Origin of the sequence: Algorimicrobium algoritergicola (genome assembly GCF_008086165.1) — a bacterium.
In the GTDB taxonomy this organism is placed as follows: domain Bacteria; phylum Bacteroidota; class Bacteroidia; order Flavobacteriales; family Flavobacteriaceae; genus Algorimicrobium; species Algorimicrobium algoritergicola.
Genome location: NZ_VSKL01000002.1, coordinates 634,387 through 679,776, shown reverse-complemented (window position 1 = coordinate 679,776; position 45,390 = coordinate 634,387). Strand labels below are relative to the sequence as shown.

Annotated in this window: 40 protein-coding genes and 1 other RNA gene (1 of these 41 only partly in view); 19 read left to right on the top strand and 22 right to left on the bottom strand. The window is 33.6% G+C overall.

Annotated elements, in window-relative coordinates:
- A partial coding sequence (locus tag ES675_RS09055; protein WP_148367388.1) for a SprB repeat-containing protein occupies positions 1-3,638 on the bottom strand: 3,638 nt, incomplete at its 3' end.
- Positions 3,639-3,670: 32 nt separating this feature from the next.
- Positions 3,671-4,189: a hypothetical protein gene (locus ES675_RS09050; protein WP_148367386.1), complete on the bottom strand. Its 519-nt coding sequence runs from the start codon at positions 4,187-4,189 to the stop codon at positions 3,671-3,673.
- A gap of 507 nt (positions 4,190-4,696) precedes the next feature.
- Here ES675_RS09050 and ES675_RS09045 point away from each other — a divergent pair.
- The 4 genes from ES675_RS09045 (at position 4,697) to ES675_RS09030 (ending at position 8,875) form a co-directional block, all read left to right on the top strand.
- Positions 4,697-5,185, top strand: coding sequence for a SixA phosphatase family protein (locus ES675_RS09045; protein ID WP_066256604.1), 489 nt, complete (start codon positions 4,697-4,699; stop codon positions 5,183-5,185).
- A 93-nt stretch (positions 5,186-5,278) separates the two neighbouring features.
- Positions 5,279-7,336, top strand: a complete 2,058-nt coding sequence (gene ppk1 / locus ES675_RS09040) for a polyphosphate kinase 1 (RefSeq protein ID WP_066256600.1) — start codon at positions 5,279-5,281, stop codon at positions 7,334-7,336.
- A gap of 1 nt (position 7,337) precedes the next feature.
- Complete coding sequence (locus ES675_RS09035; RefSeq protein ID WP_066256593.1) at positions 7,338-8,243, top strand: Ppx/GppA phosphatase family protein; 906 nt, start codon at positions 7,338-7,340, stop codon at positions 8,241-8,243.
- A gap of 101 nt (positions 8,244-8,344) precedes the next feature.
- On the top strand, positions 8,345-8,875 hold the full coding sequence (locus tag ES675_RS09030) for a porin family protein (protein WP_066256588.1): 531 nt from the start codon (positions 8,345-8,347) through the stop codon (positions 8,873-8,875).
- A 61-nt stretch (positions 8,876-8,936) separates the two neighbouring features.
- Here ES675_RS09030 and miaE read toward each other — a convergent pair whose 3' ends face one another.
- The 3 genes from miaE to ES675_RS09015 are packed head-to-tail and all read right to left on the bottom strand — an operon-like array spanning position 8,937 to position 11,812.
- Entirely contained in the window at positions 8,937-9,518 is a 582-nt protein-coding gene (gene miaE / locus ES675_RS09025) for a tRNA-(ms[2]io[6]A)-hydroxylase (RefSeq protein WP_066256584.1), read from the bottom strand.
- Positions 9,519-9,529: 11 nt separating this feature from the next.
- Positions 9,530-10,075, bottom strand: coding sequence for a hypothetical protein (locus tag ES675_RS09020; RefSeq protein WP_148367384.1), 546 nt, complete (start codon positions 10,073-10,075; stop codon positions 9,530-9,532).
- 6 nt (positions 10,076-10,081) lie between these two features.
- Positions 10,082-11,812 carry a DNA polymerase III subunit gamma/tau gene (locus ES675_RS09015; RefSeq protein ID WP_066256576.1) on the bottom strand — a complete coding sequence of 577 codons (1,731 nt, stop codon included), beginning with the start codon at positions 11,810-11,812 and terminating at the stop codon, positions 10,082-10,084.
- A 361-nt stretch (positions 11,813-12,173) separates the two neighbouring features.
- Here ES675_RS09015 and ES675_RS09010 point away from each other — a divergent pair, with 361 nt between their 5' ends.
- The 3 genes from ES675_RS09010 (at position 12,174) to rnpB (ending at position 14,612) form a co-directional block, all read left to right on the top strand.
- Positions 12,174-13,340, top strand: coding sequence for a hypothetical protein (locus tag ES675_RS09010; protein WP_148367382.1), 1,167 nt, complete (start codon positions 12,174-12,176; stop codon positions 13,338-13,340).
- A 162-nt stretch (positions 13,341-13,502) separates the two neighbouring features.
- Positions 13,503-14,126 carry a hypothetical protein gene (locus tag ES675_RS09005; protein ID WP_148367380.1) on the top strand — a complete coding sequence of 208 codons (624 nt, stop codon included), beginning with the start codon at positions 13,503-13,505 and terminating at the stop codon, positions 14,124-14,126.
- 166 nt (positions 14,127-14,292) lie between these two features.
- Positions 14,293-14,612, top strand: an RNA gene (rnpB, locus tag ES675_RS09000) — RNase P RNA component class A.
- 66 nt (positions 14,613-14,678) lie between these two features.
- Here the strand turns inward: rnpB and ES675_RS08995 are convergent.
- The 3 genes from ES675_RS08995 to ES675_RS08985 are packed head-to-tail and all read right to left on the bottom strand — an operon-like array spanning position 14,679 to position 16,778.
- A complete protein-coding gene (locus tag ES675_RS08995; RefSeq protein WP_066255475.1) occupies positions 14,679-15,233 on the bottom strand; it encodes an RsmD family RNA methyltransferase in 555 nt (184 codons plus the stop codon).
- Positions 15,233-16,054 (bottom strand): DUF3822 family protein, encoded by an 822-nt coding sequence (locus ES675_RS08990; protein WP_066255472.1) that lies wholly within the window; start codon positions 16,052-16,054, stop codon positions 15,233-15,235. The genes ES675_RS08995 and ES675_RS08990 overlap by 1 nt, the downstream gene beginning before the upstream one ends.
- Positions 16,038-16,778, bottom strand: a complete 741-nt coding sequence (locus ES675_RS08985) for a hypothetical protein (RefSeq protein WP_197503507.1) — start codon at positions 16,776-16,778, stop codon at positions 16,038-16,040. The genes ES675_RS08990 and ES675_RS08985 overlap by 17 nt, the downstream gene beginning before the upstream one ends.
- A 121-nt stretch (positions 16,779-16,899) precedes the next feature.
- On the opposite strand from ES675_RS08985, the gene ES675_RS08980 reads away from it, so the two are divergent.
- The 7 genes from ES675_RS08980 to ES675_RS08950 all read left to right on the top strand — a co-directional run bounded on the left by ES675_RS08980 (position 16,900) and on the right by ES675_RS08950 (position 23,058).
- Positions 16,900-18,324: an ATP-dependent DNA helicase gene (locus tag ES675_RS08980; RefSeq protein ID WP_066255469.1), complete on the top strand. Its 1,425-nt coding sequence runs from the start codon at positions 16,900-16,902 to the stop codon at positions 18,322-18,324.
- Between the two features lie 11 nt (positions 18,325-18,335).
- Positions 18,336-18,902 carry a DUF4126 domain-containing protein gene (locus ES675_RS08975; RefSeq protein ID WP_066255465.1) on the top strand — a complete coding sequence of 189 codons (567 nt, stop codon included), beginning with the start codon at positions 18,336-18,338 and terminating at the stop codon, positions 18,900-18,902.
- Positions 18,903-19,040: 138 nt separating this feature from the next.
- Positions 19,041-19,772 (top strand): 3-deoxy-manno-octulosonate cytidylyltransferase, encoded by a 732-nt coding sequence (gene kdsB / locus ES675_RS08970; protein ID WP_066255460.1) that lies wholly within the window; start codon positions 19,041-19,043, stop codon positions 19,770-19,772.
- Positions 19,763-20,467, top strand: a complete 705-nt coding sequence (locus ES675_RS08965; RefSeq protein ID WP_066255454.1) for an HAD family hydrolase — start codon at positions 19,763-19,765, stop codon at positions 20,465-20,467. Before kdsB ends, ES675_RS08965 begins: the two co-directional genes overlap by 10 nt.
- A 129-nt stretch (positions 20,468-20,596) precedes the next feature.
- Entirely contained in the window at positions 20,597-21,679 is a 1,083-nt protein-coding gene (locus tag ES675_RS08960) for an iron-containing alcohol dehydrogenase family protein (protein ID WP_066255451.1), read from the top strand.
- A gap of 1 nt (position 21,680) precedes the next feature.
- Complete coding sequence (locus ES675_RS08955) at positions 21,681-22,229, top strand: 1-acyl-sn-glycerol-3-phosphate acyltransferase (RefSeq protein WP_066255446.1); 549 nt, start codon at positions 21,681-21,683, stop codon at positions 22,227-22,229.
- Positions 22,230-22,254: 25 nt separating this feature from the next.
- Positions 22,255-23,058, top strand: a complete 804-nt coding sequence (locus ES675_RS08950) for a DUF4349 domain-containing protein (RefSeq protein ID WP_066255445.1) — start codon at positions 22,255-22,257, stop codon at positions 23,056-23,058.
- 95 nt (positions 23,059-23,153) lie between these two features.
- Here ES675_RS08950 and ES675_RS08945 read toward each other — a convergent pair whose 3' ends face one another.
- From ES675_RS08945 to gcvT, 8 genes are all read right to left on the bottom strand, one after another.
- Entirely contained in the window at positions 23,154-23,663 is a 510-nt protein-coding gene (locus ES675_RS08945; RefSeq protein ID WP_148367378.1) for a hypothetical protein, read from the bottom strand.
- 80 nt (positions 23,664-23,743) lie between these two features.
- Positions 23,744-25,228 carry a carboxypeptidase-like regulatory domain-containing protein gene (locus ES675_RS08940; protein ID WP_066255439.1) on the bottom strand — a complete coding sequence of 495 codons (1,485 nt, stop codon included), beginning with the start codon at positions 25,226-25,228 and terminating at the stop codon, positions 23,744-23,746.
- Between the two features lie 80 nt (positions 25,229-25,308).
- Entirely contained in the window at positions 25,309-25,938 is a 630-nt protein-coding gene (locus tag ES675_RS08935) for a hypothetical protein (RefSeq protein WP_066255436.1), read from the bottom strand.
- 19 nt (positions 25,939-25,957) lie between these two features.
- Entirely contained in the window at positions 25,958-26,680 is a 723-nt protein-coding gene (locus ES675_RS08930) for a YebC/PmpR family DNA-binding transcriptional regulator (RefSeq protein ID WP_066255432.1), read from the bottom strand.
- A gap of 94 nt (positions 26,681-26,774) precedes the next feature.
- Positions 26,775-27,071, bottom strand: coding sequence for a 4a-hydroxytetrahydrobiopterin dehydratase (locus ES675_RS08925; RefSeq protein ID WP_066255429.1), 297 nt, complete (start codon positions 27,069-27,071; stop codon positions 26,775-26,777).
- Positions 27,072-27,124: 53 nt separating this feature from the next.
- Entirely contained in the window at positions 27,125-27,955 is an 831-nt protein-coding gene (locus tag ES675_RS08920; RefSeq protein WP_066255423.1) for a sugar nucleotide-binding protein, read from the bottom strand.
- Between the two features lie 21 nt (positions 27,956-27,976).
- Positions 27,977-28,891 carry a glutaminase gene (locus ES675_RS08915; protein WP_066255418.1) on the bottom strand — a complete coding sequence of 305 codons (915 nt, stop codon included), beginning with the start codon at positions 28,889-28,891 and terminating at the stop codon, positions 27,977-27,979.
- An 8-nt stretch (positions 28,892-28,899) separates the two neighbouring features.
- Positions 28,900-29,982, bottom strand: a complete 1,083-nt coding sequence (gcvT, locus tag ES675_RS08910) for a glycine cleavage system aminomethyltransferase GcvT (protein ID WP_066255414.1) — start codon at positions 29,980-29,982, stop codon at positions 28,900-28,902.
- A gap of 187 nt (positions 29,983-30,169) precedes the next feature.
- On the opposite strand from gcvT, the gene ES675_RS08905 reads away from it, so the two are divergent.
- Complete coding sequence (locus ES675_RS08905) at positions 30,170-31,804, top strand: aminopeptidase P N-terminal domain-containing protein (protein WP_148367376.1); 1,635 nt, start codon at positions 30,170-30,172, stop codon at positions 31,802-31,804.
- Here ES675_RS08905 and ES675_RS08900 read toward each other — a convergent pair.
- Positions 31,801-32,316 (bottom strand): GNAT family N-acetyltransferase, encoded by a 516-nt coding sequence (locus ES675_RS08900; RefSeq protein WP_066255410.1) that lies wholly within the window; start codon positions 32,314-32,316, stop codon positions 31,801-31,803. The two genes, ES675_RS08905 and ES675_RS08900, sit on opposite strands and share 4 nt — an antisense overlap.
- A 135-nt stretch (positions 32,317-32,451) precedes the next feature.
- Between ES675_RS08900 and ES675_RS08895 the strand changes: the two genes are divergently transcribed.
- Complete coding sequence (locus ES675_RS08895; RefSeq protein WP_066255408.1) at positions 32,452-34,020, top strand: bifunctional ADP-dependent NAD(P)H-hydrate dehydratase/NAD(P)H-hydrate epimerase; 1,569 nt, start codon at positions 32,452-32,454, stop codon at positions 34,018-34,020.
- A gap of 181 nt (positions 34,021-34,201) precedes the next feature.
- Here the strand turns inward: ES675_RS08895 and ES675_RS08890 are convergent, their stop codons facing one another.
- On the bottom strand, positions 34,202-35,239 hold the full coding sequence (locus ES675_RS08890; RefSeq protein WP_066255403.1) for a TlpA family protein disulfide reductase: 1,038 nt from the start codon (positions 35,237-35,239) through the stop codon (positions 34,202-34,204).
- Positions 35,240-35,357: 118 nt separating this feature from the next.
- Between ES675_RS08890 and hutH the strand changes: the two genes are divergently transcribed.
- Positions 35,358-36,869, top strand: a complete 1,512-nt coding sequence (gene hutH / locus ES675_RS08885) for a histidine ammonia-lyase (RefSeq protein ID WP_066255488.1) — start codon at positions 35,358-35,360, stop codon at positions 36,867-36,869.
- A 49-nt stretch (positions 36,870-36,918) separates the two neighbouring features.
- On the opposite strand, the gene ES675_RS08880 is transcribed toward hutH, so the two are convergent.
- Together ES675_RS08880 and ES675_RS08875 are read right to left on the bottom strand one after the other, a co-directional pair.
- A complete protein-coding gene (locus ES675_RS08880) occupies positions 36,919-37,287 on the bottom strand; it encodes a hypothetical protein (protein ID WP_066255400.1) in 369 nt (122 codons plus the stop codon).
- Positions 37,288-37,368: 81 nt separating this feature from the next.
- Positions 37,369-39,930 (bottom strand): ATP-dependent Clp protease ATP-binding subunit, encoded by a 2,562-nt coding sequence (locus ES675_RS08875; protein WP_066255397.1) that lies wholly within the window; start codon positions 39,928-39,930, stop codon positions 37,369-37,371.
- A 259-nt stretch (positions 39,931-40,189) separates the two neighbouring features.
- Between ES675_RS08875 and gyrA the strand changes: the two genes are divergently transcribed.
- Complete coding sequence (gene gyrA / locus ES675_RS08870) at positions 40,190-42,796, top strand: DNA gyrase subunit A (RefSeq protein ID WP_066255393.1); 2,607 nt, start codon at positions 40,190-40,192, stop codon at positions 42,794-42,796.
- Between the two features lie 10 nt (positions 42,797-42,806).
- Positions 42,807-44,051: a tetratricopeptide repeat protein gene (locus ES675_RS08865; RefSeq protein ID WP_066255389.1), complete on the top strand. Its 1,245-nt coding sequence runs from the start codon at positions 42,807-42,809 to the stop codon at positions 44,049-44,051.
- Positions 44,052-44,507: 456 nt separating this feature from the next.
- Here ES675_RS08865 and ES675_RS08855 read toward each other — a convergent pair whose 3' ends face one another.
- On the bottom strand, positions 44,508-45,263 hold the full coding sequence (locus ES675_RS08855; RefSeq protein ID WP_066256479.1) for a C40 family peptidase: 756 nt from the start codon (positions 45,261-45,263) through the stop codon (positions 44,508-44,510).
- A gap of 15 nt (positions 45,264-45,278) precedes the next feature.
- A protein-coding gene (locus ES675_RS08850) for an acetyl-CoA C-acyltransferase (RefSeq protein ID WP_066256482.1) crosses the window boundary here: on the bottom strand, positions 45,279-45,390 show its final stretch. 1,067 nt of this gene lie beyond the right edge of the window; only the last 112 of its 1,179 coding nucleotides appear in the window; the start codon falls outside the window, past its right edge; its stop codon occupies positions 45,279-45,281.

Below are 45,390 nucleotides of genomic sequence, written 5' to 3'. Positions count from 1 at the left end.
ACAACTGCTTCAGGAGCCGTTATAGAGAATGTTCTCTCAATAGTAGACGGATTACAAAGATCCGTAATTGTATATGTTACTGTTGTTGTACCACCTTCACATAAAAGTGGGGCAGTAGGTGTTCCGTAATCACCAGTCGCATTACAGCCACCAGAAACGGTAAACCCATTTAACCAGGTATTGAAAGCTGTATCAACTTCCGCTTGACTTGCATAATCACAAGCATCAGCCGTAGCATTATCAGGCGTGTTAACTACAACTGCTTCAGGAGCCGTTATAGAGAATGTTCTCTCAATAGTAGACGGATTACAAAGATCCGTAATTGTATATGTTACTGTTGTTGTACCACCTTCACATAAAAGTGGGGCAGTAGGTGTTCCGTAATCACCAGTCGCATTACAGCCACCAGAAACGGTAAACCCATTTAACCAGGTATTGAAAGCTGTATCAACTTCTGCTTGACTTGCATAATCGCAAGCATCAGCTGTAACGTTATCAGGCGTGTTAACTACAACGGCAGGTGAAGTAATAGTAAACGTTTGAATTGCAGTTGCTGATTGTTCACAATTGTCTGTAATTGTAAAGTTTCTTTTTATTGTAATAGGACATGAACCTGTGGCAATATCTTGGTATGTAACACTCGCAACACTATCTTCGATAAAAGTACCTCCTTCAGCTAAAAATTCCGCTTCAGTAATAGTAACTTCTGTTTCAGAAAAAGCCAAAGCTGTTAAACCTCCATTTGTGATGTCGTCAGCGGTACAGCCTTCTAAACTTACATTATTTGGAGCTGTTATTGTAGGTGCAGCCGTATCTTCAACAATAATTTCAAAACTATCCGTAGCTGAACAATTTGAATCTGTATCATTTACTGTTACTGAATATGTTCCAGCTGGTAATCCAGAAAGGTCTTGCGTGGTTGCATTAGATGCATCATCCCAAGAATACGTGTAATTTCCAGTTCCACCGGAAACAGAAATATTTATAGCACCAATATCATTCCCAGAGCAACCTGTATTTGTTACACTATCTAACGTTATTGTAATAGGATCCAGGACTGTGACAGTAATTGGTGTACGGTCGCCAGTACAGGAGTTACTTGGTCCTTCAGATACATAATATGTGAAAACGCCAGCAGTACTTGTAGATGGTGTTATTGAAACTTGACCAGGTGTAGCAGGATTATTATTTATATAATACAACAATATGTAATTAGACTCAGAAGTTGTTGCTGTTAATGGTAAAGCGGTTTCTCCTAAACAGTACGTTACATTATTGGTTGTTGGTGTTGTTAAAATATCATTCACTTCAATAGTAAAAATATAGTTACAACCACCTTGACCTGGAGGGATCGCGTAATAAGTAGATACACCTATTGTAGCTGGAAAAGGGTTGTTTTGATTATATTGTATAGTAGATGGTGTAATAGGAAATGAATTGTAATACTGTGTTCCAGGAGGAAAGTTTCCAGACACTTCAGAAACAGGAATTGTATTACCTTCAAAACTACAATAAAAGAAATCTCGTTGAACGGATACACCTGTACAATTATCTAAAATATATTGTTCAGAATCGATATCAATTTCAATAGGAGCTGTATTAGGTTCACCTTGACAGACACCATCTTCTTGATACCCTTGTATTAACGGTAATGAGTAAGTTGTTTGCGAAACATTACCTGTACCTGATATATTACCACCGACTATTACAATTTTTGGTGTACAATTATTGTTAACTAAAATAGAACAATCCGTTGTAGATGTAATTTCGAATGATATATCGGCCATAAGCTCGGCCAAATTTAATGGGTTTAATGGAATATAGGCCATGTCCCAAATTACAGCTCCTGTAGCACCTTCATTTGGATCAAAATAAGGAGTGGAGGACTGGAATAATGGATTGTATTCATTATAAGAGATACTTCCTGGTACAAAAGATGACGTAAAAGGTATTGGAATAACCAATCGACCATTATTAATAGCTTCTGTTCCACGGTTTCTAATTTCAACACCGTATTCAATAGTATCACCTGGCTGGACTGTTAAGTTACCACTACCTACTGCTACACCATTAATTGTATTTGCAGATAATATTCCTTCGGATTCTGGAATATAGGCATCAACAGCAAACGTTACATTAAAAATAGAGTATGTATCACCATTCGTAAAGTATTTAAATGATGTACTAGTTTGATTATTATTTATAATAGCATTGTTCGTATTGTTTATATTAAACATACTAATATCAACACCTGTATTATTTAATAATTGCGGGTTTCTAGGGTTTCCTCCTGTATTTATGGACGATTTAAAAAAGTTATTGGTATTGTTTCCAGAATGACTTAATGATGTATAGGTTCCTGAATTTCTATTTTCAATTTGGAATGTATCACCAGTAAAAGACACATCACCTTCACCACCCATGACACCTAACTTAACATTAACATCGCCATTTTGAGTTGAATTAAATCCATTAACACCTATAGTGTATTGATTATTGTTACCAGAAACAACATAAGCATGACCGTCAAAAACAGTCACATCACGCCATTTCATTTTTGTGTTTTCGTAAACAACAACCATTCCCCAGCCACCATAGTAGCCAGTTCCGTCAGGATCACCTTCTCTTAAAGCTAAATCAGCTACAAAATATTCTCCTAATCCATTAGTTCTTACATAATCTGTAATTTCAGCATAAGCCGAATACATATAATCATCTGAATTTGTTGGGTAATAAATATCGGTTGCATTCGCTGTTAATTCAGTATAGCTACCAGAAGTTGGGCCTTTTATGGAAACTTTACGCTTATCATAATTTTTGGTAATTGCCGATAAAGCAGGAACTGTTTGCGTGTAATTAACATTTACATAAGCTCTATCTGTCCATTGTAGTCTTAACCTAGTAACTTCTAATGTATAATTTGAATCTGAAAATACTTGGTATGGTGAACTTAAATAAGCGTTATCATCGTCAATTGAACTTGTAGATATTGCAGACTCTGGACCATTATTTACGGAAACATGTAAGGTTTCATTATTTCCAGATGTTCTGTAAATAAATTCAACCTTATTCCCCGATCCCGGTGTAGTAAATGTATATCTGTACGTACCACCAGAACTAGAAATATTTAATGAGTAGTCCGTATTATCAATACTTTCATTACTATAAATTACATCGGTTGTATTAATAGTTTCCGTTATAAAAGTACCATTTGGCACGTTCTTAGTTACAGTAAATGTATTACTTGAGCCAGCTCGACCAGACCAATATAAACCAGCATACACCACATTAGAACATTCTGGAATAGCGTTGTTCTCTTGGGAAAATTGTAAAGTGGCAGATGATGAATTCAATGTATTTACATCGTTGTCAATATCCACATACTTCATGTCATTTCCACCATTATTGGTGTTGTCACCATAGGTAGCTAATGTTAAGTTGGTATTACCCATCATGGTAAAATCTCCTTTTACATTATAAATAGTTTTGGATGGCGTGTAGATGGACGTTCGAGGTTCAAAGTTTACGCGCACTTGACTATAACTATAAAAAGTAGCTGCCAATAGCATAAATACAGCTAACGCAAATTGAGTTTGCGTTTTATAGTTCTTGGTTTTTGAGGTGTATAAGTTTTCCATTTTTGTAACTTTAAATTAAGCTAATACCAAATTTATGAACGGTTAAATATTTTGTAAAAAATACTAATTTCTGAATCCGCTTGTTGGATGAAATTTCGTATTTGACTTTCAGTAACTGAAGATTCACATTTCAAATAAATATATTTTAGGCTACCAAACCCTCTAATGTTATCTACATTAAAAGGACGCATTAAATCTGAAGCCGATGTAATATTGATAGTAATCATCTCAACACGCTTAAATAAGTCATTGTCTGAACTTAATATGTTGAATGAGTTTATGTCTTTAAGCTTTACTACTTTTGGCGCTTGGCCTTCGGTAACTTCAATTATCTGATTGTTTTTAATATAAACAGAAGGTTCCAAATCATACAGCAGATCTTCTGGATAAGAAGTAACGCGTGTTGAAGTTCTGGACATACTTTGGCTGTCAGTATTATCAGAGAGTTGATAGATAGGGTTTTCTTGAGCAAAACTGCTACTTGTGAAAACAACTAATAACGCACAAACCATTACTACGGTTGTTAACGCCATGTTCATTCTATTTTTCATAATTATTGATATATTAATTCTTTAACTTATTGATTATCAAAAGCTATAAAATCAGTTCAATTAAATCGTTTAAATAGTAGTTAAACCTTTTTGAGGTTCAACAATACATTTATTTTGCTAAAAAATATTGAGGGAAGAGCATGCTTGCATGCGAATGGATTAAGTTTTTTAGTTTGATTTGGGATCATCTTGATTAATAGCTTACACCACAAATAAAATGCGATTAAATCAATCAATCAAAAAAAAATGTTAAATCACTTATAAATTCGATTAAAGGATCTTGCTAAACACTTAGTCGATAAATAGATATAATTAATCGACAGTGCTTTTTGAGAATAACCGAATGTTACGTTCTAAAAAATTAGGATTTTGGTCTTTTGTAGGTCAATTTTTTCATGTAATTTAGGTTGATTAATAGCGTTTAATTTTAAATTCTGGTGCAATGTAAGTCATTTGTCTGATTTAAACAACAGTTAAACGACAAAAACTACTTTTAATCGATAAAATATGAAAACACTCACTTTAGTAAGGCATGCCAAATCATCGTGGAAGCATAATCTACCAGATCCACTTCGACCATTAAATATGCGAGGATTAACAGATGCTAACAACGTTTCTAATCAATTAAAAAGCACTAATTTTTGTCCCGATTTATTGTGGTCCAGTAATGCCGTTAGAGCGCAAACGACTGCTGAAATTTTTATCAAAAAGTTAAATATCCCATTAGAAATTTGCCATTTTAATCATGAATTATATGATTTTTCAGGTGAATATCTCACCTTTCATATTAAAAATTGTTCAAATCAAATAAACAGTCTAATGGTATTTGGTCATAATGACGCCATTACTAATTTTGTGAATATATATGGAAATAAAAATATTGAAAATGTGCCAACATGTGGTTTGGTAACCATCACCTTTAATATTGATTCGTGGCAAGAAATAGGTATGGGAAATACGAGTCGTACTATTTTTCCAAAGGACTTAAAAGGATAAATACGCAATTCAATAATAAACAATTTAACGAATTATTAATACCTGAAAATTCCATACAATAGAATATATTTGTAGTATAACTAAAAATTTTTAATGACGAAACAACAAGAAAACCGTTATATAAACAGAGAAGTTAGCTGGTTGCAGTTTAATGATCGCGTTTTACAAGAGGCTGATGATGAAACCGTTCCGTTAATTGAACGACTCCGATTTTTAGGTATTTTTTCTAACAATTTAGATGAGTTTTTTAAAGTGCGTTACGCTACTGTAAAACGCATTGTTGAAGCCGGAAAAGGCGGTAAAAGTGAACTTGGAGGTATAAAAGCCAATGAATTATTAGATATTATTACCCAAATAGTTATTAAGCAACAGAGTGATAGTTTAGAAATTTTAAGTAAAATTCATAAGAAACTCGAAGACGAAAATATTTTCATTATTAATGAAAAAAAAATTCAACCGTCTCAACACGATTTTATAAAAAATTACTTTCATCAAAAGGTGAGTCCTGCTTTGGTGACTATTATTTTGAGTGATTATGTAGAACTTCCAAACTTAAAAGATAGTGCTGCATATTTAGCTGTAAAGTTGAGTATGACAGATAATGAAAATCAATATGCACTTATTGAAATTTCAAAATCTATGGATCGTTTTGTGGTTTTACCGAAACAGGATGGTAAAAGTTATATTATCATGTTGGACGATTTATTGCGTTACTGTTTGGATGAAATCTTCGATATTTTTGATTACGATGTCATTTCGGCTCATATGATAAAAATTACCAGAGATGGTGAATTAGATTTGGAAAGTGATTTAAGTAAAAGTTTTATTGAAAAAATATCAGATAGTGTAAAAGACCGTCAAATTGGTGAACCCGTCCGATTCGTTTATGATAAAACCATAGATCAAGTTACCTTATCCTATTTAATGGATAAAATGAATATTGAATCTACAGACAGCAAAATTCCTGGTGGTCGTTATCACAACCGTCGCGATTATATGGATTTTCCTAGTTTGGGACGTACCGATTTACTGTACTCCAAAATTGAAGCATTACCTGTAAAAGGTTTAAGTTTTCAGGAAAGTATTTTTAAATCTATAGCGCATAAAGACTATTTAATTCACACGCCATATCACACGTTTTCATACATCGTTAAGTTTTTACGTGAAGCCGCTTTAGATCCTAAAGTATCCACTATTAAGATTACTATTTATCGATTAGCTCAAATTTCTCACGTAGCCAGTTCCTTAATTAATGCTGCTAAAAACGGTAAGAAAGTGACCGTTTCTATTGAAATTCAAGCGCGTTTTGATGAACAAGCCAATATTGATTATGCCCAACAAATGCAAAATGAAGGTGTGCATTTAATTTTTGGTGTTCAAGGCTTAAAAGTACACAGTAAAATGTGTGTCATTGAGCGCGAAGAAGAAAATAAAATTAAACGATACGGATTTGTGAGTACGGGAAATTTTAATGAATCTACTGCCAAAATTTATACGGATTACACCTTATTTACGGCCAATCAGAAAATTTTGAAGGACATTAATAAGGTCTTTAGTTTCTTTGAAATTAATTATAAAATATACCGCTATAAGCATATCATTACCTCGCCTCATTATACGGAAAAAGCATTTTTCAGGCTTATTAATGGGCAGATTATTAACGCATCATTAGGGAAGCCAGCTCAAATTCGGTTTAAAATGAATAGTTTATCTAGTTATAAAATGGTTGATAAATTATATGAAGCAAGTCGGGCAGGTGTTAAAATTCAAATGGTTGTTCGTGGCATTTGCTGTTTAATTCCAGGTGTACCAAATATGAGTGAAAACATAGAGGTAATAAGCATTGTAGATAAGTTTTTAGAGCATTCTAGACTTTATATTTTTGGCCCGGATGATGATGCACAAATCTACATTTCATCCGCTGATTTAATGACCAGAAATATTGAAAACAGAGTAGAGGTTAGTTGTCCAATTTATGATGACGATATTAAACAGGAGTTATTAGACAATTTTGATATTTTTTGGAGTGCAAATGTCAAGGCACGTATTCTGAATGAAACGCAAAATAATCAGTATAAAGAAAAGAAAGAGCCTATAGTTCGTGCACAGTTCGCGATATATGACTATTATTTAAACAAATTAAAAAGTTAGCATGCTAACCATTAAAAAATATGCAGCAATAGATATTGGTTCCAATGCCGTTCGGTTGCTGATAGCCAATATTATTGAAGAAAAGGGAAAACCTACGCGCTTTAAAAAAAGCTCACTGGTTCGTGTTCCTATTCGTTTAGGTTCGGATGTGTTTATGAAAGGTAAAATTTCAAAACACAATGGCGAACGATTATTAGATACCATGCAGGCTTTTAAACTCCTTATGAAATCTCATAATGTGGTTAAGTATAAAGCGTGTGCAACATCTGCGATGCGAGAGGCTAGTAATGGTGATAAAATTTCGAATCGTATTTTTGATAAAACCGAAATTAAAATTGATACTATTAATGGGGAAGAGGAAGCAGCAATCATCGCAGCAACCGATTTAAACTCCTACATTGATGCTAACAAAACCTATTTATATGTAGATGTTGGTGGTGGAAGTACCGAGTTTACGGTAATTCATAATGGGGAATCTATAACCTCGCGTTCTTTTAAAATAGGAACGGTTCGTTTATTGAATGACATTGTTAAAAGTGAAACCTGGAACGAATTGGAGCAGTGGATTAAAACCCACACCCAAGCTTTTGAAAAAATAGATGTTTTAGGTACTGGAGGAAACATTAATAAGATATTTAAAATTTCGGGTAAAGCCATTGGGAAGCCTTTAACCTATTTCTATTTAACGTCTTATTATAATATGTTGCAAACGTATTCTTATGAAGAACGTATTTCAGAACTCGATTTAAATCAAGATCGTGCAGATGTTATTATTCCTGCAACCCGGATTTACTTATCTGCTATGAAATGGAGTGGTGCCAAGGATATTTATGTGCCAAAAATTGGTTTGGCAGACGGAATTATTAAAAGCATCTATTATGATACGGTTTCGAGCAATACACAGTAAAAAACATGCAGTTTGTCTTTTAATTATATTATATTTAATAAAATAATTTATATTCGCTAGAACTAAATCAATTTTAAGATTGCATTAAAACTTTTATAATCATGAAAAAACAATTACTTTTAATAGCTTTTGTAATTATTGCTACTATTTCTTATGCTCAAAACGCTATGTATGGTGTGCGTGCCGGCATTAATGTTTCCAATTTAGATTTTGAACCAGATGCTACTTTTGACAATCAGCACCGTAATGGTTTTGCTATTGGTTTCTTTGGTGAATATGATTTATCGGCATCCATTGCATTAGCTCCAGAACTTCAGTTTTCTGCGGAAGGTGCTAAAGATAGAAACTTACGCGTAGATTATATTCAAGCGCCTATTTTACTAAAATTTAGAATTGGTGATAGACTATCACTTGGTGCAGGTCCATTAGTAGGTGTTAAAATACACGAATTTGAAGATGGCTACAGAAACTTTAGCTTTTCAGGTGTTGGTGCTTTAGAATTTATGATTACTGATGAATTCTTTATTGATGCAAGATACCACTATGGTGTAACTAATATTTTAGATGATAATCCAGCTAATTTAGAAGCTAAAAATACCAACATCCAAATCGGTATTGGTGTAAAAATTTAACTAATTAACCAATTATATTCTTTAAAAACTCCAACGCTTTTTAGTATTGGAGTTTTTTGTTTTAACCGTGAATAGTTTCGGATTTACTCAAATCCTTCATAATGTTGGCTTCGTAGTCTAATAAATCATTCCATTTTTTATCAACTTCATTCCGGTCACCATATTGTCTTGCAAAACCTAAAAACATGGTATAATGATTGGCTTCACTCACCATCAATTTTCTGTAAAATTCTGCTAGTTCTTTATCTTCTAACTCTTCCGAAAGCAAACGGAAACGTTCACAACTTCTAGCTTCAATTAAAGCAGCATATAATAATCTGTGGACTAGTTGTGTGGTACGACTGCCTCCTTTAGGGAAAAAGGTAATCAGTTTTAAAACATACTCATCCTTACGATCGCGACCCAAAGTCCAACCATGATCTAAAATCCGATCGTGAACCATTTTAAAATGACTAATTTCTTCTTTAACCAAAGCAATCATTTCTTGCACTAATTCCGTGTATTCTGGAAAACCAACAATAAGTGAAATGGCTGTACTTGCTGCTTTTTGCTCGCAGTAAGCATGATCCGTTAGTATTTCTTCAATATTCTTTTCTACAATATTTACCCATCGTGGGTCTGTAGGTAATTTTAGTCCTAGCATGTTTATTATTTTTAATTCACTTCAAAATCGTATCTACCATCCAAAGCAATAACAGACATTACTTCAGTTTCTTTTGAAATAGGGGAATAATATTCGAAATTAATAACAGGTGTGTTTTTATCTTTATAATGTTTATCATCAATAGAAATCCAAAAATCTCGTAAATAACTCGTCTTTAAATCTATACTGGCTGATTCATAAATCATATGATGTTGTTTATTAAATGTTTTATCCATTATAATCTTCCCATCCTTAATGACTTTAATATATAAACTAAAATCTCTGTAATTCGTTGTTTCTTTACCTGAAATAACTGTAATATAATTTTCCAGATCACTATACATTTTTATATGAATATTGTAACCGTTACTAAAAATTGTATCAGTAATTTTTTCCGCATATCCTGCAGGTATGTAGATGCTGTTTTCAGAAAACGAATCTAATAACTCGGTTTCATGTAGAATTTCTTGCGGTGTTTTATGCAACCGATCACGACCATCACAAGCTGCAAAAATCATGGCACTAGCAAATATTAAAAATAGGCTCGTATATTTCATAAGGCTTTAAAAATCTAACCCGAAGGTCTTTTTCAAGACATCAATTGCTGGGTTTTTTTCTTTGAGTTTTTCAAACTGCTCTTCGGCGGTATAAGCATATTGCTTTTCCATTTCTTCGTTGATGGAAATGTCTAAATGAATATCGTAATTATTAAGCTCTTTTCTAATATAGCTTAACAAATCATACGATTCCCTTTCAACTTCCACTTTATTGGTCGCATTCGGAAATTCAAGTTGAATGGCATTTCCTTTTACTTTAGGTACATCAATGGATAATATAGACGCCAAATTGAATTTTCCAGTCGCTTCTAATTCCTTTACAAACACATTCCAAACCACTATAAGTTGTTCTTCGGTAAAAGTATCCTTCGGTAAATCCGTTTCATCTATAACGACATCCATTTGTCGGATTTGATGTTCTTTTTTAGCACGAATACTTTTTAAAGATAATCCAGACGTTGTTTTCTTTTTAGCGTCCAATGTAAGGACTGGTCGCGTTTCTTCAACTTTATGGACTGGTTGATTGGTAGATTTATTTTCAACAGAAACCGGTTCAGCTTTGGTTGGTGTAGTTGGTTGATTACTGGCTACAGCTTGTTTATTTACTGGAATTGGCTTGATACCAATCTTCGCAAAGTAACTCGGTGGAATTATAAAGTTTTTAGAATTTTTTTTTTCTCCATCGAAAGTGATAGAGGCAAGTTGCATAAGGCAGAGTTCAACGAGTAATCGTTGGTTTTTACTGGACTTGTATTTCAGATCGCAATCGTTGGCTAGCTCTATACCTTCAAATAAAAGTGCTTGGCTTGCTTTTCGCGATTGTTCTAAATATTTGACTTGCGTTTCTTCGCCTACCTCTAGTAATTCAACAGTACTTGGATTTTGGCAAACTAATAAATCCCTAAAGTGAGATGCTAATCCTGCAATGTAATGATGACCATCAAATCCTTTAGATAAAATACTATTAAACTGTAATAGTAATTCTGGTATTTTATTTTCAAGAATTAAATCGGTACTCGTAAAATAAGTTTCGTAATCAAGGACGTTTAAATTCTCTGTTACGGCTTGGCGTGTTAAATTTTTACCTGAAAAACTTACCACACGATCAAAAATAGATAACGCATCACGCATAGCACCATCGGCTTTTTGAGCAATGATGTGTAAGGCATCATCTTCAGCTGTAATACCTTGTTCGTCGGCAATATATTTTAAGTAAGACTTGGCATCTTTAACTGTAATCCGTTTAAAGTCGAAAATCTGACAACGCGATAATATGGTTGGTATAATTTTATGCTTTTCCGTAGTTGCTAAAATAAAGATACAATGCTTTGGTGGTTCTTCTAATGTTTTTAAAAAGGCATTAAAAGCCGCTTGAGATAACATGTGGACCTCGTCAATAATATAAACTTTATATTTCCCGACTTGTGGTGGAATGCGGACTTGATCTGTTAGGTTTCTAATATCGTCTACCGAGTTATTAGAGGCGGCATCCAATTCAAAGATGTTAAAAGCAAAATCTTCATCCGCTTTCTCCGTACCATCACTATTAATCATTTTAGCCAAAATACGTGCACAGGTTGTTTTACCAACACCACGTGGACCTGTAAACAGTAAGCCTTGTGCTAAATGATTGTTTTCAATGGCATTTAATAAGGTGTTTGTAATAGCCTGCTGACCAACAACGTCCTTAAACGTTTGTGGTCTGTATTTACGTGCTGATACTACAAAGTGCTCCATGGATACGATTGGGTTTGCTTATTTTAGGTGCAAACCTACGGTAAAACAAAGTTAAAAAATCCACTGGTAAATCACATCAAAGTCTTGTTAATTTAATAGGAGTTATTAACAGTAATAAACTTTTGAGAGGTATTTACTTTGTGGAAAAACAGGTTAACTAGGTTTTATTCTGAAATTTCAGAAAACGTAATATTTAAAAAAGGACTCGTTTAGTAACAATGGCAATTGGCATCATTAAGATTTTATTCTAAAAAAAATAAATTATATTTACGGGATAACAGTAACTTAAAACGTAGGATATCCTGACCTATTTACCGGATATAAGTGATAAAAGTTACTATATAACGAGTTGTAGCCAATTATGACAAGACCTAAACAATATCTATTATTAGGATTTTTAATCCTGACAATTCAACAATCCTTTGCTCAAATAAACGATGACATTTGGATTTCTTCGTATGTAAAAGAAACACAGAAAAATAAAGAAGTAGTTGACTTATCTGGAGAAGAAATTAAAATGGTAAAACTTGATTCTATCCAAACAAGTTTTTATTATCACGAATCATACTTGTTATTAGATTTCTTGGACGATAATTATGTTATTATTAAAGGAATTGGAGAGAAACAACTAAAATGCAAATACACAATTAAAAGAGGGAAACTAAAAATAACTTTTGATAAAGGTATAATTAAAGGTTATGTATCAGAGAATCTTATAGTATTCAAAGAGAAAATCAGTAAAACATCAACAAAAGAAATATTTTTTGAGAAGTTAAATGAGTCACATTTGACTGATTCTCAAAAATTAAAAGATAGATTTTTAGAGAATACTAATTGGACTATTAATGCAGATATTAATTCCTATAATTACGGAACTGAATTGCAATTATTGAATGATAACGAATTAAGAATCATACAAATTAATGAAGATTATGGATATAATAATTGGGGAAATTGGAAAACGGATTTATATAAAAACCACCTTTTCCTAATCTATAATGATTTGGTTAGACCAGAAAAAAGAGTCTACCATTTTTATGGAATAAATAATGACACATTAATCGGAAATACATTTGAACATTCAAATTTCACTAAAAAACCTAAATTAAGTAATATTAAACTCTCTAATACCAATTTTTTAAATAATACCCAATTAACATTACTTGAATCAAAATTGATAGGTAATTGGCACGCAATTAATAATCCAATTCCATTTGACCCAATGTTCGGTTCAGACACTTTAACAAACCAAAAATTTGAAATTATCTTTGATGAAAATAAAAAATTCAGTCTATTAAAATCAGGAACTCTTACTAAAGATTCCGTAAACTCGGATAAAAAATTAAAACTGAATGGTAGCTGGAAATTAGACAAATCAGGCAAATTTATTGAGTTAATCGATGAAGAAAAATCAACCAGACTTATAACAATATCAAAACTGACTGAAAATGATTTAGAGATATTTTACAGGATAAGAGCATTAGACGAAAATTTGTTCAGTAATCGAATAATAAAAATGAAAAAATAACTGGCTACAACAACGTATAAAATTAATTGCTTGGTACGAGCCTACTTACGAAAATCCTCGCGGATTTTCTATTCGGTTTGTATTTGCTAAATTCGTTGCCTAACCACGCAACTAATCTTATACAACAACGTTGGCACACATATAAAAAAAACCGTTCTCAAATTGAAAAATACGATAAATATAATATTTCTTCTTCTAATTTCATTCAGCGGATTTACTCAAAATCTGACTGAAAAAGAGTTCGTAATTCTGACTTTTGAAATGGACAGGAATAAAGATTCTCACGGAACTTTTATTTATTATTGGATTGCGGAATTAGAGAAATATGAAAAAGTTGATGAATATAAAGAACCGAAAATTTATTCTCTCTTTTTACACGAATTTTATGGAAGTGAACAATTGGAATCTTGTTGTTTAGGAAAAGTTTCTTATCCCTACACAATGACAACTGCAACTGAATTCAAATTCCCTGAAAATTATACTGAATATCTGACTGAATTGCGTGAATTAGTTAAAAATAACAGACAGAAAATCCAAGTAATCAAAAAGGAATGGAAAGATGGATACAAAGAAAAAGTAACCGTTTACGCAACAGCAGTTCGTGGAAAATTATGTGAGTGCGAATTTGGTGGAAATACTTATTTGACAAAAGGCGACCGAATTAGCTTTCCGAAAGGTAATTATGAAATAATAAAAAACTATTTGACTAAAGAAAAACGGATTTTACTCTTTAAAGACTTTTCCGATTTTGAATTTGCAAATACTGATTATAGAACTGGAAAATAAATACGTGTGCCAACATGCGGATATAACAAATAAAAATGGATAAACTGCGCTTTGCAATTTATGGTTTCAAAAACGCAACGCTGCTATTAATAAACGTCAAGCAAACTTTTAAAATAAAACGCATCTTCATTTAGAAACCTAAAGGACTTTATCGTAATTTTGCACCCAAGTAAATCGCCTTATCGTTCCGAATTTATTTCGGGAAGGAAAGTCCGAACACCAGAGTGCAAACATAGTGGCTAACAGCCACCAGCCGTGAGGTTAGGAAAAGTGCAACAGAAAGTATGTACAGGTCATGCTGTAGTGAAACCAGGTAAACTCTATGTGGTGCAATGTCATGTATACCAACGTTTGAGCGCGGCACGTGCGATTGTTGGAGGGTAGGCAGCTAGAATGTATTGGCAACAATGCATCCAGATAAATGATAAGGGCTTTTTAATTTTTAATTGAAGAGTACAGAATTCGGCTTATAGATTTACTTATATAAACAAGCTCCTTGATTTTCAAGGAGCTTTGTTTTAATATGCTGTTTGATTTAGCCTGTTTTATCTGTTATTCTTCCTCATCAGACGCTATTTGAAAAAAGCTAAACATATTGCCACCATAACTTTTGGAATGACTGTAATGTTCTAATTCAGAAAGTTTGGTGTGTTTGGAGTGTTCTACAATGAGCACACCATTGGATTCTAACAAATTGTTTTTAAATACCAAGTCTGGAATTTTGCTGAATTCTTCTAAAGGAAAATCATAAGGTGGATCGGCAAAAATGATGGTGAATGGCGTTTTGGCTTTTTCTAAATATTTAAACACATCGCTTTTAATGGTGTTTATATTCATGTCAAAACCATCTGCTGTCTCATTTATAAATTTAATACAATTAAAATTTTCATCAACCGCTGTAATGTGTTCTGTGCCTCGAGACGCAAATTCGTAACTGATATTTCCGGTTCCTGAAAACAAATCCAACACGGAAACGGAATCAAAATAATACAGGTTGTTTAAAATATTAAACAAAGCTTCTTTCGCCATATCAGTGGTTGGACGAACGGGTAATTTTTTAGGAGCTGTAATTCTTCGGCCTTTAAATTGACCTGATACAATGCGCATTATAAACTGTGGATTAATGTGAAAAAAGCATGATTGCTTTTCGGTTTTTCTAAATATTTAAAAGTGTCGTTTCGCTTGGCAAAACGAATATGTCTGATGTATTTGTAAGCTATAGTATGCAACGCATCATTGTCTGTAACGTTTCCTAAAAATAGGAGAATTAAGGTGTCTGGATTGAGTTGTAATTGTTCAGCCGTAAATAGAACATAGTAAATAAAATCTTCTTTGGTAACGTATTCAAAACTGTTGTAGAGTAGGAGCTTACCTTGTTTTACAACCACAATTTCAAAATGTGTATTTTGAACATGCACATACATTTTGGTATCTGTTTCTGCTTGTTCTTGCTCTAAAATTTGTTGGATTAAAATGGTCGAAAAATGTTTATATGAAAACGCACCAAACTGCTCATAAATATAATTGTTGATGTTTACATAAGGCACATAAACATTCACGCTTTTATTCAAATCTATTTTATCAAAACTAATAAAATCAGATCGTAATATTTTAGAGTTGAATTTTAAATAATCGGCCAAATTTTCTTCTTGAAATAGAAATTCGGGAACTAATGTTGCTAATTCATTTTCATGAATAACCTGAATATCATTAAATGAGGTTTGAAGTGCTTTTTCGGTTTCAAAAGCTTCAATTAATAAATCGAGGATTTTATAAGGCGTTTCTCTTTTTTCGGTAGAAATTTCTTTTAAAAACACAACGGTATTACTTTCTGTATTCAAAACACAAAAAGAAAGTCCATTCAAACTAATTTGAATGGACAAGTTCTTATTACTTATAATATGTTTGTTATTACTCGTTAGCGCCATAAGTTTTTGGCCAGTTACCGTTTGTTTTAACTTCAGTCATAGATCCAACGCGAATAGCATCACCATTCACAGCATCAACTGAAATTACTTCGTTTTCTTGAAGGATTAAATCGCGATCTTGGTCATCTAAAACAACTGCTTTTTTAACAAAAGCTTCAAATACTGGAATTTTAACATCGTCTGTTTCTAAAAATCCTGCGTTCATTTCAAATTTAACGCCTTCTTTTCCAACAGGAACATTCATCATGTCTTTATAACGTGTAGAACTTCCAAATAGAGAATCTCTAACAGAAACAAAATCTAATGTATCTATTAATGTTAATTCTTTCATGGTTTCAACACCACCATAACGTTTTGTCAACTCTTCGTCTAAAACCAAAGTATCACGACGTTGTGTAATGGTATATTTAGCCGTATCAATGAATTTTACTAAATTATCAAAATTAGGAGCAAAGACACCAGTTACTTGTCTATGAGCTAATTGCGCATCGCGAATATCAATTAAACGCTCAATAACTTGTGCGTATCGCTTATCTTTTTCTTTGTTAAATTGGATAGGTTTGTAAACAGACATAAATGTTTGATACCCTAAAAAGCCAATAAGAACCCAAAGTAATACAATTAGTACAGGTTTAAATTTTGACGGTATAAATTTATCTACAAGCCAAACTAAACCAATGGTTAGAAGGATTACCGCAACTACAATTAGAATTATTGTTAACATAGTTTTTAATTAAATGAATTAAGGTTGTACGCAAATCTACAATTTTTTTTTAATCGTAAAAGCCAATGAGGCTAAAAATCATTGTTATCTTTGTCTTAAATTTTAAAAACCCTCTTTATTAATGAATTCTAACGAATTTTATTCGCTTGTAAAACAGCAGTTTCCGTTTCAACCAACCCTAAAACAGGACATTGTTTTACAGCAATTATCAGAATTTATTTTTTCAGAGAAGAAAAATGACTTGTATTTGCTTAAGGGATACGCAGGAACTGGAAAAACAACCATTATTGGTACGGTTGTGTCCAATTTATGGAAGGCTAAAAAAAGTGCCGTTTTACTGGCGCCTACGGGTCGGGCCGCCAAAGTAATCTCCAATTATTCCAATAAAGAAGCGTTTACTATTCATAAAAAAATATATTTTCCTAAAAAAGAAAAGGGAGGCGGCGTTAAATTTGTCATGCAACCCAATAAGCATAAAAACACCATTTTTATTGTGGATGAAGCGTCCATGATTCCTGATTCGCCAAGCGACTCAAAATTTTCCGATGGTAGTTCCTTATTAGATGATTTAATGAGTTATGTGTATTCTGGTCATAATTGTAAATTATTGCTCATTGGAGATACCGCACAATTACCACCGGTAAAACTGGATTTAAGTCCCGCTTTGGATGAAAACATTTTGGAACTTACCTATAACAAAACGGTGACCAAAATGGAATTGGATGAAGTTATGCGTCAGGAACAGGATTCTGGTATCTTGGTAAATGCTACAAGTCTGCGTGAAATGATGGACAAACCGTTTTTAGACACGTTTCAATTTGATTTAAGAGGATTTAAAGATATTGTTAGGCTCACGGATGGTCAAGAAATTATGGATGCCATTAACGATTCCTATAGTGATATGGGAAATGAGGAAACAGCATTTATTGTGAGAAGTAATAAGCGTGCTAATTTGTATAATGAGCAAATTAGGAATCGGATACTTTTTAATGAGAATGAACTATCGGCAGGCGATTACTTAATGGTCGTTAAAAATAATTACTATTGGGTAAAACCAAATTCGGATGCCGGATTTATTGCCAATGGTGATATTATTGAAATTTTAGAGATTTTTAGTATCATCGATTTATATGGTTTTCGCTTTGCGGAAGTAAAAATCCGGATGGTAGATTACCCGCGAATGACACCTTTTGAAACCGTTTTAATGTTAGATACAATTTCTGCAGAAACACCGTCCTTGCCTTATGAAGATTCCAATCGCTTATATCAAGAAGTGATGAAGGATTATGAGCATGAAACAAGCGGTTATAAAAAGTTTTTAGGCGTTAAAAACAACAAGTTTTTCAATGCTTTACAAGTTAAGTTTTCCTATGCTATTACCTGTCATAAATCGCAAGGTGGACAGTGGAGCACGGTTTTCGTGGAGCAACCTTATTTACCAGATGGTATTACGGTAGACTACTTACGTTGGTTGTATACAGCTATTACCAGAGCTAAAGAAAAGTTGTATCTTATTGGTTTTAAAGACGAATTTTTTCAAGAATAAAACGGCAATCCATGACTTTAGAAACCATATTAAGTATCTTTTTGGGTGTCGGGTTAGCCGCTTCTGTTGGCTTTCGAGTTTTTGTTCCATTATTTGCTTTAAGTTTATCAGCGTATTTTAATGTTTTAGAATTAAACACATCCTGGCTGTGGTTAGGCAGTTTAACAGCTGTTATTACCTTTGGTGTGGCAACGTTATTTGAAATATTTGCCTATTATATTCCTTTCTTCGATAATTTATTAGATACCATAGCCATTCCTTTAGCAGCCATTGCCGGAACAGCTATTGTGGTATCCACAACTATAGATTTAAACCCTGTGGTAACATGGTCTTTAGCTATTATTGCAGGAGGTGGTTCCGCAACAGCAATTGCCAGCACATCTAGCGCTACGCGATTAGCTTCTACCGCAACTTCAGCAGGTTTTGCAAATCCTATTGTTTCTACTATTGAAACAGTTATGGCCGTTTTTATGACTATCATTTCACTTGTACTACCGGTATTAGCCTTAATTTTAGTCCTCGTTATTTTAGCGCTATCATTCAAAATTTTTAAAAAGTTTAGGACCTCAAAACCCTGAAATCAGGTTAAAATATCCTATTTTTGAAACTATTAATTACTATTTTTTACATGAAGCAAACATGCTAAAAGTTTTATCATTCAGAGAAATGATTATGAGTGAGTTGCTTGTTTCAAATTAAAGTTATAAAAAGAACACATGAAAATAATTTCCATGATTCCTGCGCGTTACAAAGCTTCCCGATTTCCGGGTAAGCTCATGCAAGATTTAGCAGGCAAAACGGTGATTTTACGAACCTACGAAGCAACCGTTAACACCCAATTATTTGATGATGTGTTTGTGGTTACGGATAGTGAAATTATTTATAATGAAATTGTAAATAACGGCGGAAAAGCCATTATGAGCAAAAAGGAACACGAATGTGGAAGCGATAGAATTGCGGAAGCTATCGAGTTTATGGACGATGTAGATATTGTAGTTAATGTTCAAGGTGATGAGCCTTTTACCGAAGTAGCTTCGCTTAAAAAACTAATTGCTGTTTTTAATAATGATCCACGAAAAGAAATTGATTTAGCATCTTTAATGGTTCATATTCATGAATGGGACGAGATTGCCAATCCCAATACCGTTAAGGTTATTGTTGATAATAATAATTTCGCTTTATACTTTTCAAGAAGTCCGATTCCGTTTCCAAGAGACAAGGATGTAGCCGTTACATATTATAAACATAAAGGTGTGTATGCGTTTAGACGTCAAGCACTTTTAGATTTTTACCGCTTACCGATGTTGCCTTTGGAAGCATCAGAAAAAATTGAGTGTATTCGGTATTTAGAGTATAGCAAAAAAATAAAAATGGTAGAGACCGATGTTCAAGGTGTTGAAATTGATACACCTGAAGATTTGGAACTAGCCAACAAACTGTGGAAATAAATTATAACAACATACACGTAATAGGCTTTGATGCTGATGACACGCTTTGGGTAAATGAAACCTACTTTCGCGATGCCGAAGTAGCTTTTGGAAAACTTTTATCGCCTTATGAAACCTTAAATAAAATAGACCAAGAATTATTTAAAGCGCATATGAGAAATTTGCCGCTTTATGGATATGGTATTAAAGGTTTTGTATTGTCCATGGTAGAAACAGCCATCGAATTATCCAACAATAATGTATCGGCTAAAACCATACATGCTATTTTGGATATAGGAAAAGATATGCTCGAAAAACCTATTGAATTGTTGGATGGTGTTGAGAATGTATTAAAAGAATTATCAAAAAAATACAAATTAATTCTTGCTACCAAAGGTGATTTATTAGATCAGGAACGGAAATTAGAAAAATCGGGTTTGTTAGATTATTTTCATCATATTGAAGTGTTAAGTGATAAAAAAGAAGCCAATTATTCCAGGCTTTTAAACCATTTGGAGATTAAGCCATCCCAGTTTTTAATGATAGGCAATTCATTAAAGTCGGATATATTGCCATTGGTAAATTTAAAAGCTCATGCTATTCATGTGCCTTTTCATACCACTTGGATTCATGAGCAAGTTGCCGAGAATGAAACGAACGGAAAAGCTTATAAAACAGTTAAAAGTTTGAATGAATTACTGGAATTGTTGGAATAGTGTCTGTTGATTTCAATAATTATAGCGATATTTATCAATTGAAATTTACAGCAAAACAAATAAGGAAAGATTAATAAAATAGTGCGTCAAATAAGTCCCATTTGATAAGCTGTTTCAGAACAATATTACATGAGTTACAAGAATTACCCAATGGTGTCTCGAGTTGTTTTTGGTCGAGGAAGTTTTAATCAGTTAGAGGATATCATTGCACCCAAGCGGTTAAGTGTTTCTGCACCATTTATTTTTTTAGTTGATGATGTTTTTGAGAAAAAAGCAACACTATCAGGACGTATTCCATTGGCTTATGAGGATCGCGTTATTTTTATTTCTGCTGAAGAAGAACCCAAAACAACGCAAGTAGATGCGTTAGTTGAAGAAATTATACTTACCTGTAAACAACGACCTTCAGGAATTATTGGTATTGGTGGCGGAACCGTTATGGATATGGCCAAAGCTGTAGCGATTATGATTACAAACGAAGGAGAATCTAAAGATTATCAAGGTTGGGATTTGGTTAAAAATCCGGCCATTTACCACGTTGGTATTCCTACTATTTCAGGAACAGGTGCCGAAGTTTCTAGAACAACCATTTTAACAGGACCTGTTAGAAAATTAGGTATTAATAGTGATTACACACCTTTTGATCAAGTTATTCTGGATCCAGAATTAACCATAGGCGTTCCAAAAGACCAGTGGTTTTACACAGGAATGGACTGCTATGTACATTGTATAGAATCCTTAAAAGGAACATACCTAAATGCCTTTAGCGAAAGTTATGGCGAAAAAGCATTAGAACTTTGTATAGAAATTTTCCTAGAAGATACATTAGACGAAAAAGAGTCTGCCGATAAATTAATGATGGCTTCCTGGCATGGAGGCATGAGTATTGCCTATTCACAAGTTGGTGTTGCCCATGCTATGAGTTATGGTTTAGGCTATTTATTGGGTGTTAAACATGGTGTTGGAAATTGTATTGTTTTTGAACATTTAGAAGAATATTATCCAGAAGGAGTTGCCATGTATAAAAAAATGCGCGCCAAACACAACATTAAGATTCCACAAGGTGTTTGTGCCAATTTAACAGATGAACAATTTGATATTATGATTGATGTGGCTTTAAGTCTAGAGCCGCTTTGGGAAAACGCCATTGGTAAAAATTGGCAAAAAGTGATTACACGTCAAAAATTAAGAGACCTTTATTCTAAAATGTAATATGCGCAGGTTAGCTAAATTTATTTATTTTAAACTAATAGGTTGGCGTATTACTGGGAATGTAACGTTCTCTCAAGATACCGTAAAAAAAGCCGTTCTCATTGCTGTGCCACATACCAGTTGGCATGATTTTTATATTGGTGTATTGTTACGTCAAGTAGCACACGTAAAATCTAATTTCATTGCGAAAAAAGAATTATTTATTGGTCCAATAGGTTGGTATTTAAAAGCCATTGGAGGCGCGCCAATAGACCGCGGAAATAACCAAAATAAAGTAGATGCTATTGCGCAATTATTTAATGAACGTGATGAGTTTCGTTTAGCGCTTGCTCCCGAAGGCACGCGAAAAAAAGTGACCGAATGGCGTACCGGTTTTTACTACATTGCTAAAGCCGCCAACGTGCCGATTATCATGTTTACATTAGACTTCAAAAACAAGCAAAATAAGATTTCTGAACCCTTTTATCCAACGGATGACATGGAAGCAGATTTCAAATTTATGAAAGCCTTTTTTGAAGGAGTGGAAGGGAAGGTGGCTGCTTACTCGTAAAGCATCGTATTTGTTACCCACAATTATGAAGAAACTAATACATATTATCGGAATCATTTTGCTTATTGCAGCTTTTGGCTGTGAAAATAATGAGAAGCGTTCAAAATCTATGAACCTTGGTGAAATGCTAATGGAGGATAGCCAAGAAACGATTGTTGAAACATCACATGAAATTCAATCGGAAAGGAAACTTATTAAAAATGGAGACGTTGAATTTGAATCTGAAAATTTAATAGCTACTCGAAAAAATATCTTTAAGACAATTGAAAAATTTAAAGGCTACTCTACTTCTGATAATGAGTATAAATATGTATATGAAATTAGAAATACATTAACAATACGAGTGCCATCTGAAAACTTCGATGATTTATTGAAGGAAATAACACAAGGTGTTTCGAAATTTGATAGAAAAGAAATTACTATTACAGATGTTACTGCAGAATTTCTGGACATTGACCCACGTTTAAAAACTAAAAAAGAACTTGAAAATAGATATTTAGAAATTTTACAAAAAGCAAATACGGTAACCGAAATTCTTGAAGTAGAAAAGCAAATCGGCGAATTACACGCTGATATTGAATCTATTGAAGGAAGATTAAAGTTTCTTAATAATCAAGTTTCATTTTCAACGTTAAATGTCAGTATTTATGAAACGATATCTAAAGAAAATGAATTTGGTGAAAAGTTTAAAAGCGGTTTTAAAAATGGCTGGGAAAACTTGATAATATTTTTTGTTTTTTTAGCTAACATTTGGCCGTTTATTCTGATAACCGTTGGAATTGTCATTCTAATACGTGCTTGGAGAATAAGGAGCGTAAAACAAAAATAACTGTGGGCAACACTTTGATGATCCATTGCGCATTGAAAGAAAGGTAACATAGCAAATTGAAACTAATAATAAACACCTAAAATCAAGCCTCTTTTTTATATAAAGGCAATACTCTCCAAAATAGCCATAGCATCATCATGGTGCTTTTTATAGAGGTTTTTAAGCGAAGAATAGTTGTAATTATAATAGTTGCCATTATGTTGAAAATACACGGAAAATTCTTTATTAATATGACCTTGAAAAGTTGATTCCAGGTTATGAATATAAATGGTTCCCAATCGGTTTTTTTCGGAATAGGATTCTTGCTTGATAATGGTTCTTGAGTTATTCGTTTCGTTTATTCTAACTTGAACAAATTCTTCAAAAGATTGGTCGTTTGTTAATTGAAATTGAAATACAGAAACCGAATTTTGAAAGGGATTATCATCCATAGAAAGCGGTGTATAACTTACATATCCATGACTTTTAAAAGCATGCCATTTTTCAGGTTTTATAACTGTAAAATTCTGGGTATTTATAAACGTTTCAACTTCTGAACTTACAGTTTGAGTCGTGCCACAACTAGTCATAATCCAAATGCATAATACTGATAGGAAGTTTTTCATGGATTTAAATAGTACGTTAAGTTTCAATTTATAGCGCAATATAGCACAAAAAAAAAGCCGAATAAAATCGGCTTTTTTAATTAATCGGCTATCTTAAAATCCTTCATTTCTTGAAGCGGCTCTAACACATTATAATCTTTCCAAATGGAAGCATCGTATTTCTTAATTGTTTCGAAATCCATGGTTTTACCTTCTTGAACGGCTTCAAAATCTGCTGAATTTACCTGATTTACATCCAGCATTAATATTTCAGTACGTTCTTTGAAAGTTCCTTCAACTTTGAAGTTAAAGGCTGTTTTATTGCTGCTATTATCATTTTCAATGAACTTGATAGGTCTGTTGATATAAAAATAACGATCTATTTCACTTTTTATATAATATGGATAATAGTAACCATCGCTATTTTTCTTGTAAGCTACAGAACCGGCTTTATTATTCTCAATAAATTTAATCCCTAATATTAAACGCAAATTAATTTTCTCGCCTACACGTCCAGGATAAAATGCGTAATCGGCTCGTAATACTGCAAAGGTTTGATTGGAAACATACATGGTTCCTTGGTAATTTGCTGAACCTCGTCTGGGTTCAAAGTTTATAATATAAACCATTTCGGTATCTAAAAAAGTTAAACCTGTTAGCTCATAATCATATTTTCTGGTATCCGTAATGAAATCTAATTCCGGTTCTTCCGTAAGCGGATTCACTTCTTTTACCATATTAAAAGCAGCTTCTCGAACAAAACGAACGGCATTTATGGAGTCTGAAACTTTATCGCTTCTGTTATTGAGTGATACAGAATCTGAAACGGTAAACCAACCCGATTTTACGGTGTATACTTTGCTTGTATCCAAATGTTTTAATACAATATCATTGCCTTTATCGGTCATTTTTTCTAATGACTGCTCATTGCTTTCATCTAGAAGCTTAACCGCTTTTTCAACTTTTAATTTGGCGTTTTCAGTATCTTTTATATACAGCGTGGAAACCATATCTGTATATTGTTTGGAAGCGTTATTAAGAAGCGACTGTTCTAGTTCATCAAAATCTTTATTAAAAGCGTCCAATTGATTTTTCTTGAAATTAGACGATTTTTCTATTTCAAAATCTGCTGCTTTTCCATCCACATATTCGGTACGTCTTCCAAACATTTTTAAAGCTGTTTGATCCAGTTTGTAGTTCTTTGAAGCATGCGCTTTCACATAATATAAAATAGAGTCAATTTCTAGTTTTCTATCTGTAACATATACTTCTGAAAGTTCGTTTACATGATCGTTTAAAATATATTCTTTGGATTCAAACTCTTGAACTTGAAAGCCTATCTTTTCATAACCCATACAAGAAATGAATACGGAATCGGTAGATTGAAAACCAGATACGCGCATGTTAAAATTGCCTTCGTCGTTGGAAATTACACCGTAATCTTCTCCAATTTGAATGGTAGCAAAAGGAATAGGCTCATTCTTGGTGTCCAAAACTTTTCCAGTAACGGTTTGACCGAAATTAGAAAAAGTAAGTAGAAAAAGGCAAGCTGTAAAAAGCGTTTGAAATTTAAGTTTAGATACCATAGTCGTGTTTTAGGTTAAGACGAATTTAACGACTATTTGTTACATTTTGAAAAAAATACGATCTAAAGGGAATTTTTATTCTAATAATATTCTAGAATACCATTTATGGTATAGACAATATCAAAATCGCCAAAATATAATTTATAGGTGCCATTTGGTCTAATAAGAAGGTGATATAATTGGATATTTGGTTCCGTAAAAATGGTGGATTCTAAATAGTTGGTATCGTCAATAAAAACGTAATTATCTTTATCTTGGGTTATACTAGACTCTTTACTACCAATTAAAAAAGAAGCGAATTCCGAAGAATGCTTATCCATAAAACCCCAATACAAGGAATCGGCAACATCCTTTTTAAAAATGTCATCATGCTGCTTATAATAGTGAAGAAGTAAATTTTTATCTGGATCTATTTTCTGCTGAAGAATAGTTTCAATAGCAGTAACCATTTTAGAAATACTCCCTTGTGAAATGGATGTAAGTTGGCCTTCAACAATTCGTGGTTGTAATTGTTTGATGATGACGTTTTCGGTTTCTCTAGTTTGTACAAAAGATGCCGCGTCTAAACGTTTTTTAAATTTCCGTTTGCAGATTTTTTCGCCTTCTAAATCTTGATAAATAACCTTCTTATTATCTTTTTGCGCAAAACTTGAGCTTGCTGAAAAACAAAATACAAGTGCAAAAGCTAAAAAAAGGTGATTTATTTTCAAAATTAAATGTGGGTTTAAATTAGTCTTCTGTGCTTTCTTCCATAGTATGATACACGTTTTGAACGTCATCATCTTCTTCCAATTTCTCTAGAAGTTTTTCTACATCAGCAGCATCTTCTGGGCTTATTGCTTTAGTAACTTGTGGAATACGTTCAAAACCAGATGATAGAATTTCAATATTTCTATTTTCTAATTCGGCTTGAATGGCTCCAAAATTTTCAAAAGGTGCATAAATTAAAATCCCATCGTCATCGGCAAAAACTTCTTCTGCACCAAAATCTATAAATTCTAACTCTAATTCTTCAGGATCTAAACCTTCGCCTTCAATTCGGAAATTACAGGTATGATCAAACATAAAAACAACGGAACCAGATGTTCCTAAACTACCATCACATTTATTAAAATAACTGCGTACATTGGCAACGGTTCTGGTATTATTATCTGTAGCTGTTTCTACAAGAATAGCAATTCCGTGCGGTGCATAGCCTTCAAAAATAACTTCTTTATAATCGCCTTGATCTTTATCAGATGCTTTCTTTATGGCACGTTCTACGTTGTCTTTCGGCATATTAACCGATTTGGCATTCTGAATTACAGCACGTAACCTGGAATTAGAATCTGGATCTGGTCCACCTTCTTTAACAGCCATAACAATGTCTTTACCAATACGCGTAAACGCTTTACTCATGGCAGACCAACGTTTCATTTTTCGTGCTTTGCGGAATTCAAAAGCTCTTCCCATAAAATAATTAAGAATTAAGAATTAAAAAGTAATAGTTTGTTTATTGACAAATTTAAAAAAATAATGTAAACACAACGGCTTACGGTTTACAATTTTACTCATCGTCTTCAGGAACGACGATAGCGTCAATAGCCTGTGCAAGTTTAAAATCTTTGTTTGTTACACCTTCTTCATCATGTGTAGATAATGTAATGTATAAAACGTTATATACATTGCGCCATTCTGGATGATGATTTAAAGCTTCGCACTCAAAAGCAATTCGACTCATAGCACTAAAGCAATCTTTGAAATTTTCAAATTCAAATTCCGCATGGATGGCGTTGTCGCTATATTCCCAATCTGGAAAACGCAATAATTTTTTCTCGATATCTTCTTCTGATAATTTACTCATAGTATGTGTTTTTATAGTGTTAAGAATATAGCTAAATTACGAATGAAAAACAACTAAATTTCTATTTCTGATATAAAATCTTTACTCGTAAACTGTAAATGTTTTGGTAATAGATTATATTTTGGTAAAACGGCTAAATAGCGATCGTCATTAGTGGTATAAACGTTTTTAAGAAGCACGTTTTCAAAACCTAGCGAGTTTATAATTTCTAAAATATATTCGTCGTGGTGTACCAAATCCGTACTGCCAATATGAAAAACGCCACTTTTATTTCGGTTAATGATATAATGAATTTGCTGTGTTAATTTCACATCTGTGGCAATATTCATAATCAGGTTTGGAAAGACTTCAATGGCTTCTTTATTTTTAATGAATTCTTTTATTTCGGTTATTCTAGGCGACTGATTTCCAAAAACCATCGGTAATCTAATGATGGCAACTTGACGCTTTGGCAAGCGCAATAGCATGTTTTCAATTTTTATTTTGAAATGTCCATAAACACTATCACTTAAGGTTTTATCACTTTCATAACTTGGGTATTTACTGTAGGAATCAAATACATTGGCTGATGATAAAAACAGCAATTTACTTTTATGCATTTGTAAATATTGTGCTATATGAGAATGCGCAATAACTTGTGCATTAAAATCGCCACGAAGTGCTGAAATAATAATCGTGGGTTTAACGATTTCTAAAATTTCAAACACATCATCTTCTTCAACGTCATATTGAAAAAAATGTTGATTTTTTTCAAATTCACGTTTGGATGTTCGGTAGGTACCAAATGTTTTAAAATAGGAGCAGAGTTCTTTATAAAGGGCATTTCCTATAAAGCCACTAGCACCTAAAATAAGTATTCTATGTTTGTTTTCTATTGCCGACATGGCTAAATTTAGAACTGTTTATTAAAAAATAGATTGATTGGTAAGCGTTGTAAATTGCTCAAGCGCTTGCATGCCTAATTTAGAATTACCACGTTCATTTAATCCGGGCGACCAAACGGAAATGGTAAACTCATGCGGTAATGCAGCCACGATACCTCCACCAACACCACTTTTTCCGGGTAGTCCAACTTCAAAGGCAAATTCGCCAGCTTCGTCATAAAAACCACAAGTAAGCATAATGGCGTTAATGCGTTTTGCTTGACTTTTTGTAATGCGTGCCACTTGTGCTAAACATTTCCCTTTATTGGCAAATAGAAAGAAGGCTTTTGTTAATTGAGAGCAGGTCATTTCCAAAGAACATTGATGGAAATAAAAGTCTAAAACATCATCAACTGAATTATTAAGATTGTTGAAGGATTTTAAAAGATTAGCCGCAGCATAGTTGTTAAAACCTGTTTCTTTTTCCGATTGTGCGACTTTCAAATTATAGGAAATAGAATCATCACCAGTAATATCTTGAACATATTTTAAAAAATCAGCCTTCGGATTTTCCAATTCTGAAACCAAAATATCAGCAATTACAATAGCGCCGGAATTGATTAATGGATTCCGGGGAATCCCTTCTTCCAACTCTAAAAGCGATAAATGGTTGAAGGGGTTTCCCGAAGGTTCCACATCCACACGGTCCCAAATATGTGTTCCAATTTTAGACATGGCCATTGCAAGTGTCAGAACTTTTGAAATACTTTGAATGGAAAATCCAACTTCCGAATCGCCAACCGCAAATTCTTCACCAGAAATAAGTTTTAAGTGCATACCGAAGCGCTCTGGATTTACGCGTGATAATTCAGGAATATAACGCGCAATATTGCCTTTGTCTGGTTCCTGAATTACGTTTGCGTGTATTTTATTTAAAATGGCTTGGTAATCTATCATATAGTATTTTAACCTTTATAAAAAGGTAGTTTTACAACCGTTGCTGGAACGGCATTCTTACGAATTTGAATGTTAATTTTTGTGTCAAAAGCGGTGTGATCCATTGTAACATAACCTAATCCTATTCCTTTTTTAAGCATTGGAGACATAGTTCCAGATGTCACAATTCCTATCACATTCCCATCATTATCAACAATGTCATAACCACTCCTTGGAATTCCTTTTTCGTCTAATTCAAAAGCTATAAGCTTACGTTTTGCACCATTCTCCTTTTCTTTGGCAAGGTTTTCAGAATTAATAAACGTTTTAGTGAATTTTGTAATCCAACCTAAACCAGCTTCAAGAGGTGATGTGGTATCATCAATATCATTACCATATAAGCAATAACCCATTTCTAAACGTAAAGTATCACGAGCAGCTAAACCTATTGGCTTAATCCCGAAATCTGCACCAGCTTCAAAAACTTTATCCCATATTTGTTTCACTTCCGTATTCTTACAGTAAATTTCAAATCCACCACTTCCTGTATAACCCGTTGCAGAAATGATGATGTTTTCTATTCCTGCAAAATCGCCAACCACGAAATTGTAAAATTTAATGGCAGATAGATCATGACTTGTTAAGGACTGCATGGCCTCAATAGCTTTAGGTCCTTGAATGGCTAAAAGTGAATAATCATCACTAATATCTACCATTTCAGCACCAATATCGTTTTTAGATGTAATCCAATTCCAATCCTTTTCAATATTGCCAGCATTGACAACTAAAAGATAGGTTTCTTCTTCAATTTTATAAATAATTAAATCGTCAACAATTCCGCCAGTTTCATTTGGTAAGCAGCTATATTGTGCTTTTCCAATGGTTAATTTGCTAGCATCATTAGTCGTTATTTTTTGAATTAATTCAAGGGCTTTTGGGCCTTTGATTAAAAATTCACCCATGTGCGAGACATCAAATACACCAACGGCTTTTCGTACTGTTTCGTGTTCTATATTTATACCTTCATATTGAACTGGCATATTGAAACCTGCAAAAGGCACCATTTTTGCCCCTAATGCTTCATGTGTTGATGATAAAGCTATATTTTTCATACGTATATTCCGTTTGAACGGACATTTTAATTAGACTTCGATTGTGTCACAAATGTATTGAAATTTATCTGTTTTAAGGAGTCGCTTTAAGGTTAATCTAGGCTTAAAAGTTTGTTAATTTTTTTAGTTAAAAGGTGTCTTTTCTATTTTATCTTTTAATTTAACGGTGGTTTAAAACGCGTATATCATGAAAAATTTTATTATTACTGTATTTACGGTTTGTATGACACTTATTCTACAAGCACAAGATGGCTTACCAACCGATTATTTATCAGCCGAATTTCATAAAAGTAGACGTGATGCGTTGCGCAGCAGTATGCCTGAAAATTCTGTCGCTGTCTTTTTTGCGAATCCTGTGAGAAATAGAGCTAATGATGTGGATTTTATCTACCATCAAGATCCTGATTTTTATTATTTGTCAGGTTATAAGGAACCACATGCTGTTTTAGTTTTGTTTTCTGAAAATCAAACGAATTCTGAAGGTGTTTCATACAACGAATTAATTTATGTTCAGGAGAAAAATCCGCAAGCAGAGCAGTGGACCGGAAAACGGTTAGGTATTGAAGGTGCTAAAAATCAATTAGGTTTTGATATGGCTTTTAATGGGAGCGGTTTTAATGAATCAGGTGTTGATTATACCCATTTTGATAAGGTTTTATTTAATAATTTTAATAATGATTATCGCGATTCTAAACGCAACCAAGCGGATTTACATAGTTTAATTGAACAGTTTAAGCAACAAGCTAATTATGATGAAAATTCGTTGCCAGATCCTATGAAATCTCGAATTTATGAAATGATTAAAGCCACAGATATTGAAAATAGTGCTAATGTGGCTCAAAATATTGGTCGTGCTTTAGAGTACTATCCTAATTTAAAAAAGGATAAAGTGATTTCAGATTATGCAGAATCAACAGATCCAAATGTGCGTTTGGAATTGAAACAACAAATTATAAAAATAGAGCAGGAGACGCCAAAATCTAATTTGGACACCCAAAGTTTATCTACACTAATGGCTGGTTTGCGCCAAATTAAAACCGAAGAAGAGCTGGTATTACTTACAAAAGCTGTTCGAATTTCGGCTATGGGACAACGGGAAATTATGAAAGCCATGCATCCAAACATGTCCGAAATGGAAATTCAAGGCATCCATGAATTTGTATATAAAAAATATGGTAGTGAGTACGAAGGCTATCCTAGTATTGTAGGCGCAGGAAATAATGGCTGTGTGTTGCATTATATTGAAAACAGTAAAATGCAAGTAAATAATGAATTGGTACTGATGGATTTAGGAGCCGAGTATCATGGATATTCTGCTGATGTTACCCGGACTATTCCTGCTAACGGGAAATTTACCAAAGAGCAAAAAATTATTTATGATCTGGTTTTTGAAGCTCAAGAAGCTGGTATTGCAGCATCCAAAGTAGGCAATGGCTTTAATGCGGCTGATGCTGCTAGTCGAGCCGTTATTCATAAAGGATTAATTGCTTTAGGAATTGCAGAAAATGATAAAGAAGCCAGAAATTATTTTCCCCATGGTACATCTCATTATTTAGGATTAGATGTTCATGATCCTGGTCTTTATGGTGCCTTTGAACACAATATGGTTATTACTGTTGAACCTGGAATTTATATTCCAGATGGGAGTAATTGTGATGAAAAGTGGTGGGGAATTGCAGTAAGAATTGAAGATGATATTTTAATTACTAATAATGGTCCCGTAAATTTATCAGCAGAAGCGCCTAGAACATCAAACGAAATTGAAGCGTTGATGACCGAGAAAAGTGCTTTGGATGATTTTGTGTTACCCACTTTAGATTAATACGTTAAAAGCATCTGATGATTGGGATTGGAATGGGTTTCTGAAATTTTAAAATCATAACTGCCTACAATTTCAAATCCTGTTTTTTTATAGAAATTCACGGCTCTATGGTTTTCGGTCCAAACATATAACCACATACCAGATTGGGTGTTTTTCTGTGAGAGTGAAACATTAAAATTTAATAATTCTTTACCTAATTTTAAATTATGAAATGCTTTCAGAACATAGATGCGTTCTAGTTTGGTTACATTTTTAAACGGGATGTTCTTTTGAGGAATGGAATACATTATTTTAGAATAGCCAATCGGTTTTTCATCATATAAAAGAATATGAAAAATGTTATTAGAGTCCACCAGTTCTGTTTCAAAAGCTGTTTTTGTGAATTTTAAATTAATATAAGTATCTATATCAGTTTTAGAAGCACTCACACCATGAGACTCCAAAAATGTTTGCCTTCCAATTAAGGAGAGTGTTTCGGCATGACTGACGTTCGCTTTAATAATTTTGATCATTTAACAAATAAATTCAACTGATTTATAGGTTTCAAAAGTATAATTTTGAAGTGAAGATAAGTTCATAATATAAAAATAACTGTATTTTTGAAAGAACGTCCGTTTTATTAATATAGATAAAAGTTACGATTACCCATGAAAATATTTTCAGATAAACAGATTTACGAAGGTGATAAACTCACGGCCCAAAAGCAAAACATCACATCCACCGAACTCATGGAACGTGCGGGCATTCAAATTTTCAATTGGTTGCATTTACGGATGCAAGGTGCTCAAGTTCCCATTCACGTTTTTTGTGGCATTGGAAATAATGGCGGTAATGGGTTGGTGGTAGCCCGACATTTAATTAACCATGGTTACAATGTGCATACCTTTGTGGTCAACTTTAGTGATAAACGTACCAAGGATTTTTTGTGTAATTATGATTTAATAAAACAAACCACAAAAAAATGGCCTACGCTTATTGGCCCTGATGATGATTTTCCAGAAATTGGTCCTGATGATATAATAATTGATGCGGTTTTCGGTATTGGATTAAATCGTCCAGCTGACGATTGGGTGGTTAATTTGTTTCAACACTTCAAAGTTTCCAAAGCATTTACGCTTTCTATAGATATTCCTTCCGGAATGAAAACAGATGCTGTTCCAGCTGATGAAAACAATGTGGTTTGGGCAAATCATACATTGAGTTTCCAGTCTACTAAACTCGCTTTCTTTTTGCCAGATACCGCTAAATTTACGGAACAATGGGAAGTTTTAGATATTGGTTTTGATCGTGAATATTTAATGAAAACCCAAACAGCAGTAGATTTAATAGGAAAGCAAGAAGTGCTCCCTATTTATAAACCACGTGATAAATTTTCGCATAAAGGAACCTTTGGTCACGCACTTATTATTGGTGGAAGTTATGGTAAAATAGGGGCAGCTCTTTTGGCAAGCCGTTCGGCTCTATCCATTGGAGCAGGATTGGTAACAGCTTTTGTGCCTAAATGTGGCTATATGCCATTTCAGTCTAGTTTTCCGGAAGCTATGATTATTACTGACGAACAGGATGAATGGATTAGCAATATTCAATTCAATATGACACCAACGGTTATTGGTATTGGTGTTGGTATGGGAACAGAAAAAGCGACTGCTGAAGCTTTAAAAGTGTTTCTAATCACAAACAAAACACCTTTAGTTATTGATGCTGATGGCATAAATCTACTATCTAAAAACAAAGATTTATTAAAGTTATTACCAAAAAATACGGTTTTAACACCACATCCTAAAGAGTTGGAACGCTTAATTGGTGCGTGGAAAGATGATTTTGAAAAACTGAAAAAAGTCAAAGTATTTTCAAAGAAATATCAGGTAATTGTTGTGATTAAAGGCGCTTATACTTTAACCGTTTTAGAAGATAAAATATATATTAATTCAACCGGAAATCCTGGATTGGCAACTGCTGGCACTGGTGATGTTTTAACAGGAATTATTACAGGACTCATTGCCCAAGGCTATGATTCCTTGGCCGCGTCGGTGTTTGGTGTGTATCTACACGGTAAATCAGCTGATATTGCTGTGCAAGGGTTAGGTTATGAAGCTATGACAGCCACACATGTGATTGAAACATTAGGTGATGCGTATTTGGATTTATTTGAACAACAAGAACCTCTGGAAGTAGAAGCGGAAGAGAAAGAAGAAAAAAAGTCTCAAACCAAATAAAGAGTAGACCTTATTTCAATGAACTAATTTTTTAGAATTCCTGCTAATCGCCATTCTGAACTGGTTTCAGAATCTCATATTCTTATTTGTAAGGCATTATTTTAAAGCAAATAATAAACTTTATTATAAAAAAAAGAGTCGCAATTTTTTGCGACTCTTTAATATTGAAATTATTCAGAATTTAGATATTTAATTCTGTTAATAGTTCTTTTAATTCATCACTTGAAGGTCTTGGCGCATCTGGAGATACCACATTTCCTGCAGGATCAATTAAAATAAAACGTGGAATACCGTTTATTTTATAGGCTTGGATAAATTCAGTTTGCCATCCTTTTGGTGCAAATAATTGAATACCACCTAATTCTTTATCCGCAATCATGGCTTTCCAATCTGCACGCGCCTGGTCCCAAGAACCTTTATGACTCTTGTCATCGTCTATAGAAAGACTTACAAATTGGATATCTTTTCCGTGGTATTCTTTTTCAATTTCTTTTAAGAATGGAATTTCCGCTTTACAGGGTCCACACCAAGTTGCCCAAACATCAATATAAACATACTTACCCGCTAAATCTGAAAGGGAAGTCGTGGTTCCATCATAGTTTTCATAATCGCTAAATGTTGGAGAAGGTGCGCCTTTAGGAAATTCCTTTTTTAAAGTAATAGCAGATCCAATGAATGATTTATAAGATTTTAGCATAGGTTCTAAGCTCTTATTTGCACTATTGGTAATACTTGTATCTATGGCTTTATTGGAGTTGTAAAACTCACTTAGTTCTGTTTTAATCTTATCAAGTTCTGTTTCTAACGTTTCCATTTCAGAAATTTTACTCAACGCTTCAAAATCAATTAACTGTTCTTCTTTTAAAGATTTTTGAGCTAAAAAATTACTCTGTTCAGAACCTGTTCCTGTGTACTTGATACTTTCATCAAACATTTTTGTATCGATAGTCATGTTAATTTCATAACCATTTTTTAAGAATACAGACGTAGATTCGGAACCATCAAAAAGGTTGTAAATACCTGCATCTACTTTAAGAGTATCACTAAAAGTTCCATCGTCATTTACAGCTATTGTTTTAGCATAATCACGCGTTCGTATAAGTAATGAGTCGCTGTTTTTATTTGTTATTTTTCCCGAGAAAGTCACATAGTCTTTAGGTGCTTCTTCTTGGCAAGCAAAAATGGATAATGCTGCAACAAAAATTAAGGTTTTTTTCATGGTTTAAAATAGTTTGTTTATTCAAAAATAGAATTTTATCATGAATTATAAATGAAATGTTACTATTTGTTTGCATAATACGTATTGAATGTGGAATTTTGGGACAACTTTTATACACATGAGACCAATCCATTATATTTCGCAAGAAACCATTGATTTAGAAACTATTTCAGCCATTTTAGAAGAAGGCAAAACTTTGGAATTAGCAGATGGTTCTATTAAAAAAATTCAAGCCTGTCGCGATTATTTAAACGAGAAACTTAAAAATCAAGATTCGCCAATTTATGGTATAAACACGGGATTTGGTTCGTTGTATAATGTGAAAATTTCAAAAGAAAATCTAACCAAACTTCAAGAGAATTTGGTGATGTCTCATGCCTGTGGCACGGGTGAATTGGTTCCAAAACCAATTATAAAACTCATGTTATTATTAAAGGTACAATCTTTAAGTTATGGACATAGTGGCGTGCAATTAGAAACGGCACAACGCTTAATGGATTTTTATAATAATGATATTTTACCAGTTATTTATACGCAAGGTTCTTTAGGAGCTTCGGGTGATTTAGCACCTTTGGCACATTTGGCACTCCCGCTTATTGGAAAAGGAGACGTTTATTTTGAAGATGCTGTTCATACTTCTGAATCTATTTTGAAGAAATTTAATTGGGAACCAATAACCTTGCAATCCAAAGAAGGGTTAGCCCTTCTAAATGGTACGCAATTTATGTCAGCTTATGGAGTTCATTTATTGATGAAGGCTTATAAGTTGTCTTATTTTGCTGATTTAATTGGAAGTACATCTTTAGAAGCTTTTGATGGTAGAATTGAGCCATTTAATGAATTAGTTCATTTGGTGCGTCCACATAGAGGACAGTTAAAAACGGCAGAACGTATTCGTGAGTTTTTAGAAGGTAGTGAGTTAATTGGTCAAGATAAAGTTCATGTTCAAGATCCCTACTCGTTTAGATGTATGCCTCAAGTTCATGGAGCGAGCAAGGATACATTAGATTTTGTAAGAAAAACATTTATAACAGAAATTAATTCTGTGACTGATAATCCAAACATATTTAGCCAAGATGATTTAATTATTTCTGGCGGAAATTTTCATGGACAACCATTAGCTTTGGCTTTAGATTATATGAAAATTGCCATGGCTGAATTAGGGAATATATCGGAAAGACGTGTGTTTCAATTAGTGTCTGGATTACGTGGTTTACCAACATTTTTAGTGGATAATCCAGGTTTAAATTCTGGCTTTATGATTCCGCAATACACAGCAGCTAGTATTGTAAGTGCTAATAAACAATTGGCGAGCCCTGCAAGTATAGATAGTATTGTTTCCAGTAACGGTCAAGAAGATCATGTAAGTATGGGAGCCAATGCAGCCACGCAAGCTTATACGTTGGTTCATAATGTTGAACGTATTTTGGCTATTGAATTATTTAATGCGTCTCAAGCTTTGTATTTTAGAAAACCTTTAAAATCTTCAGCTTTTATAGAATCGGTATTAATGGCTTACCGCCAGGATGTGTCCTTTGTTTCTAATGACAGAGAATTGCATATTGATATCAAAAATTCGATATCATTTCTTTCAAATTTAGAAATAGATGTGCACGAAATTTACGCATAAAATGTGCGCAAAATTTAGCTGTTTTTATTGATTTATTTGGAAGGAATGTTTATGCATTGCACAATTCGTCAGACCAAGTAATAGCTTCATCTAATGACTTAAATGCTTTAAACGGAATACTTATAAAGTTACTTTCAAAATCTGTATTATCAATTTTCACAGAATCACCAAAAACAACAGCAAATCCTGCAAGGTTTTTGATTTTCGATGTTTTAAAGTAAATATTCGGATCTACAGAATAGGAGTTTTTTCTGTGTGTAATATAAACGAACTTTTTGTTACCATAATAATTCAAGGCAATATCATCAAGCACTTGATTGTAATCAACTGAAACGGTTACGCCTTCTTTCATTACTACAATCAAATAATGATTGTGGAAGGTAATGTTTCCAAACGGATATGTTTTAATAACAGGCATATTTAAAGTTAAGTAAAATTTAGGACATAAAAAAACTCCACAAATGTAAGTGGAGTTTTTCAATTTTAAACTATCTATTTTTTAAGATTCAGTCTTTTTTTTTCCGGACTCAATTTTAATTTTTAATTCATTGGTTTTAGCATCTAAATCCATAGAGATTTTATCGCCTTCAGAAATTTTTGAATTGATTATTTCTTCAGCCAAGGTATCTTCAACATACTTCTGAATAGCACGCTTTAATGGTCTAGCGCCATATTGTTTGTCGAAACCTTTATCTGCAATATAATCTTTGGCAGCTTTACTTAATTTAAGTGTATAGCCAATATCCTTGATGCGTAAGATGAGTTTATCTAATTCAATATCAATAATCTTATTGATATCTTCTTTTTCAAGTGCATTAAATACTACCACATCATCAATTCTATTCAAGAATTCTGGGGCGAAAGCTTTTTTCAACGCATTTTCAATCACGCTTCTGGCATTTGCATCTTCTTGAGATTTCTGCGAAGACGTTCCAAAACCAACACCTGTACCAAAATCTTTTAGTTTACGAGAGCCAATATTGGACGTCATGATAATAATGGTGTTTCTAAAGTCGATTTTACGACCTAAACTATCCGTTAAATAGCCATCATCCAACACTTGAAGTAGCATATTAAACACATCTGGATGCGCTTTTTCAATCTCATCAAGTAATACTACGGCATAGGGCTTGCGTCTAATTTTTTCAGTTAATTGACCACCTTCTTCATAACCTACGTATCCTGGAGGTGCACCAACTAATCTTGAAATCGCGAATTTTTCCATGTACTCACTCATGTCGATTCGGATTAATGAATCTTCACTATCAAATAATTCTTTTGAAAGCACTTTAGCTAATTGCGTTTTACCAACGCCTGTCTGGCCTAAAAATATAAATGAACCAATTGGTTTATTTGGATCTTTAAGTCCTGCACGATTTCGTTGAATAGCTTTAACCACTTTGGCAACAGCTTCATCTTGACCAATAACTTTACCTTTAATTAAATCTGGTAAAATGGCCAATTTATTACTTTCTGTTTGTGCAATTCTATTAACAGGTATTCCCGTCATCATAGAAACAACATCAGCCACATTGTCTTCTGTTACGGTTTCACGATGTAACTTGGTGTCTTCTTCCCATTTCTCTTGAGCAATGGCTAATTCTTTTTCCAAACGTTTTTCATCGTCCCGAAGTTTAGCAGCTTCCTCATATTTCTGTTTTTTAACAACACTAGATTTCGTGGCTTTTACAGCTTCTAATTGTTCTTCTAATTCAACAATTTGGTCCGGAACATTAATGTTAGTGATGTGCACGCGTGAACCTGCTTCATCTAAAGCATCAATAGCTTTATCTGGTAAAAAACGATCCGTCATATACCGATTTGTCAATTTCACACAAGCTTCAATGGCTTCTGGCGTATATTCCACATGGTGATGCGCTTCGTATTTATCTTTAATGTTATTTAGAATTTCAATAGTTTCATCAACCGTTGTTGGTTCTACAATAACCTTCTGGAAACGTCTTTCTAACGCACCATCTTTTTCTATATACTGTCTGTATTCATCTAAAGTAGTGGCGCCAACACATTGTATTTCACCTCTTGCTAAAGCTGGTTTAAACATGTTTGAAGCATCCAAACTTCCTGTGGCACCACCAGCACCAACAATGGTATGGATTTCATCAATAAACAGAATGATATCGTCGTTTTTTTCTAGCTCGTTCATAACGGCTTTCATACGCTCTTCAAACTGTCCACGGTATTTTGTACCTGCAACCAAGCTCGCTAAATCTAGAGTTACAACGCGTTTGTTGAATAAAATTCGAGATACTTTTCGGCTGACAATTCTATTTGCTAAACCTTCAGCAATGGCGGATTTACCAACACCAGGTTCACCAATTAAAAGTGGGTTGTTTTTCTTACGTCTACTTAAAATTTGAGATACACGTTCTATTTCTTTTTCACGACCTACAACAGGATCTAATTTACCTTCTTCAGCCATAGCTGTTAAATCGCGTCCAAAATTATCTAAAACAGGGGTTTTAGATTTCTTATTCGTTTTTCCTGTAGGTGAATTAAATAAATTATCTTTTGATGTGTCGTCATCTGAAGCGGAATCATCATCTGGAAAAGATTCTGATTTCGGCTCTCCTGTAATATCAGGATAATTTTCGTCGTTTGTTATCATAAACTTGAACTGTTCTTTTACGTTATCATAATCCACTTTCAGCTTATTTAAAAGCTTGGTTGTGGGATCGTTGTCGTTTCTTAAAATGCACAAGAGCAAATGCGCTGTATTTATGGAGCTACTCTGAAAAAGTTTCGCTTCCAAAAATGTGGTTTTCAATGCCCGTTCCGCTTGCCTAGTTAGGTGTAAGTTTTTCTTGTTATTTGAAGTTACTGCCATATTAGGATTTGCAGGACTTAAAATTTCAACCTTGCGCCTTAAATGGTTTAAATCTATTTCTAAAGCACTTAAAATATCAATAGCTTTTCCGCTACCATCACGTAATAATCCTAGCATTAAATGTTCAGTGCCTATAAAATCGTGACCAAGCCTTAAAGCTTCCTCTTTACTATACGCAATTACGTCTTTAACTCTTGGTGAAAAATTGTCATCCATAAATAATTCCTTTCTGCATTAAATGTACTAAAGATATTAGTAAGGACAAAAATCATACCTTAAATAATAGTTAGTATGCTAATAGACAAAAAAAAGTTTATAAAGACAAAATATTTAACAGCATACTTATTAACGAAAAGCAGGGTTTTAATTGTTAATAAAAATTCCGAAAAAACATAAAAGAAACCCTTGCTGTAGCTGATGAAATGGTTATATTAGCACGATTTGTAAACCTACAAAAATCTAATTAGTAATATATATGGCAGAAGGAGAAAAATTGATCCCAATTAACATTGAAGATGAAATGAAATCGGCTTACATTGATTATTCAATGTCAGTCATTGTGTCACGTGCTTTACCTGATGTAAGAGATGGTTTAAAACCTGTACATAGACGTGTGCTTTTTGGTATGCACGAACTAGGTGTTAGAGCAACTGGAGCACATAAAAAGTCAGCAAGAATTGTTGGTGAAGTACTAGGTAAGTATCATCCACATGGTGATACATCTGTTTATGATGCTATGGTGCGTATGGCTCAAGAATGGAGTTTACGTTATATGTTAGTGGATGGCCAAGGTAACTTTGGATCTGTTGATGGTGATAGTCCTGCAGCAATGCGTTATACGGAAGCTCGTATGCGTAAAATATCGGAAGATATGCTGGCAGATATTGATAAAGAAACCGTTGATCATAAATTAAACTTTGATGATACCTTACACGAACCAACCGTGCTTCCAACACGAATCCCTGGTTTATTAGTAAATGGTGCATCTGGTATTGCTGTTGGTATGGCCACTAATATGCCGCCTCATAACTTAAGTGAAGTGGTGGATGGTATTACAGCTTATATTGAAAATACCGATATTGAAATTGATGAATTAATTACACATGTTAAAGCGCCAGATTTTCCTACAGGTGGAACAATCTACGGTTATGATGGTGTTATTGAAGCATTCAAAACAGGCCGTGGTCGTATAGTCATGCGTGGAAAAGCACGTATTGAAGAAGTACAAGGTCGTGAATCGATTATCGTTACCGAAATTCCATACCAAGTGAATAAGGCTGACATGATTAAAAAAACAGCCGATTTAGTAAACGAAAAGAAAATTGATGGTATTTCAACTATTCGCGATGAATCCGATAGAAACGGAATGCGGATTGTTTACGTTTTAAAGCGGGACGCCATTCCTAATATTGTATTAAATACCTTATATAAATACACGGCTTTACAGTCGTCGTTTAGTGTTAATAACATTGCTTTAGTCAAGGGGCGTCCACAATTATTGAATCTGAAAGAAATGATTCATCATTTTGTGGAACACAGACATGACGTAGTTGTACGTAGAACAACCTACGAATTACGTAAGGCAGAAGAGCGAGCTCATATTCTTGAAGGTTTAATTATTGCTTCAGATAATATTGACGAAGTTATTGCGCTTATTCGTGCGTCATCAAATGCTGATGAAGCGCGTGAGAAGTTAATTGAACGCTTTAAATTATCCGAAATTCAGGCCAAAGCCATTGTAGAAATGCGCTTACGTCAGTTAACTGGACTGGAACAAGATAAATTGCGTTCAGAGTATGACGATTTAATGGTAACCATAGACGATTTAAAAGATATTCTTGATAAAAAAGAACGTCGTATGCAAATCATTAAAGATGAATTATTAGTTGTTAAAGATAAGTATGGTGATGAGCGTCGTTCAGTTATTGAATATGCTGGAGGCGATTTAAGTATTGAAGATATGATTCCAGATGAGCAGGTGGTTATTACCATTTCGCATGCTGGTTATATTAAGCGTACATCACTTACAGAATATAAAACACAAAATAGAGGAGGCGTAGGACAAAAGGCGTCTACAACTAGAAACGAAGACTTTTTAGAACATTTATTTGTGGGAACTAATCACCAATATATGTTATTCTTCACTCAAAAAGGGAAGTGTTTCTGGATGCGTGTTTATGAAATTCCTGAAGGCAGTAAAACATCTAAAGGTCGGGCCATTCAAAACCTGATTAATATTGAGCAGGATGATAAAGTGAAAGCTTTTATCTGTACGCAAGATTTAAAAAATGAAGATTACATCAATAGCCATTATGTCATTATGGCGACTAAAAAAGGTCAAGTTAAAAAGACGTCTCTAGAACAATACTCACGTCCACGAACTAATGGTATTAATGCCATTACAATTAAAGAGGATGATGAATTACTAGAAGCAAAATTAACTACTGGAAACAGTCAAGTTATGTTAGCCTTAAAATCTGGTAAAGCTATTCGTTTTGAAGAAGCTAAAACACGACCAATGGGTAGAAATGCATCTGGTGTAAGAGGTATTCGCTTACAAGACGAAAATACCGATGAAGTTATTGGTATGATTGCTATTGAAAATCCACAAGAAGAATCGGTATTAGTTGTTTCTGAAAAAGGATATGGAAAACGAACCTATATTGATGATCCAGAAGATGGTGAAGCAGTTTACAGAATAACAAATAGAGGAGGAAAAGGTGTTAAAACTATTTCTATAACTGAAAAAACTGGTCATTTAGTTGCTATAAAATCGGTAACGGATGAAGAAGATTTAATGATTATTAACAAATCTGGTATTGCTATACGCATGGCTGTTGCTAATTTACGAGTTATGGGTCGTGCTACACAAGGTGTAAGACTTATTAACCTAAAAGGAAGTGACTCTATTGCAGCTGTTGCAAAAGTAATGAAGGATGAAGAAGGTGATGAAGACGAAGTAGTACTAGATGAAGATGGTAACATTATTGATGCTGCACCAGAAACGGACAATGGCACAACTCTTGATGACAATGGCACAACTCTTGATACTGATGAAAACGAATTAAATAACGATAATTAATTATATTAAAATGAGAAACCCAATTTTAGTTGCATTGGCAATTCTAGTAAGTACTGTTTCTTTTGCTCAGAAAAAAGAGTTACGTACAGCTGAAAAAGCAATAAAAAATAATAATTATGCTGAAGCCAAAACAGCATTGAATCAGGCAGAATCTATGATGTCAGCCATGGATGATAAGCAAAAATCCCAATATCATTTATTAGTAGCTGAAGCTCTTTATGCTCAAGGTACGGCTAATGATACCGATTTAAATAAAGCTATTGAAAGCTTAATTTTGGTAGGTAAAGATTACGATTCAGAGTCGTCTGAATTAACAACAACAATGGAAAATGAGCTTTTAATGAAAGCAAATAGCTTTTACAAAGCCAATAATTTTTCGGAAGCTGGAACCAAGTTCGAGCAATTATACAACGTTGTTCCTACTGATACAACATACCTTTACTACGCAGCCGTTAGTGCCGTAAGTGGTCAAGATTATGATGAAGCTCTAAAACACTATTTAGAATTAAATAAATTAGGCTACACAGGTATTACAAAGGAGTATTTTGCTACCAATAAAGAAACAGGTGAAGAAGAGGTTTTTGATAAAGACAATAGAGATTTATTTGTGAAAACTGGTGCATATATAAAGCCAGGTGAGCGTGTATCAGATTCTAAAGCTGGTGAAATCACTAAAAACATAGCGTTTATTTATGTTAATTTAGGGAAGTCTGAAGAAGCATTAGCAGCTATTAAGCAAGCACGTGAACAAAACCCAACAGATGTAAATATTATTTTAACAGAAGCTAATTTGCAGTATAAATTAGGGAATAAGGATGAATACAAGTTGCTAATTGAAAAGGCAATAGATTTAGATCCAACTAATGTGGATTTATTCTACAACCTAGGCGTTCTTTCTGCCGAATCTGGTTATAATGATAAAGCTAAAGAGTATTATGATAAGGTAATTGAAATGGATCCTACTTATACCAATGCACATACAAATATTGCGGCATTAATATTGGGAGAGGAAGCTACTCTTATTGAAGAAATGAATGGTTTGGGTACATCATCTGCCGATAATAAGCGTTACGATGAACTTAAAGCAGCACGTAAAGATCTTTATAAAACAGCTATTCCTTATTTAGAAGCGGTATTAGAAGTCGATTCAGAAAATTTAGAAGTGTCTAAAACACTAATGAATATTTACAGTGCTATTGCGGAAACTGAAAAGTACAAGCAAATGAAAGCTAAAGTTGAAGCGTTAGGTGGATAGTCCTAATTACTTTAAGAGAATAAAAAAATGCTACTGAATTTCAGTAGCATTTTTTTTGTTTTATGTTGATTCAAATAATCCGTTTTTCTATGAATACCTCCTGAAACAAATTAAAGTTACAAGCACCATGATGTGATAAATATGTTTAATTCTTAGAATACTAAAAAGTCAAAATACCGGTCCATTTTAAAATAAACAAGATAAAAATTGTAATTCCGGTACTCGTATATATAACACCTTGCCAGTAAAAAAGCCGTGTTCCCCATTGATTCCATAACGTGCTACCATATTCTTTTTTGAAATGGCCATTGGTAAGCTTCCAAAAAAGGAAAGCGATGATTAAGAATAATGCAATTGCTATTGGTAAGATATTCATTGGTATGTATATTTATGGCTTTAATTTTTGGGTGCGTTCCTATTTAACGGGTTCTAAATCTAAAAAATACTAGAATTTAATTATCCCTCAATAATCCGCTTAATAACCCGTAATTTGTGAGTATGCATGCGTGTATCTACATTATAAATTCCAGAATGATCTAATCTATCAATGCGAACTTTACCATGTGCATGAATAATAAAATTATCTGGCATAATAATACCAACATGGACTATCTGCCCTTCATCATTATCAAAAAAAGCTAAATCACCAGGATCACTTTCTTCAATAAAACTCAACGCTTCGCCTTGTGTGGCTTGTTGTGATGCATCGCGGAATAATTTATGACCATTCAGTTTATAAACCATTTGGGTAAACCCAGAACAATCTATACCAAACGGTGTTTTTCCACCCCAAAGATAAGGTGCGTTTAAATATGAAAATGCAGTTTTTAAAATATGCGCTTTTGAAGCTATTTCACTAACTGCATTCCCATCATGTGTATGTTGCAATAAATCCAATCCGTTTAAACTTGAGCCTAACGGAATAGGATATAATTGACTTTCGCTATCTTCAATAAATTCAACTAAATCGGTTGAAAGAATAGGCGCTTCGTCATGCAATTTATTATAATTGTCTTCTGTAATTTCAATGTACTGCTTGTTATCAATCCAACCCTCATACGTGTCAAAACCCAATCGGATTCTACTCCAAGACTTCCGCTTTTCAAGCACTTTAAAATAATCACCATACAATACTTGCGACACAAGTTCGCTTGTATCACTGGGTTCCAATCGTAATGGAACAATGCTTAAATGACAAATTCCGTATTGCATGCAAAAAATAGGGTATTAGTTTCTTTCGATAACAACTGCCGAAGCACCACCACCACCATTACAAATAGCCGCTGCACCAATTTTTGCATTGTTTTGTTCTAAAACATTTAATAACGTAATTAAAATA

Coding starts and splice junctions, on each gene's coding strand:
- ES675_RS09050 (WP_148367386.1), bottom strand. CDS start 4,189: ATGAAAAATAGAATGAACATGGCGTTAACAACCGTAGTAATGGTTTGT.
- ES675_RS09045 (WP_066256604.1), top strand. CDS start 4,697: ATGAAAACACTCACTTTAGTAAGGCATGCCAAATCATCGTGGAAGCAT.
- ppk1 (WP_066256600.1), top strand. CDS start 5,279: ATGACGAAACAACAAGAAAACCGTTATATAAACAGAGAAGTTAGCTGG.
- ES675_RS09035 (WP_066256593.1), top strand. CDS start 7,338: ATGCTAACCATTAAAAAATATGCAGCAATAGATATTGGTTCCAATGCC.
- ES675_RS09030 (WP_066256588.1), top strand. CDS start 8,345: ATGAAAAAACAATTACTTTTAATAGCTTTTGTAATTATTGCTACTATT.
- miaE (WP_066256584.1), bottom strand. CDS start 9,518: ATGCTAGGACTAAAATTACCTACAGACCCACGATGGGTAAATATTGTA.
- ES675_RS09020 (WP_148367384.1), bottom strand. CDS start 10,075: ATGAAATATACGAGCCTATTTTTAATATTTGCTAGTGCCATGATTTTT.
- ES675_RS09015 (WP_066256576.1), bottom strand. CDS start 11,812: ATGGAGCACTTTGTAGTATCAGCACGTAAATACAGACCACAAACGTTT.
- ES675_RS09010 (WP_148367382.1), top strand. CDS start 12,174: ATGACAAGACCTAAACAATATCTATTATTAGGATTTTTAATCCTGACA.
- ES675_RS08995 (WP_066255475.1), bottom strand. CDS start 15,233: ATGCGCATTGTATCAGGTCAATTTAAAGGCCGAAGAATTACAGCTCCT.
- ES675_RS08990 (WP_066255472.1), bottom strand. CDS start 16,054: ATGGCGCTAACGAGTAATAACAAACATATTATAAGTAATAAGAACTTG.
- ES675_RS08985 (WP_197503507.1), bottom strand. CDS start 16,778: ATGTTAACAATAATTCTAATTGTAGTTGCGGTAATCCTTCTAACCATT.
- ES675_RS08980 (WP_066255469.1), top strand. CDS start 16,900: ATGAATTCTAACGAATTTTATTCGCTTGTAAAACAGCAGTTTCCGTTT.
- ES675_RS08975 (WP_066255465.1), top strand. CDS start 18,336: ATGACTTTAGAAACCATATTAAGTATCTTTTTGGGTGTCGGGTTAGCC.
- kdsB (WP_066255460.1), top strand. CDS start 19,041: ATGAAAATAATTTCCATGATTCCTGCGCGTTACAAAGCTTCCCGATTT.
- ES675_RS08960 (WP_066255451.1), top strand. CDS start 20,597: ATGAGTTACAAGAATTACCCAATGGTGTCTCGAGTTGTTTTTGGTCGA.
- ES675_RS08955 (WP_066255446.1), top strand. CDS start 21,681: ATGCGCAGGTTAGCTAAATTTATTTATTTTAAACTAATAGGTTGGCGT.
- ES675_RS08950 (WP_066255445.1), top strand. CDS start 22,255: ATGAAGAAACTAATACATATTATCGGAATCATTTTGCTTATTGCAGCT.
- ES675_RS08945 (WP_148367378.1), bottom strand. CDS start 23,663: ATGAAAAACTTCCTATCAGTATTATGCATTTGGATTATGACTAGTTGT.
- ES675_RS08940 (WP_066255439.1), bottom strand. CDS start 25,228: ATGGTATCTAAACTTAAATTTCAAACGCTTTTTACAGCTTGCCTTTTT.
- ES675_RS08930 (WP_066255432.1), bottom strand. CDS start 26,680: ATGGGAAGAGCTTTTGAATTCCGCAAAGCACGAAAAATGAAACGTTGG.
- ES675_RS08925 (WP_066255429.1), bottom strand. CDS start 27,071: ATGAGTAAATTATCAGAAGAAGATATCGAGAAAAAATTATTGCGTTTT.
- ES675_RS08920 (WP_066255423.1), bottom strand. CDS start 27,955: ATGTCGGCAATAGAAAACAAACATAGAATACTTATTTTAGGTGCTAGT.
- ES675_RS08915 (WP_066255418.1), bottom strand. CDS start 28,891: ATGATAGATTACCAAGCCATTTTAAATAAAATACACGCAAACGTAATT.
- gcvT (WP_066255414.1), bottom strand. CDS start 29,982: ATGAAAAATATAGCTTTATCATCAACACATGAAGCATTAGGGGCAAAA.
- ES675_RS08905 (WP_148367376.1), top strand. CDS start 30,170: ATGAAAAATTTTATTATTACTGTATTTACGGTTTGTATGACACTTATT.
- ES675_RS08900 (WP_066255410.1), bottom strand. CDS start 32,316: ATGATCAAAATTATTAAAGCGAACGTCAGTCATGCCGAAACACTCTCC.
- ES675_RS08895 (WP_066255408.1), top strand. CDS start 32,452: ATGAAAATATTTTCAGATAAACAGATTTACGAAGGTGATAAACTCACG.
- ES675_RS08890 (WP_066255403.1), bottom strand. CDS start 35,239: ATGAAAAAAACCTTAATTTTTGTTGCAGCATTATCCATTTTTGCTTGC.
- hutH (WP_066255488.1), top strand. CDS start 35,358: ATGAGACCAATCCATTATATTTCGCAAGAAACCATTGATTTAGAAACT.
- ES675_RS08880 (WP_066255400.1), bottom strand. CDS start 37,287: ATGCCTGTTATTAAAACATATCCGTTTGGAAACATTACCTTCCACAAT.
- ES675_RS08875 (WP_066255397.1), bottom strand. CDS start 39,930: ATGGATGACAATTTTTCACCAAGAGTTAAAGACGTAATTGCGTATAGT.
- gyrA (WP_066255393.1), top strand. CDS start 40,190: ATGGCAGAAGGAGAAAAATTGATCCCAATTAACATTGAAGATGAAATG.
- ES675_RS08865 (WP_066255389.1), top strand. CDS start 42,807: ATGAGAAACCCAATTTTAGTTGCATTGGCAATTCTAGTAAGTACTGTT.
- ES675_RS08855 (WP_066256479.1), bottom strand. CDS start 45,263: ATGCAATACGGAATTTGTCATTTAAGCATTGTTCCATTACGATTGGAA.